Source organism: Methanomassiliicoccales archaeon, from assembly GCA_036504055.1.
Lineage (GTDB): Archaea > Thermoplasmatota > Thermoplasmata > Methanomassiliicoccales > UBA472 > DASXVU01.
In genome coordinates, this window is the sequence record DASXVU010000005.1 from 1 (window position 1) to 57,671 (window position 57,671).

A 57,671-nucleotide genomic window follows, 5' to 3' on the forward strand; every position below is an offset into this window, starting at 1 on the left:
TTCAGCCCGGAAAGGAAGCTGACCCAGGCAGGAAAGCGGATCAGCGTGTACAAGTCGAACGTCAAAAACGCACAGATCGTATTTGAAAGGAACAAGATCAGGGCTAACATCGAAATGATCGACGGCACCACTCAGGATGCATCCTACGACATCGAGATCTCTACATATCTGGAGATGGCCAAGCAGCACGCTTGAATCTTTTCCTCTTCCATTTATTTTTCCTTTTCATTTTTATTAATGGCACGATTCCTTTCATGCTCACTGCACCAGAAGGGAGACGAAGAGCAGACAATACAGGGAGAGGGATATGGTCGGGATGATCCGGACCGACCATTTGTTCACCAGCGAGATGCGTTCTTGATCCTTTGCCTCTGTGGACCTCAGGATGAGAAGGCCCGATACAAGCACCATGACCAATGTGGCATAGGTGATGATCATGAACAGGTCGAGGAACGTCGCGTAGGCAACAACCGGTATGGCATCGGCGATACGCCAGTGGATAAGAACCGCGGCGAGGAACATGGATGCGTTAAGCCCAAGCCTGGATGAGATCTTTATCATCAAGGATGATAGGGCCACGACTATGATGAGCATGATCGGCAGAAAGAACTTCAATATGGTCGAAGTGGCGTCCCTCTCTATTCCGAAGGTAAAGACCGCCCTTGAAAACGGAATCTCGCCTGGAATGTAGGTCTTGTTGACAATTGCTGAGCTGCCATTCTTTAATTCCCACCCGGGGAGGCCTGCATCAGAGTCTAATCCGGTATCTACCTGACCGACGATCAAGACCATTTGCTGCTCGTTCTTGTATCTAGGCTCGATCTCGATCGGGATGATATGACGGTCAAAAGGGAAACGGCGGAGGTCAGGATCTGCTGTCAGGTCAGCGATGATGCGATATTCTTTCATGTTCGTCTGATTCAGAATCGTTTCCACCGAGGTGGCATGCCCATTTATTATATCGATATCGTCGATGGTGACATTCGTGTCCGACCGGAGAGTAAGATAGAAGCTGGCCTTGATGGTCCCATCGGTGACGCTGAACTCGTTGAAGTCCTGCACGTAGACACTGACTTGAACGATTTCCGGAGAGGTCGATCCAGACGATGCTGAGACGTTGGGGGGGATGATGCTCAATGAGAGAGCGATAAGCGCGATCAGGATGATGACAGCGCATGAGCGTCGAAATCGACCAGGCGTTCCCTTGTTAAGCGTGACTCGGGTCCGTCTTTTTGTCTTGAATGGATCGAGATGAACTGAAATAATCTCTCGCCTCTCGAAATGATTGGAAATTGCCTAAATATGGTTATGCGAGTAAGTTTTCACATTGATAATCAGCGAGAGAAATGAGATATTGACTGTCTGGACATTCCCAGATCTTATCACTTTCTCCAATGTTGAATCGCCATTTCTGCTCAATGGTGAATTGGTTGGTATGGGCGATAAGGGCTTTAGGGGCTGACACATGTAGGTATAGTATGGTAACGATAGAATGTGCGGAATGTTGCTTCCGAAACGGATGGAAGTGTGTCATACCGGTACCACCATTGCCTCGTGAGATCCTGTATGGAAAAAGAGGACAGGTCCTAGGTTGCATAAATGGGAAACCGAAGTCTGTTGTCCAAAAGGGCAGCGGTTCCGCCCAACAAGTTCATCATTAAGAAAGGGCATCGGACCGTTCAGGTCCTTTTAACCTCCAGTTGATCGATTCGGTGGCTCGTGACGATGATATCTTCTCCTGCCGGAATAATTTTTATTACTACGACGACATACTTATATCCGCCTATCCAACAGGCTGAAATAGGCCTACTGGATTGAAGGAACCATGTCACCTGATCCAATAATCGAATTGCACCGAGTGACGATATCCAAGGGCGATGCGAAGATACTGAGGGATATCACGCTCAAGATATGCCCCGGCGAACGATTGGTGATACTTGGGCCCAATGGTTCGGGAAAATCATCACTCATCAAGACATTCACGGGGGAGTATCGTCACGACACCACCGATGAGCGTTCCTACGTCAAGATACTTGGATCTGAATACTGGGATATTCACGATGTACATAAGGCGTTCGGATTGGTTTCGAGCGATCTCCAGTTCGATTTCAGGAGGGATATGGATGGGCTCGAGGCAGTGCTATCGGGATTCTTCGGTTCAATCGGCACGAACAGGTCGCAGAGCATCACCAGGGAGATGAACGGAAGGGCCAGAAAGGCCCTTTTGTCGGTAGGCTCCAGCGGGTTGGGCCGCAAGCCGTTGTCAGTCATGTCGATGGGGGAGGCCAGAAGGGTCATCATGGCCCGGGCTTTGGTGAACGAGCCGGAGGCATTGATACTCGACGAACCGATGAACGGCCTGGACCTGACCGGTAAACACCTGGTGAGGGATGCGATGCGCTCATTGGTCGGCCGAGGAAAAGCCTTGGTACTGGTGACTCAAGACCCCTCCGACATCATACCGGAGATAGACCGGATAATACTGGTCAAGAATGGAAAGATCTTCCTTGACGATGGTATCGATGCATTGAACGAGAAGAACCTCTCCACGCTTTTCAAGGTACCATTGAACCTCTGCCGATATGATGGCAGGTGGTGGGCGTGGTCATGACGATGGTTCTCGGAGTCTAAAGACCGATGAACAGACCATCGATCAGATGATGAGCAATATCAAAACACTTCAGCCTCGATAAAATGAGATGAACGAAAAGGTTTAACCGGTCGTTTCTGCGGCATTGTTCTGGTTCAGGTTGGGGCGTATTGTCATAATGGTGAATCCCCGGCCATGGCACATGAAACAGATTTCCGTCCTTGTTCCACTTGCCGAGACCTGACTGACCTTTCCGGTGTTGTGGCAGAACTTGCAACCAATCTTAGTTTGGACCATGTGGATACCTCTTCAAACCCTAAGTTTTGGAGGTATTTCGTATATGATTAGACTTCCGACGTCATAATCAAAAGTGATTCTGACACCAAAAATCTGTCCTGCAAACATCATATGAATGGAAGAATGAATTGTCTATTCGATGAGACCTGGTATTGTCATCTTCCTCCCTCCTGGTGTGCACATATCCTTAACCAAGATGAAGCATTTAATGAATATCGACAAGTCGAATGTCTTTGAAAAGGCTCAAGATGAAGCCAAAAATCTGGGAGTGACGAATATCAAAAGGAGCCATCCTGGTGCTCAAACCTTCATGACTGATCATCCTCGATGACGGCCATCTGATTTCGGGGCCGATAGCGCTTTGATTTCTGACCAACATGAATATCAGGAATTGAAAATTGAACAAGACATATTTAAGTTCAATATTCCGGTGGATAAACATGAGAAGGGTAAATGATCCAAGTTATCTACGTCGATGACGAGAAAAACCTCCTGGATATAGGGAAGGCTTTCCTGGAGAGAAACGGGGAGCTCAAGGTTGATGTTGCACTTTCAGCCGAGGAAGCGAACAGGTCGATGTCCCATGTCCATTACGATGCGATCGTCTCCGACTACCAAATGCCGGGGACGGACGGACTTCAATTCCTTAAGTCTGTAAGGCAATTTGACAAGAACATCCCCTTCATCCTATTCACCGGCCGAGGGCGCGAAGAGGTCGTGATCGAGGCCTACAACTCCGGCGTCAGCTTCTACCTGCAAAAGGGGGGCGACCCCAACGCGCAATTCGTCGAGCTGGAGCATAAGATAGCCCAGGCGGTCGGCAAGCGTATGGCCGAAGAGAGTCTGTCCATAAAGAAGAACCAAGCGATCATGGCCATGGGCCTGGCCAGGGTGGCCAGCTGGGAATTTGACGAGACTAATAAACAATTCAGGTACGACGATATATTCTATGACCTGTATGGCACCGATGGTGTTCGGGAAGGAGGTTACTCAATGAGCGCGGATAAGTTCTTCCGAGATTTCGTTCATCCAGAAGACCTCGATCGAGTATTGGAATTTGTGAAGGATGGACATAAAAGAGTACCCCCAGGTGAGTTTGACCAGATCGAGCACCGCATCATCAGGAGGGACGGAAAGATCAGAACAATCGTTGTCCGAGTCGGTTGGATCAGGGATGCAGAGGGCAAACCCCAGACGGCATACGGCGTCAATTGGGACATAACCGAGATGAATAGACCGGAGACAAACAAGAATCACGAAATGGATGTGGTTCCCATTCTCCAAAGATAATGGGTCTGAAGATGGTCATTTTCAAGCCATAATTATTATTTCAATAGACAATATGGGATTGGCGAGCTGAACCATGTCTGATGAAGAACAGACCTGCGAAGGAAGAGTAGCCGATATCCAATCACCGCTCATCTGGCAGATAATGGTGTCCGAACCACTGAACAAGGATGCCGACGTTCTATTGAGATGGTCGAGGACCTCGTTCTTCGGCGGTAGCCCCGTCTCACGGCCCACGGTCATCGAGGGAAGGGAGTATGCCCTGTTTCAGAAATGCAGTGAGGAATGGACTGTCAAATACATCCTCCCCAACGCGATATCCAACTATCGCTTTGTGAAATTGTTCAGGCAAGGAAAGGAAACATCTCTGGAACCCTATCTTGATGATGAAATGCATCCGGCCGGCAAGCTCCTGGGGGATGCGGACAAGATGGACAGAAGCGGCGGAATGTGTTGACCGGATCTAGGATGCAACCTTATGACGCCGTTCGAAGATCGGCAACCGCGTGTTGAGGCTCACCGTACACCTCGAGCGTTCCGTTCCCATAGATTTTGGAAGGCGAGAGGGCAACAAGACAACAAGCCAGATGGTGTGAGCGGGCCCGTCGGGATTCGAACCCGAGTTCGAGGCTTTCTCTGTCCTTGGATAAGGACATCGGAGGCCTCAGTGATATCCAAGCTACACTACGAGCCCGTTAGCCGACCGATGGCAGATGGGGTCAATATAGTTTACCCCACTGGTCAATGGTAACGGATATCGGCATCATGAGATGGAAACGGGATATCGGAGAATAGTATAACCTAGAAGATATCGGGAGCGGTAATGCCGACATATGTAGTTCGCGCGTCGATCGAGATATCTGCTGAACCGCAGAAGGTATGGGATGTCCTGAAGGACTTTGACCGTTATCCGGAATGGAATCCGTGCCTGTTGTCGGTAACTGGAGAGAAGCGCATCGGCTCAATGCTCACCGTTTCAGTCAATCCGGATCATTCCATGAACCGGAAGTTCAAGGCCAGGCTTCTGGAGTACTCAAAGGGAAAGGGGATAAGATGGTTTGGAAGCTTTTCGGCCCCACACGTTTTCTCCGGTGACCATTCATTCGAGATTTTGCCGACCGCCACCGGTGTAACATTCATCCAGCAGGAGGAATTCAAAGGAATCCTCGTGCCCCTCCTCAAGGGAACACTCGATAGAAAGACGAAAAAAAGATATGAAGAGATGAACCGCGCCCTGAAGGCGCGGTCCGAAAGGGTTGATTGAGGTTTACTTCGACTTCTTGGCGAACTCGGTGTATCCGCACTTGCCGCAGGACACCCGGTCCTTGTGCTCGCCGAGGAACACGCCTGGGCCGCACTTCGGGCAGTGCTTCCTCTTCCGTTCGATCTTTCCATCCTTGGAGACCGAGTAGAGGTCCTTCTTGTTCTTTTCCTTGGGCTTGGCCTTTGCCTTTCCAGCTGCTTTCTCTGCCATGTCATGACCTCCTTACTTGATCTTCGGCGCTGCCTTGGCCTTTACCAGTTTGACCTTCTTCGCCTTCTTTTCGGCCATTCCCTGGCGTGCGAGGATATAGTTCTTCTCGCTTGACTTGGCCAGTTCCGGGGTCTCATAGACCTTGGCGTACCCGTGCGACTTGCCCATGCCGAACTCGGTGTTCGTGTGGTCAATGACGACGCGGTCCTTGTTGACGCCCAACTTGTCGGCGATGCCGGCCCGTAGGTCGCTTCTCTTCGGTGTCGCTTCGCCGCCATGCTCAGCGGTGAACATCACTTCTGTCCTCTTGTGGAGAACGTTATCTTTCTTGCTGTCAATCTCGACCTTCATATTGATTCCTCCATCTGGTAGATGATTTCCTTAGCCTTGCGGTTGATCTCTGGCGTGATTCTTACCAGCGCCATTCCCTTTTTCGGGAGACCATAGACGAGGCACGAACCTGCAGGGGCCAGCGCGGCGCAGACCAGCGCCGCCAGGTCCTCTTCTCCCTCCACCCTTATCTTGGTGGGTGAGGGATTGGTCACTGCCTTTTCTATCTCCCTTACCATCTGCGGGGTGATCATTCCCGCAGGGTTGCTCACCGTCACCTTGATCCCAGCGATCTTCTCGACCTTTGTGTCCAGGGTCGTCATCATCGACCTCTCGGTTTGGCAGTCGTAGATGGTCACATGCGGAGCCAGGCCATTCTGTATCAAAGAAAGGGAAACCACATCGCCGACCGAGATGACATTGTCGCAGTTGCGCAGTTGGCTTATGACTGAGCTTTCCGACAACATCTCCCCGAGCGGCATTCCTAGGTCCTTTCTCATTCTATCTGGCAATTTCCAGCCTTTGATAGGGACCTTGAGTTTATCGCACCTTGAGGGCGAACTTTCCATTGACATTTATGCCCATCCTCTTTGCGATCTCGGACTTGGTGTGGTCTATGATGATGACATAGCCCTGCCAGTCCTTCGACGTCGGGTTTCCGCAGAGGGGGCACACGTCCTCCTCCGTTATGAAGCTGCAATGTTTACACGCCTTCTGGATCTTCATTGGGCGGCGCCTCCCTTCTTGGCCCGGTCCTCAGCTATCCATTCGAGCTTGCCGAGGCCCGGCTGCCTCATGGTGAGGCCGATCTTGCTCTCGCGCGGGTTGCGCTCGTTCAACGAGAGGGCGACTATCCTGGCGCGGACGATGTCCCCGACCTTGAGATCCCTCTTGGTGTCCTTTCCTAGGAGTCTTTGCCCCGAGTCATCGACATCGATCCTGTCATCCATGATCTGGCTGATATGGAGCAGGCCGTCCAGAGGCCCGAAGCGAACGAAGGCGCCGAACTTGAGGACCTCGACGACCGTTCCCTCGATTACCTCTTGGAGCTGAGGGCGGAAGATGATGGCCTCATACTTAACGGTCTGGTAGACCGCCCCGTCACCATGGACGATACGGCCCTGGCCGATCGGCTCGATGTTCTTCACGAGCACGGTGAGGGCGTCATTGCCTTCTATCTGACCTTCGTACGCCTCCCTCGCGAGTGAATTGACGACACTGTTCAGATCGTCGCCCAACTTGTCTGGAGGGATGCGAACGACCTTTTCTCTCTGCGTCAACATGTACATTGGTATACCCTTAACTAGCAAGGCATGAGGTATCTCTTATATAAATATTGATAACCTGGAAGGACGAAATTGTCTAAGCTGGATATATCAAAAAAAGAGAAAGGATTGGAAAGGGGTTTTTCCTGTTTACGCGACGACGATGACCGAAGCGAATACCAGGGTGATGGTCGAGAGCAGCTTGACCAGCACGTGCAGGGACGGTCCAGCGGTGTCCTTGAACGGGTCACCGACGGTGTCACCGACGACGGCGGCAGCGTGCTGCGGGGTCTTCTTCAGACCCTTCGATTCGACGTATTTCTTGGCGTTGTCCCAAGCTCCTCCGCCGTTGTTCAGGAAGAGGGCCATCAGGACACCGACAATGGTGCCGACCATCAACATAGCGCCGACCGCCTGGTATGGGATAGTATAGTCGCCAGTGTAGGCGAACCGCATCAGCAGACCGAAGGCGACAGGGACCACGACCGGCAAGAGACTTGGAAGGATCATTGCCTTCAAAGCCCCCTTGGTCGAGATATCGACGCAGCGGGCATAGTCTGGCTTATCGTCGCCAAGCAGGATGTTGGGGTTCTCCTTGAACTGCCTCCTGACCTCGTCGATCATCTTACCGGCAGCCTTTCCGACCGCACGGATGGCCAACGAGGCGAACAGGAAGACCATCATACCGCCGATGAGCGCACCGACGAATACTGGGGGCTTTGCCAAATCCACAACGAACACATCTGATATGGTCAGGGGCAATCCGGTTGGGCCCAGTTTTCCGGCCGCGGTCAGTATTTCGAGGACCCGGTCGAAGAATGCGCCGAACAGCAGATAGGCAGCCAGTGCGGCGGATCCCATGGCGTATCCCTTGGTGAGGGCCTTGGTGGTGTTGCCGACAGCGTCCAGCTTGTCGGTCCTGTCCCTGATCTCCTTCGGCTGGTCGGACATCTCGACGATGCCGCCGGCGTTGTCGGTGATCGGGCCGAAGGTGTCTTCGGCGAGTACGAAGGCGCAGGTGGCCAGCATACCCATTGTTGCCACTGCCGTTCCATATAGTCCGTATATGAACGTGCTTGCCCCAGATGGTGCAGCCAATCCGCCCAGGTAGAACGATGTCAGCAATGCAACGGCGATTGCGATGACCGGTGCAGCGGTGGTCTCCAGACCTACTGAGATACCAGTGATGATGTTCGTTGCCGGTCCGGTCTCAGATGCCTTGGCGATCTCTCTGACCGGACGGTATTCACCCGCAGTGTAATACTGGGTGATATAGACGATGGCAATGCTCAGGACGATTCCGACCACTCCGCAAGCGAAGTAGTATCCCCATCCGGTTCCCAGGAGGGCATAGGTCGAATAGGCGAACAGTGCCGCAGCGATGATGCACGCGATATAGTATCCGCGGTTGAGAGCCTTCATCGGTTCCTCGTTCTCGTTCCTCAGCTTGACGGTGAAGATACCGATAATTCCGGCAAACACACCGAACGCACGAACGATAAGCGGGAACAATATCCAGCCAGTGTCGCCGGTGAGAGCGTATATGGAGAAACCTAGGATCATAGCGCCGATGTTCTCGGCGGCGGTCGATTCGAACAGGTCAGCGCCACGACCAGCGCAGTCACCGACGTTGTCTCCGACGAGGTCCGCGATGACGGCCGGGTTCTTTGGCGAGTCTTCCGGGATACCGGCCTCGACCTTTCCGACGAGGTCAGCACCGACATCGGCCGCCTTTGTATAGATTCCTCCACCCAGTTGGGCGAAGAGAGCGGCAAAGGACGCGCCGAACGCATATCCTACGACCATGAAGAGTGCAGTACCGATACCCCTGTCATAGGTGATCCCGTTGACGGTCACTATGTCACCGGGCACGAGGTATCCCTGGAACAGGAAGAACATGCCGGCCACACCCAACAGGGATAATGATACGACAGCCAATCCAGAGACTGCTCCTCCACGGAAGGAGACTTGCAGGGCCTCTCCGAGCGTCCTTCTCGCGGCGCTCGCGGTCCTGATGTTCGAGTTCACAGACACATACATTCCGATGTATCCCGACAGGGCTGAGAAAAAGGCACCCATCAGGAAAGCCACACCAGTCTCCCAGTTGATGCCAATCATTATGATGACACCAAGAATGACGCTGATGATGGCTATCGTCTTGTATTGACGAGCAAGGTAGGCCATAGCGCCTTCGCGGATAGCGTCACCGATCGCCTTCATCTCAGGCGTTCCGGTGTCCTTCTTGAATATCTGCCAAGATAGGATGCCCGCGGTAAGCAGACCAACCAAGCCCGCAATTGGTATAACGTAAACCAATGAATTCATATCCATAGTTTAAACCCCCGTTTGCGAGTTTACGGCATAATAAAGGTTCGTATATAAATCGCTTATCCTGATATCAGGAGCGAAAAGGTTAATCTGGATGACCTGCCAAACAATATTCGAAAAACGTATTTCCTATATTATTATCAGAATAGCAGCTTTTTGGATATGGCATGCAATCAGTTCATTTTTTGATTCCTAAAATACTCAAAACGAAAATGTGGTAGGAAAAAGGTGATTCTTTCCAGAAATCGTAAGCAGGTCAGAGAACCGGCCTTAGGAAAAAAGGAAGGATTATGGCGCAGGGTCCGTTCAGAACCTTGCCTTCAGAACGACAATCCCCTCTCTGCGGGATATGTCAATGGACTGCTTGCCGGTCTGGTGGTTGGTACCCCTCATCTTCAGCACCTCCAGGTACTTCCTTCGGGCACCCATCTCCTCCGAGAGCATGAGCAGGATTATGCCGTCTACCGCGTATGATACTTCCGTCGGATAGAGCTCGCCCGGGTTCACTTCGCCGGTCACCAGCGTGGTGGCGTTCCAGTTCTTCAGGCGATTGGATAGGTCGAAAAGGAACTGTCGGTAGTCTCCCTTCATCATGCCACCGATCACAGTGATCGGATCGATGACTATGCGCTGGGGCACGACCTCGGCGATCTTCTCTTCGATCATCGACATGAGCTCGCTTGGCTTGGTGTCCCTGATCATGGCCCCGAGGTCCATGTAGACGATCTCGTCGTTGAAGTAACCCTGATCCATGAAATCGAACTGGGACGCATACCGCAGCATCCACTGGGTCGGTTCGCTGAGAGTGGTGAAATAGAGCCCCTGCTCACCCTTCTTGGCCCCTTCGCAGAGGTACTTCAGTGCGAAGGTGGTCTTCCCCGTCCCCGCTGGTCCCGAGAGAAGAATGACTGAAGGGAACGGGAACCCTCCCTCGATCATATCGTCGAGACCAGGTATACCGCTGGTCAATCGGATCAAGTCAGGCCGCTTCTTGCACTCATCTTTTTCCATTATTGGCTCACCCCGTTGAAATTTAGATCGCTGATCCGCCTGGAGCGCCTCTCCATATCGGCATCCGGTTGCCCGGTGGACGTCTCGTTGATGTTTACCTCTTTCTTACAGAGGGATCTGGCCATTTCGAATAAGGCCTGGTTTCGCTCCTTGTCAACTACCAGGGGGATGGCTATCCGCCCGTTCATGCTGAGGACGTTCACGAAATCCTTAAGGAACGACTCCACAGCAGAGAAGCTATTGTAGGTGAGCAGCGCGGCCAGATTATCGATCATGGCGAATGCGCATCCCTTAAGGTCGATCGAACTTCCATTGGTCCGTAGGGTCCATTCCTTGATCGCCCCAGGCAGGTCATCGATGTGGAACGGTCCGTCGACGAAGCTGACGTTGGCTTGGGCGACCTTGCAGTCGGCAGAGAATTGGCTGATGGCGTCAACGAAAATTAGACCTTGGACATTTATCTGATGCATGGTCAGCAGGTGCACCATGTATTGGTGCGGCCTGTCCACGGATATGAACATCCCGGTTCTGCCGTTCTCATTCGAGAGCGCTTTGAGGAGAAGCATGTTGACTCTGACGAACTGGGTCGATTTGACGTCGAGAAGGATAGGGCCTGTTAACGAGGGATCCCCTACGCTTTCTTTCAGACGCGCTGTCAACTTAATATCCTTCTCGTTCATGCCAGTCTTTCGTTAAATCGTGAAATGTAATATTTAAACCCTTTTCGGTGCTTATCCATTAAGATACCCAGGCCCGCTCAGATCACTTGATCCCGTTCATACAAAGTGAAAAGAAGAGATGTATATCGAACTCCAATATACTATTCTACTATCAAGGAGATTAGCCCTGGAGGCGATGTCTTGGACCATTCCGACCTGATCGGGCTTCTGTTGGTCTATCTGTATATAGGGTCGGTGGTCATGATAGCGATCCGTTCCAAGTTCCTTAACGAAAGAGGATGGAACCGGAAGTTCATCCACATAATGATCGGGAACATCGTTCTTATTTGGTGGATGTTCAACGACAAGTTCGTCATGGCCTTCCTGGCTGCGGCCCCTTTCATCCCAATACTCCTATATTCTTCGATCAAAGGGAATAGCATCGCACAGAAGGAGGGGGCCCGATCGGTACGATCTGCTCTGGCCGAGGCCTCTCTGAACGGACACAGGTTCGGCCTGGTCTATTACGCGATATCCTGGACGTTGCTTGCTTTCCTCATGTTCGATCATCGATTGATCGCTTCGATCGCCATCGTGGCCATGGCCTACGGGGACGGAATGGGTGGGCTCATCGGCAAGCGGTTCGGCAAAAGAAAGCTGTTCGGACACAAGACCCTTGAAGGATCGTCAGCGGTCATGGTCTTCACCTCCATCTCCATCATGGCGATCATCGGCTTCTATGGCCTTTTGTCCTCCTCAGGATGGTTTCCGATCGACCATGTATCTATAACCGGTGCCTTGCTGATCGCTATTTCCATCGGCGCCTACGTATCCTTAGTCGAACTGATGACTCCCGGAGAGTTTGATAACCTGATCATCCCTTTGTCTGTGGCAACGATCTTGCTTGTGGCAGGTGTCTGATTTGAGATGGATTGTGATCGATGGGATCGATGGCTCGGGTAAATCCACCTATGCGGGCCTGATCGCTGAGTATTACCAGGACAGAGGCGAAAGGGTCATCGTCCATGTGCACCCTTCGACCGGAAGGCTCGGCCGGATATCCCGCAAGGCACTGGAGTCCAATGGCAAGGCGATGCACATCGTGGCCACCGTGTTCTTTGTCGCAGATGTCCTGAGATCGCTGAGCTTACTCAAGAAAGAGGGGAAGATCTATGACACGGTGATCTTCGTCCGTTATGTCCTGGCCACGGCATATCTTCCTGATCGGCTCGCACCCATAGGTTATGAGTTCATCAGCAAACTGCTTCCGATGCCGAAACGGTTGATGCTCATAGATATCGATCCTGCCATTGCCAACGAAAGAATATCGAGGCGGGCCGAGAAGAAGGAGATGTTCGAGGACCCGGCCAATCTGATAAGGGCACGTGAGAAGTTGCGATCGTTGGCGTCAAAGGAGTGGAGGATCATCGACAACTCACTCCCGATGGATATGGGCCGGGAATCGCTCTACCGAATTCTGGAAGATTGGGACAGGACCTACGACTGAGCCTGGTCTAGCATGGCTTGTCCGGCGGGATCTGGATATCTACAAAATGTTCCTCATGAAGCAGGGGGCACTCGTCCGATTCGCACGGTTCGATGTGGATCAGCACGCTGGTGTTCCTCAGGCTGGATTCGATCTCCTTCTCGATGGTGTCGCACACAGCATGCGCCTCCTGAACGCTGATGTCCTTCTTGACCACGAGGTGCATATCGATGAACCTCTCCGATCCGGCCTTTCGGGTCCTGAGGGCATGATAACCAATGAACATCTTGCAGTGCTTCGCCATGATGGTCTTGATGATCGCCTCCTCCTCAGGCGGCAATTGCTGGTCGATCAGGCCTTTGCTCGCCTCCTTGGTCAGGTCCCAGGCCGCCTTGACGATGAGGCAGGCGACCAGGATGGCGACAATGGGATCAAGAATGGCTATCTGGGTGATCTGGATAAGGATCAGTCCGACGAATACCCCGAGCGAGGTCAGCACATCCGTCCTCAGGTGCAGCCCATCGGCTATCAGCGCCATGGAGTCCTCTTCCCGGCCGACCTTCAAAAGCATGTGGGAAACGTACAGGTTGACCATCACGGAGATGCCCATGATGACGATACCGGCAAGCAGGAACTCCGGTGCGGAGCGCTCGAAAAGTTTGCCCAATGCCTCGTATACGATCAGTCCGGCTGCGAACAATATGAGGATGGCCTCGATGACACCGGCGTAGTTCTCATATTTCCCATGCCCGTATGGATGCTCCTTGTCTGCCGGCTGACCGGATTTCTTCACCGAATAGTTGGCAATCACTGCGGCAACCAGATCGATCATCGAGTGTATCCCTTCCGAGATGACCGATATCGAACCGGTCGATATCCCGGTTACCAGCTTCAGCCCCACGAGGCCAGAGTTGCTGTAGATCGAATACCTTGCCACCCGAACCTTTCTCTGCGTCAACCTTAACTCCAATTTCTTACTGGCTTATAGGGTTATGCCTTGATCGGTACGACGATCTTGATCTTCCGTTTGCCGCCCCCTTGATGTGCCGAAATGTCGGAATAGGAAAATGCTCTCGTGGACGGATGGAACGGAGCCTCGAGGGGGCCTGCCATGTGTTGCCTGGGCCTGATCCGGATCAGTAAGAATTGCACATCGCGACGCTCGAGCCGATTTCATGAGAATTATGAGGTATCGACCAAAAAGTGTTGATGTTCCGCCGTCAGGAACTTTTTTCTAGGAGCAACCCTTCAGATGTTCCTGGTAGTGAGACCATGGAAGAGATCAAGGTCAAGGACATCAAGATCGAAGGCCCGATGACCGTCGACGAACTGATGCGCCAGATGAGCGAATCCGGGGGGTTCACCGGACGCAAGCTCGCCGACGCCACGGACATCATCGAGCAGATGGTAAAGGATGAGAAATGCGTCACCTTCCTGTCATTCCCGGCATGCATAATGGCCACCGGCACGAGAGGCGTCCTGGTGGAGCTGGTCAAGAGAAAGCTGGTCGATGTCATCATCACCACCTGCGGCACGCTCGACCATGACCTGGCACGCACCTGGAAGCATTACTACAAGGGCGACTTCCTTATGGACGATGCGGAGCTGAGGCGCGAGGGCGTGAACCGTCTGGGCAACGTGCTCGTTCCGGACGAAAGCTACGGCCTCGTCCTGGAGGAGAAGCTCATCCCGATGTTCGAGGAGATCCTCGAGGGACGGGACTCGATCTCCACACATGAGCTGATCGACGAGGTCGGCAAACGCCTTGATAATGAGGAATCGCTGCTCTATTGGGCGCATAAGAACAAGGTCCCGATCTTCGTCCCCGGCATAACCGACGGTTCTTTCGGGTCACAGGCATGGATGTACTGGCAGACGCACCGCAATTTCAAGATCGACCTGTTCGCCGATGAGCAGGAACTCTCCGATATCATATTCCATGCGGACGATACCGGAGCCATCATCGTCGGCGGGGGCATCTCCAAGCACCACGTCATCTGGTGGAACCAGTTCAAGGGGGGGCTGGACTACGCGGTCTACCTGACCACCGCAATGGAGTATGATGGCTCCCTCAGCGGTGCCCAGGTCCGTGAGGCGGTATCCTGGGGAAAGGTCAAGGAAGGGGCCGCCCAGATAACAGTGGAAGGCGACGCCACGATAGCGCTTCCGTTGATCGTCGCTAGCATCATTGAGCGAATGCAATGAACAAGAGAGTCGTGGTGATCGGTGGGGACGGGATAGGCCCGGAGGTCACCGCGTCCGCCATCAAGGTGCTGGAGGCCGTGCATGCCCCGCTCGACCTGACCTTCGCCAGCATGGGACTGGAATGCTACAGGCGAACCGGGTCCTATCTCCCCGAAGAGACGGTCAACGCACTGGATGGCACCGATGCCTGCCTTTTCGGTGCGATCACATCCCCCGATGCGAGTGTCAAAGACTACCGTTCACCTATACTCTGGCTTCGGAAACATTTCGATCTGTACGCCAATGTGAGACCGGTGAAGAGGCTGGTCCCGGATCTGGGCATCGGCGACCTGAACGCGGTCATCGTTCGTGAGAACACCGAAGGCATGTACACCGGCATAGAGCATGCCGAGAACGGCGTCGTCACGCTGGAACGAAAGGTGTCCGAAAAGGCCTGCCGCCGTCTGGTGCGCTATGCGATAGAACATTGCCGCCGGGAAGGCATCGACAACATCACCTGTGTGCACAAGTCGAACGTGCTCAGGCTTTCCGATGGCATGTTCAAAAGGGTGTTCTACGAAGAGGTGTCCAGTTCCGGTCTGAAGGCGAATGACCTGTTGGTGGACGCTGCGGCGGCAGCCCTGATCATAAAACCGAAACAGTTCGGGTGCCTGGTCACCCTTAACCTTTACGGCGATATCCTATCGGACGAGGCGGCAGCGGTCGTTGGAGGCTTGGGATTCGCCCCTTCTGTCAACCACGGGGACCGATTCGACATCTACGAGCCGACCCACGGTTCCGCCCCGGACATCGCCGGGAAGGGTATCGCCAACCCGACCGCGGCGATCCTTTCCTCGAGCATGATGCTCCGGGACATGGGATCGAGACGGGAGGCGACGCTCGTCGATGCCGCGGTCGTCTCCGCCTTAAGGAAGGGGGTCCGGACCCCGGACGCCGGAGGTTCGGCCACCACCGATGAGTTCACCGAGACGGTGCTGGCCGCCCTGGAACAGGCTCAACGGTAGAGGGGGTCGTGGGACGTGGCCAGCCGGTGTTCGTTGCCCATGCCGGCAAGCTTCATTACCTGATACTTCTGGGCATCCCGGTAGCTGCCTTTCCGGTCGTGAATGACATTGGCCTCCCTCGGTGTGACCGTCGGGTCGGTCTTCTTCATGAACCGGTAGAGCATGTCGCTACTGGGAAGATCGAACCTTATGCCGAACATCCGGTTCTCGATGGCGGGATCGATCTCCCGGTCGTTGGAGGCGGCTATCATGTAGCCCTCGAACTCATCGATGAAGTTCAGGAACGCCACCACCGATTCTAGCAGAGAACCGAACGATTTCATATCGTTCCGGTTGTGCAGGATCAGGTCACAGTCGTCGATGAACAGAACACTGTCCTTGCCCACCGCCCTCTTGACCGAGTTGATCACCCGAATGGTGTCCCCGATATACTCGCCGAGAAGCATCGAGGCTGGGATCGAATAGGTCTTCAATCCCCGCTGCTGAGCGTTGGCCAGCAGCTCATGGGCGAAAAGGGTCTTCCCCGTACCAGGCTCACCGCTGAGCAGTATCTTCTTCCACGGTTCCTTGCCGTTCCTGAACAGGCTGAGGTACGCCTTTGCCAGGTCCGATGAGATGAGCGCCTCGTCGATGTTCTCGTCAGGCCTCTTCACGAAACCGAATCTCTCCACGTCCATCCCGTCCTCCTGGACGGTGAGATCGAGACGTGTGTGCCGGTCAGTGTGGAGCGCCTCGGCAGGCTCGATCTTCTCTACCTTAACGTAGATCATTTCGCCGATCTTGAAATCCTGGATGTCCTCATCCTTGAAGTACTCGATGATGAAATGCTCGAGCGAGCGCCGGTTCATGGCGTCGCCGCGGAACAAAGGGAATACCCTGACCTTGACATTCTTAGCCCTGGAGAACATGCTGAATCACCTCCGGTGGAAGAACCGAATCGATCATGAACTTCGATTTGGGCTCCAAGTACTTCATCTTGATGAATGCTTTGATGTCGTCCACCTCGAAGATCGGGACATGGCCGTTATCGATGACCGTGCCGAAGGACGGAGAGACGATCATGCCGGTCAGATCTTCCAGCAGCGCATCCCCTATCCCGAAGGCCAGCCGCGAGTTGTCGTTATAGCCGTTTACCTGGTATTCGGTGTCTAGATAGTCTGTCTCCGAGAACATCATGTAACGGTCCCCCTTCAGTCCTGCCAGCTGTGACACTACCGGGGCATAGGCCCTGATCCGGTCGTTCAGGAGATCGGAATACTCGTCCAGAACAGAACTGGCCGCCGCCCACACCCAGACCTGCCGGGCGAAGGAGCTCTCCTCACCGTCGTTCCCTTCGATGGGCCTGAGCTCCATCCGTGCCAGCCTGTCGCCCAGATCGCTCATGCCCAATGCCTCGTCGCAATCGGGACAGGAACATCCATAACCTATCAGGTTGCCGGAGGTAATGGCCGGGTCATCGAATCGGAAGAGCGGCGGAATGATGTTGGAGAGGACGAATCCCTTGACCGAATCCGCATACGGCGATCCTTCGATTGCCAGAGTTATCATTTCCACCATCGGGCCCAGGTCTGCCTGGGGGCATGCGTAAGCCGCCCGGGTGCCGCTGGAATATAATGCCCTCATCCTCTGGGGGAGGTTCATGCCGATGTTCACTCCGACATGGAGCCCTCCGAAATTGTCCACCAGGTCATCGACCCTGTCCGCCGAGGCGTCATCGTCGATCATGCTAATGTCTACTAGTGGAGTCCCTTTGCCTTCTGAAAAGATCAGCCTATGGCCTTCTTCGAAATTCATTGATGCACCGTTGTCCGTTTTGCCTTTTGCAGAATCAGGTCGATGATATCAAGGAAGGAGTAATTAACCATTCAGGGAAAAGGCCCGCATCCATCGCCCTAACTATTGCTTTGTTCGACTGGCGATTTCCTTCCTGGCCAATTCCTTGGTCCTGACTATCGCGTCGCCTATGGCCTTGACGGTGCCCTCCCTCCGTTCATGCTTCATGCACAGCATGCAGGCGAGCTCTTGGGATCTCACCTCGTTCGACGCCGTATCCCCCGCCCCGGTGTCGATGAAGAGGACGCGGGTGAAGCCCTCGAACATCATCTTGAGGAAGAACAGAGGTTCGTATCCCTGGTCCCTCATGCTGTCCAGCTTGAAGAGCTTGATCAGCCCATCCGGTCCGTTCCGGGCCCATCCAGACGGATAGAACCAGGTTATGCCCCCAGATTTTTTCTCCCGGTGGTACTCATCGTCAGGCAACATGGCGGCAATGCAATCCTCATATTCCAGCATGACCAACGGAACATTGACCTTCTCTGGCATGCCCTTCAACGTCTGGCAGTGACCATAACCGAGGAAAACGGCGTCATATTGACCCTCCATGGTGGCAAGGCGTTCCTGGATCCGCTTGAGGAGCTCATCGGTATAGATATGGAGGCCGAAATCCAGGTATTCACGGTATACGATGTCCGGATCGTCCTTGGTGACCTGTTCGATCTCGTCCCTGATCGCGTCGCAGCCGAGGATGGCGATCCGCATGCCCCCCACGATGCGTTGCGAAGACATTAACCTAGTGCCCTTTCATGATCGATTCACATCGGGACATCCATCATCAGATAGTGGGAGGGCGGCAATCCCAGGCGGCGATAGGCCTCGATGGCGTTGAGGTTGTCCTTGTCCACATAGAGCCTGATACCGAATACATCGCCCTGTCCCTTTGCCATGACCCTGATCTCTTCCAGCAGAGCGCGCAGAAACCCCTTCCGCCGATGATCGATATTGACATAGACGCTCTGCACCCACCAATATTCCCCGTTCCTCCAGTCGCTGAACTCGGATGTTATCATGCATTGGCCAACGACATGGCCCTCCTGCCTGACCAACAGATAGAAGCCCCTGCCCGGTTCGCCTAAGAACCGCTTCATGGCGCTGGTGACCGTCTCCCTATCCAAGGTTTTCCCTTCCGATTCCTTCGCCATTCTCAGGATGTTGTCGACGATCGCTTCGATATCGTCGGGGCCTGCTTTCGATGTAATGAAACCCATGAGATCGACCGCTCTTTCTACCCGAAAGGCCAGGTAGGTCTTTATCTTTGACCCGCACGTCATCGAATGGACGTGTTATTCTTCTGCCTTTATCAGGCACATGATCCCCACCATCCCTATGTCACACTGGCCGGAGCGTGCCCGCGAACACCTGCCATGCCAGAGCGGTCTTCGCCACCAGACTGAGCACTATGTAGATGTACTCCCCGTACAGGTAGTCCTTCCATCTTCCTACTTTGCGATACTGCAGGATCATATTGAATGCGAAGGAAAAGAAGAACACCGCCAGGGATATGAAGATGAAATAAACGAAGGTGGGGACCGAGTTCGAACTTGTCGACCCTGATCCAACGAGGTAGATCGTGATGCCTATCCAGGGGACGATACCGGCCAAGGTTCCGAAAATGAAGGGCGTCCAGTTGACCTTTTCCCTCTTCTGGTTGTACATCTCCATGAGCATCCCGAACAGGTTCATGCAGGCATTCACAGCGAAGATGGCGATCAGGCTGACGATGTCATAGATCCCGACCAACATCGATATGACCACGATCATGACCGATGAACTGACGGCATACTCGACCCACCTGGCATAGTTGATGTGATTCTCCAGGTTGGCAACGTACCATTTGAAGGCCCGAGGGGTCGAGAGCAGGAGATGATCTGCAGCCGAGATGAACAGGAACAGTGCTATCATCGGGGCGATCGGCAGATTATAGACGACCTGGACCACGGGATCGAGATGTTGGGTCAGCTGGTTGTACTTGAGGAATGAACTAGAGATCGGCAGGGCATAATTGCTGCTGATGGCTAGAATAATGGCAGCCTGGACAAAATGAAGAAAACCCATTGCGATGTTGAATCTTCTCAGTCCCTTGTAGGTTGGTGATTCCCTCGTCATGATCATACCCACATCTCAGACGGTGCCATTCGTATATGTTATCGACTTTCGATATACAAATTGTTCTCATCCAAAACGTTATGGATCGGATCACGATCGAATGCTTGGGTCGCCGCCTCTCTCAAGGAACTTACTTTCTTGGATCGGTCAGAAAACATGGAGATCCCTTACTGAAGACAGCGGAAACAGCACCCTATTCTGCGGATTCGGTGAGCCAATGTCAAATACGAGTGCCATGACTTTTGTTTTTCCGGAGATGTCAGGATGAGGTACAAACTGTTCGGTAAGGGCGGGCTCAAAGTCTCCGAGCTCTGCCTGGGTACCATGACCTTCGGAGAGGATTGGGGATGGGGTGCCTCGAAGGAGGAGAGCAAAAGGATCTTCGATGCCTATGTCAACGCCGGAGGCACCTTCGTCGATACGGCCAATGGCTATACCAATGGAACCAGCGAAAAATACGTGGGAGAATTTATCGCCCAGGATCGGGAAAGGTTCGTTCTTGCCACGAAATTCACGTTCGGCGGCAAACCCGACAACCCAAACGGTGGAGGGAATCATAGGAAGAGCATGTTCCAGGCCCTCAACGCCAGCCTGAAGCGCCTCAACACCGATTACGTCGACATCTATTGGGTGCATGCGTGGGACCAGATCACTCCCCTTGAGGAGCTAATGAGGGGGCTGGACGATATGGTCCGAGCCGGAAAGGTGCTGTATGTCGGTTTCTCGGACGCCCCTGCCTGGGTCGTTGCCAGGGCGAACGCGATGGCCGAGGAAAGAGGATGGACGATCTTCACTGGATTGCAGATACCGTATAGCCTGGTGGAACGGACACCGGAGAGGGAGCTACTTCCGATGGCGAAGCACCTTGACCTGACCGTCATGGCATGGTCCCCCTTGGGTGGCGGGATCCTCAGCGGCAAATATAACACGGGAAACGCTGAAAAGGATGCCAGGATGAAACAGAACTATGCCCGGAATCCGTTTGCCCTGAGTGAGAGGAACCTGAAGGTGGCCGAGCAGGTGGTCGAGATAGCCAAGGAGATGAACAGGACACCCTCCCAGATAGCATTGAATTGGCTGAAGCAGAAGAGGAACGCTCTGATAGTGCCCATCCTCGGGACCAGAAGGCTGGCACAGATGGAGGACAACCTCGCCTGTCTCGATTTCTCTTTGAACGAGGCAACGATGAAGAGGCTGGACGAGGTAAGCGACGTCGATCTGGGATTCCCGAACAGCTTCCTCGGAAGGGAGATCAACAAAAAGATGATACTGGGAGATTATTGGGACAGTTTAGACAACCATCGTGCTTGAGCAATGGAGGAACTGGCTCCGAATTACTTACGATCATCTTTCATCGGATGATCTTAGGCGTGGTGTTGGGACCGATGATAAGCAAAGGTCCTACTGACCAGAGGTTCGTTTCTTTCCGAGACATGGATGTTGACCTGACCCGGGAAGCGAACAGATCCTCTGGATTCTGGAGCATCAGTCATGAATTGAATGACGATGTACAGTCCTGTGCTCGGAGTAAGCATTCATCCTTTTTTTGCCAGATTGGTTGGACGAACACCTGGTCCATTTCTTATGATGATCATCAAGGATTCCGAAATGGACTGGCTTTCAATTTAGGCTAAATTCGGGTTCTGTAAATTACTGCCATATCATTAAGGCATAAGTTTCCAATCGTTTTGTACCACCACTTTGAGGTATATTGATAATTAATTTCTGGTGAGGGATCAAAATGGAAAATAGAGAAGGAACCCGTCTACGGTCCATTATGATAGTGACAATGATCCTGACTGGAGCGTTCTTTGTCGTTTCACCAAGTCCATCAACTGCCGAGCAGGCAGGCGATTACACCTATTCGATCAACGACGGGTCCGCAGTGATATCAGCCTATACCGGAGCAGGAGGGGCTGTCACCATCCCTTCCTCCCTGGGGGGATATACAGTGACGGGCATCGGCGCCTATGCGTTCAACAATGCTGCGGGCTTCTCGGTAAGGTCCTTGATCATCCCCGATAGCGTGACAAGCATCGATATCTACGCCTTCGATGGATGCACTGCGCTCACCTCGTTGACGCTGGGCAGCAGCCTCCTCACCATAGGCAACGGTGCATTCGAGCGTTGTTCTGGTCTGATCTCCGTCACCATTCCCAACAGCGTCACCAGGATCGGAAGCTGGGCGTTCTATTCCTGCACTTCCCTCTCCACCCTGACCCTGGGAAGCGGCGTGGTCAACATTGGCGATTATGCCTTTGACGGGTGTTCCGCCCTGGTCTCGTTGACCATCCCCAACAATGTGGTCAGCGTCGGAACGAGCGCGTTCGAGGGTTGCTCCGCGTTAACCTCCGTGTCCATATCAAACCGGGTACAGACCATCGGCAGTTTTGCGTTCTATGACTGCAAGGCACTTATGACCGTGACGATGGGCAGCGGTGTGACAAGCGTAGGCAGCTCCATGTTCTATGGTTGCGATCTCTTGACCTCGATCACCTTCTTGGGGCTGGTCGCACCGACCTCGGTCGGTTCATACTGGTTGCCCCTCAACTCGTACATAATCAGAGGTCATGCCTATGCCACCTCGAATTTTCCCGCCCCAGGCAACACATACTACGGCCTGATGATGGAGTCTACCATCGATCCAGTGGTCCCAGAAGCTCCGAACGGACTTTCTGCGGCTCCCGCCGATGCTGGGATGGTCCTTACGTGGTCGGCGCCCTCCTCGAGCGGCGGTGGGTCTATCATCGACTACAAGATGTACCGAGGGACCGCATCCGCAGGGGAATCATATATCGGACACACGGGCAGCGGTTCTGCTCTGACCTATACGGACACTGGCCTGACCAACGGCGCTACATATTACTATCAGGTCACTGCCGTGAATGCCTATGGGGAAGGGCCGGGAAGCAATGAGATCTCTGGAAAGCCTTCGGTCGCATTGTCAGCTCCGCGGGACCTTCAAATAACAGCCGGCGACAGCCAGGCATCACTTACCTGGACAATGCCGAGCACAATAGGTGACTATCCGATCGATTACTATATCGTCTATCAGGACGGGGTCGACGTAAGACATCCGACCGGTACCACCTCGATCATCACGGGCCTTAACAATGGACAGCCCTACATCTTTGCAGTAGCCGCCCATAATTCCGTGGGCGTTGGACCCCAAACGGCCGCAACACCGACGACTCCGGTTACCTCAAAGACGGTTCCAGGAGCTCCGACCGGACTGGTTGCGACACCTGGTAATGCCCAGGTGGCACTTTCCTGGTCTGCACCAGTTAGCAATGGAGGTGCGACCATAGACTATTATCTTGTCCTTGTGGACGGAGTTGCCAAAACGGCCCACTATAGCACAACGACCGCGACCGTTTCCGGTCTGACCAATGGTCATCAATACAGTTTCACGGTCACCGCCCACAACGTCATCGGCACCAGCCTCCAGTCAGCTGCGGTGAAATCGACACCAACGGCACCAGTGACGGTTCCAACCGCGCCCAGGGACCTGACCACCATGCCCGGTGATGGGCAGGTGTCACTGACATGGTCTGCTCCATCCAGTAACGGAGGGGCGGCCATCGACTATTATCTCGTCTATGTCGATGGGGTTGTAAGGACCGACCACTATCCTGCGAGTTCCGCGATCATAACTGGGCTGACCAATGCAAAATCCTACAGCTTCACTGTCGCCGCACACAATTCCGTTGGGGTCAGCTCCCAGTCCTCGGCCATCATCGCGAAGCCTGCTGCCACGATCACGGTTCCGGGAGTCCCTGTTGGTCCGAACTCCGTGCCTGGGGATGGGCAGATTGCATTAACATGGTCAGCACCCTCCAGTAACGGTGGGGCCAACATCGATTATTATCTGGTCTATACCGACGGAGTCGTCGGAACAGATCATTATACGACCACATCGGCCACCATCACTGGACTGACCAATGGCCAAACCTACAGTTTCACCATTGTGGCCCATAATTCGGTCGGAACCGGAGCGCAGTCAGCGGCCGTGAAGGCCAAGCCATCCACCTCCACGACCGTTCCAGGAGTCCCGATCGGTCTGACCGCGATGCCGGGAGATGGCCAGGTCGAGCTTTCATGGTCAGCCCCCGGGAGCAACGGGGGAGCGGCCATCGATTATTATCTGGTCTACGTCGACGGGGTTGCGAGAACCGATCATTACCCGACCAGTTATGTGACGTTGACGGACCTTGCCAACGGCAGGTCCTATACCTTCGCCGTCTCAGCCCACAACATCATTGGGGACGGTATACGATCTTCAGCCGTGACCTCCACCCCTTCGGTGACCCTGACCGTTCCAGGCGTGCCTACCGGATTGGTCGCCGTTCCTGGAGATGGCCAGGTATCTTTATCTTGGACGATCCCGAGCGGCAATGGCGGCTCGGTGATCGACTATTATGTCATCTATCGAAATGGCAGTGATGTGTCCCATGTGACATCCACGTCTGAAACGGTCACCGACCTGATGAACGGTCAGATGTATGGGTTCACCGTGGCTGCCCACAATGCAATCGGAATGGGAGCGCAATCATCTTCCGTTACCGCTATGGCTTCCGCCACCACCGCCGTCCCTGGCGCCCCATTCGGCCTGACGGCCACCCCTGGTGATGGCCAGATCGTGCTATCATGGTCATCTCCTGGCAGCAATGGTGGGGCGACGATCGATTATTATGTGATCTACATCAACGGGACCCAGATGGCAGATCATTTTGTGGATAACGTCGAAGTTATTTCCGGATTGATCAACGGGCTGCAATACAACTTCACAGTGGCTGCCCATAACTCGGTCGGGATCGGTCCACAATCATCCGTCCTGTCGGCGATGCCTTCGCCTACAATAACGGTTCCTGGGATCCCAGGTGGTCTCAACGTCACTTTGGTCAAGGACCTGGTTTCATTGTCGTGGGATCCTCCCAGCGTCAACGGAGGGGACGCGATCGATTATTATGTGATCTTCCAGGATGGCGTGGATGCCTATCATGAAACAGCCACCTCAAAGATGATCGTAGGTCTGACCAACGGACGGCTCTATAACTTCACAGTGGCAGCCCACAACTCGGTCGGAGTGGGGCAGAGTTCCACAATGGTCAACGCCACCCTGCACTGGAGCCCGGCGCTGCCAGATGTACCTTCCAATGTGACAGTTGTGCCAGGCGATGGATTGGTTACGATTACCTGGAGCGATCCCGATAGCCCTGGCAGTTCTCCGATAGATTACTATGTCGTCTATCAGGACGGTGTCGAGGTAGCGCACCTCATTGGTAATGTGACCACCATCACCGGTTTGACAAACGGCCTAACCTATGATTTTGTGGTTGCTGCCCATAATTCAGAGGGCATGGGGGAGAACTCGACCGCCATCACAGTCACGCTTACATCAAGAGCGGAACCACCAGGAACCACCATGGGCCTGACGGTCACGCCCGGTAACTCGTCGCTGATGATCAGCTGGACCGCCCCCCAGTATTCAGGATCCTTCGAGATAGATTACTACGTCGTATATCAGGACGGTGTGGATGTTCTGCATGTTATCGATAACCAGACCACCATTGGCGGCCTCAACAACGGGCAGAACTACACCATCGAAGTGGGTGCCCATAACGCGGCCGGCGTGAGCAACCGATCGATTGCGCTCACCGTATCCCCCATGGGACCTAATTCCACCAACACAGAGACGTCCTCCCCGACCAAACAGGACAACAGCAGCAGCAACGTCATTCTCAACGTCGGTGCTGTCCTGCTGTTGATGGCGGCGATATTCGGGATCGTTTTGGCCGTTGAGAGGTTGAAGAAGAAGGCCTGAGCATACTTCGGACTAGAACCCGTATTTCCCTACATTGAGGGACGTCAATTACATGATGTTCGGTTCGGTTGAACGGAAAGAAGGCGTGAGAATCATTCCAGACCGCTTCATGCTCGTATCATCTTGCATGTCCGGTAACCCATTCGAAGCCCAGCCACCAAAGAAACATTGAAGAAGTGAGTGCGGGGATTGGGATTTGAACCCAAGGACCGCTAGGGACTAGACCCTCGATCTAGCGCCGTTGGCCATGCTTGGCTATCCCCGCTTAAACTGCCGAATGTTGGCTTCGGTTATTAATGTTTGCCCATGGAAGCGGGCCACGCTGGGGAACGTCGCTAGACCGTCCAGGTCATCGACGCATGGAAGGAGAGGTCTGGATATGCGGGAGAAAGTAGATTTCGGACGTGCCACGGGACTAGACTGCGGAAATGTCGACATAAAGGAAATGGGGATCGACCGGGAGAAGTTCATCGTGTGGTTGTTGACCAATCATCAGCCGATGGGTACCTGTTCCGTTTTATTGCCGGTCAATCTTTCCACTTCTTCTCGGACCTTGCCTTCTATTTGTTTTCCTTTTCCTTTCACTTCATCATTGCTCATAATTTGGGACAACGCGAGATATTGATGAAGGAATGGAGTCCCTTGGTATGCTAAGAATCGAAATGTTGTCCAAACGAGGCGAAAATATTGCCAGACCCGATATCTAATTAGGAGAATAATGAAACCCTCAAAGATTGTTCTTGACCCTATTCTCGATTAAGATTGCCAGACTTTTATATACTTCGTTCACCGAAGAATATTCAGGTAACAATGAGAAAAATATTCCTGTTCATGTCCCTGAGCCTAGATGGTTACTTCGAAGGACCCAATCATGATATTTCTTGGCATCGTGTCGACGATGACTTCAATAGGTTCGCCATCGATCAGCTCCGAGAAACTGATCTCTTCATATTTGGAAGGAGAATATACCAATTGATGGAATCCGCTTGGCCGAAGATAGCCGAGGACCCTTCCGCAACCGAGAACGATCTCGAGATCGCGCTCCTGATCAACCACACCGAAAAGATGGTGTTCTCCAGGACTCTGGATAAGGTAGAAGAAAAAGAAAATTGGCGTAATGTCTCGCTCAGACATGATTTTGATCCTGAGGAGATCAGGAAACTCAAGGACCAGCCAGGGAAGAGCATCTCGGTGGGCGGATCGGATATGGCTATTCCTTTCATTAGGGCAGGGCTGATAGACGAATTCCGTTTCACGATTGCGCCGGTCATGTTAAGGGCAGGCACTAGGATTTTCGAAGGATTAGAGAGCGATCTTGATCTGAAATTGATCAAAGCCCAACCATTCGCTTCAGGGAACGTTGTGCTTTGCTATCGACCCTCATCAACCGCTAAGATCTAGAATTGAACGTGTCCTATTGAAAATGGTTCACATCAGAGGTTAAAAATTCGGACCGACTTCGTTTCTATGACTACAAGGAGGAGGAGGAGAATCGCAATCGACGAAGTCGGTCAAGGTATTGGTCTTGCCTTTTGATTGGACTTCCTAAACGACGAATCGACATTTTCTCCTTATAAACCTCGGGAAGCTATTATCACTTTTGATTCTGATATTTTCTCAAAACTGGCTATCGTAACGTTCAGGTTAAGTTATCAATGACCGATAGATCCAACGATACGATATTTCGTACCACGTCATTCGCGAACGAATATAACTACGACCGGTGTTCCAAATCCATTCCATCTCATCAAGAGATCAACATGTAAGAACTATCGGGTCTATGAAATACCCTGGCAAGGAATATGTGACGGTGAATTATTTATATCGGCTTTACTTAGGAACGCCTGCCAGGAGAGGGAGGGCGGCCGACGGTAGGACTTCGGTCCAGCTGAGGAAGTTCCCCACTCCATGAGAAATGTGGACTGCAAAAGCGGTCGGGCGAGAGCCCGGGCAAGGGCGCAGAAACGACACAGTCCCGATCAATAGGATGATCCGTTAGGCGGTGACGTTCCCGGGAATTTGGTGAAACGGCGACACCTCACAGGAGCAAGCCCAAACAGCCGGAATGACAGCTCAGGACTGGCAGGTAGGGCGCTTAGTTGAATGCTGCCTGAAACAGAAAGGGGACTACTACCCTCACCTGGCACTAATGATTCCTCCAACAAAACCGAACCATCGCCATATTTCGTGGAATCAGCGGAAATGACGTCGTCATCGATCCGATCCCAAATGGCCCAATATTGTTCTGACTGGTATGAAATTCTGATTAAAGGATTGGGTCCGGACCGGTATCAACGAAGGACCGTAATTCCGCCGCAAACCGCAATTTTTTCGTGTTTATTACGGAATATTACGAAATATCCGATAAGAACTCGGGCAATTGGTATCAAGACACTAACGTAAGGCTGTATAGCAAGTGTGAGGAGTGGAAGTTTGTGAGGATCTCATCTGGAAAGCTATATCTGATCGAGGAGAGAGTGCCGTTGAGAACACATCAACTGTTGAGGAAAGAATTGGCGCGAGGTCGGGCGGCGTTGTACATCTCAAAGCATTCGCCGAGCCAGCTTGGAACCCAATTCAGTCTGAATTCGGATCCGTTGCAGACCAAATGGCTAACGCCAAGACCGGAGAACAGCTGCATTCCCCCGATGAACCTGGCGAAATTTGAGGAGAACGTCAAGGAATTTTTGAGGCTGAACCACGATGGGATCGTGGTGCTCAACGGGGTCGATGTGCTGGAGATGTGGAATGGAACCAGGCCGGTGCTCGAGGTCATAAAGAAGGTCCAGAAGGAGATGCAGGCCGGGGACGCCAATTTCATCATCAGCCTGGACCCAAAGAACCATTATCAGACCAGCCTCAACGCCTTGGAAAAGGCATCGGATGAGGTCGTATATCCAACGGTGTAGGGCTATCGGCCCTACCTCCCCATTATTTTCGTTTTAGCAACTAGTATCATTCATATTGCCGCAAGAGTTTCGAGTCCTCATGCCGAACGATCTAGAGGCGCTCGCTGAAAAGATAAAGAACGATTCGATCTCCGGGTCATCGGAGACGGCCATCTACGTTCTGAAGGCGCTTCACGAGATCCTCAGCGATCATGACACCAGCGGCGAACAGATGCTGGGTTTCTCCAAATTGCTGAGACAGGCGAAGCCGGCGATGGCCCCCCTCAGCAACATTGCCAAGATCATGGAGGCAGCGTCCTACGACCCCGACCCGGACAAGACGGCACTGAGCTCGGTGGAAAGATTGATGAGCAACGAAAGGACGGCTACTGACAGGATCGTCGAGAAGATCACCGAAAAGATTGAAGGGACGGTGCTCACCCTTTCCTATTCTGGAACTGTCGTGAACGTCCTGAAGGCCATCTCCAAGAATAAGGAGATCAAGGTCATCGTGGCCGAGTCGTTCCCGTTGGGAGAAGGAAGGAGGACCGCGGAGATCCTATCTAACGATGGGATGGAGGTAACGCTTGTAACCGACTCAATGGTCTTTGCCGAGGCGAGGAGCTCCGACCTCTGTCTGGTCGGCGCGGACGCCATAACCCCACAGGCCCTGATCAACAAGGTGGGTACCTACGCCATCGCCCTGGCCTCGGTCCAGGCGGGCATTCCCGTCTACGTGGCGTCGAGCACCCTCAAGGTCACTTCGGAACTGAAGCCCGATTGGATCATCGAGGAGAGGAACAACGGCAGGATGTCGGAACGCACCCAGCTGTTCGAACCCACTCCCCTGGAACTGATCACAGAAGTGATCACCGAGAAAGGAGCGTCAAGGCCGGGACGTCTTTTCCGGGCCTAGACGCTGATCATCTGGATGAACATCTTCACTTGATTGTCCCATTCGGTGGTGGTGATGTCGACCTCACTTTGGTTCTCACCACATGCGGTGACGGTCACCGATCCGCCTCCGCCTTCCAGGCAGATGCTGTCCGTGTCCTCGCTGACCACGGTCATTCCCAGCTTCAGGAAATAGGCTTTGGCCTTGGCGATCAATCTCTCAGGCGGAAGTTTGCTGCTTGCCCCATAGCGCATACCAGATACCTGAAACCAGAGGGGTTCGGATAATACTTAATCCCTACCTGGAGTTTACCAGGTTTCTGCATATATTTATGCCATTTGAGCACACACTGAACCGTTGATGTCGGACAAGTTCCCCAAGCTCAGTGAGAACGCCTTGACCGTGCTCCGGAAAAGGTACCTGCTGAAAGGCAGGTCAGGAGAGGTCATAGAGACCCCGGAGGACATGTTCAGGCGCATCGCCCGAAACCTCGCCTCGGTTGACTATTTCTATCATGATCGGGACGCCGAGAAGGAGGAGGTTGAGTTCCATCGGATGATGCGCTCCCTGGAGTTCCTTCCCAATTCCCCCACCATAATGAACGCGGGGACTCATATGCAGCAGTTGGCGGCTTGCTTCGTGATCCCGGTGGGAGATTCCATTGAGCAGATCTTCGACGCGGTCAAGTTCGCCGCGATAATCCACCAGACCGGTGGAGGGACTGGTTTCTCTTTCTCCCGTCTTCGTCCGTCCGGCGATCTGGTAGCCTCGACCGGCGGAACGGCATCCGGACCGATATCGTTCATGAAGGTCTTCGATGTGGCCACGGACGCCGTAAAACAGGGCGGGCGCCGGCGCGGGGCCAACATGGGGATTTTGCGCGTCGATCATCCAGATATCAGAGAGTTCATAAGGCTAAAGGCTGACCTAAAGACACTGTCAAACTTCAACATCTCCGTCGGGGTCACCGATGAGTTCATGCACCGTGCCTCAGAAGGGCGCCAGCTGGAGCTCATCAATCCCAGGAATTCGAATGTGACCGGCTCGGTGCATGCGGGCTCGTTGCTTGACGAGATCTGTTCCCGGGCCTGGGGAAGCGGAGACCCGGGCATGATATTCCTGGATGAGATCAACCGGAGAAACCCGACACCGGGGTTGGGGGACATCGAGGCGACCAACCCATGCGGGGAGGTGCCGTTGCTTTCCTTCGAGGCATGCAATCTGGGATCGATCAACCTGGACCGGATGCTGGTGGAACGAAAGGGGGATCATGAGCTCGACTATGACAAACTGAAGGACACGGTCGATGCCGGGATCAGGTTCCTGGACAACGTGATCGACGCGAGCAGATATCCATTGAGACAGATCGACCTCGTCGTCAAGGGCAACCGGAAGGTAGGGCTCGGGGTGATGGGCTTCGCGGATATCCTGGTAAAGCTCGGCCACCGTTACGGTTCCAAAGCCTCCGAGGTGCTGGCCGAGGAGGTCATCAGGACGATCAGGGACCAGGCGGAAAGGACGACCAGGAGGATCGGTGAGGAGCGGGGGGACTTCCCGAACATCGAGGCAAGCGAATTCGACTCGCCCAGACGGAACGCCACCGTCCTCAGCATTGCCCCCACCGGTACCATATCAATGATAGCGAACTGTTCGTCCGGGATCGAGCCTTTCTTCGCCCTCTACTATGATAAGCACGTGCTTGACGGAGAGACCCTCCATGAGATGAACCAATTCTTCTTGGACACTGCCGGTCGCAAGGGATTGGAGAGGGATCGCATCCTCGGGCTCCTTTCGAACCAGGATTCGATACAGAACATAGAATCCATACCGGAGGAGATGAGGAACATATTCGTGACCGCCCATGACATTGAACCTGAGAAACAGGTGCGGATGCAATCCATCTTCCAGAGATATGTGGACAATGCTGTGTCGAAGACCATCAATCTGCCGGAATCAAGCACCGTGGAGGACATCAGGAAGATCTATCACCTTGCGCACGAGCTCCATTGCAAGGGGATCACCGTATACCGGGAAGGGACCAAACCGGGCCAGGTCTACACGGCGGGCGGGAGGGGCGTCGAGTGCGCCACCTGCGGTCAGCTGGTGTGAATATGTGAGAGCGGGGATGGGACAGAATATTAATATTCATTACGTTCGATATCAAAGGTGATAGCCGACTGACCATCTTTATATGGGGAAAAAACCGATCGGCTTTTAGGCAGTCCAATCAAAGCCAAGACCTTTCTTGACTCGCCGACTTCGTCGATTGAGACTCCTCCCCCCAATATTCACACTTTCCCCCAAGGAAGTACGAAGCCGGCATCAGTTTTCCAATCTCTAAGGATTCGATCGATCGCGTTTGCTGGGCCAGCTAAATTCTAAAAAAATGATTAAGAGGTTTTGCCGGTGCATCACTCGAAGCGTAGCACCTCGGCCGGTGCCACCTTGGATGCACCGCGTGCTGCCGGTATGACGCAAAGCACCGTTGCTAGGAACGCGGCCAGGCCAAGTCCCAAGATCGGTACCCAGGCAATGACGAAGTCCATCCCCATGCCGTTCAGGTACAGGCTCCAGATATCGTATCCGACCACGATCCCTAATGCAGATCCGATGGCGATCCCCAAGGCCGAGATGAACGCCGACTCGATGGCGAAGTTCATGACGACCATGCGTCGCGTGTAGCCCATGGCGCGCATCATGCCGATCTCCAGCCTCCTCTCGTGTATCGACCTTATGGTTATGATGCCCAGGCCGGAGACACCGATGACCAGGCCCATGCTGAGGAATGCCTGGAACAATGTCATGAAGCTGTCGATGGTGCTCGTTATCTGCTTGGCAAGGGTCTTGATGGCTATGGTCTGGACCCCGAAGGCAACGAACTCCTGCTTGAACAGCGACGCTTGCTGGTCCGAGTCTAGGCCGGATGCGAACTTCACCAGGAACAGGCTTGAGCCGATCGGGTGATACGTCTCGTTGAAGGACGATTCCGATATGAACACCCCGTTCAGGTTGCTCTGTTTCATGAACCCGATCACGGTCACGTTCTTTGCGATGCCGTCGCTGGAGACCATGGCGAACTGCTGTCCCAGGTTGAGGGTGCTTGGCGTGTTCATACCGAATCCGAAGCTGCTCGATGACGGATACTTCGAACCGTCCAAGATCACTAGCGAAGGGTCCTGCTGGACCGCCGCCCACACATCGTTCTCGGTGTGGTACAGGGTGCTGTTCCAGGCGGTGAGCGGATAATTGCCGAGATGGTTGAAGCTGTCCTTCACGCCGGTCACCATATAAGTGAACGTTTTAGGTTCGACCGTTCCGTTGGGATAGACCTTCATGTATTGGACCATCACGTTCGTGGTGGGCAGCGCCTCCAGCATGGTGACGTTCTCCTTCGCCAGAGGACCCGCCGTTGCATTGATATGCTCCCATGGGTCGGAGGTGACCGGGGACATGCTGAACCCGATGACGTCGAACCCTCCCGAGGTCTCATCCACCATCTTGGTGATGCCCACCCCCAGCATGCCTGTCATCATGGACAGCGCCGTTATGGTGAAGATGACGATGGCGAAGATGAATATGCTGATCCCGGTCCTGAAATGTGCCTTTAGCGGATAAGAGATCGAGGTCTTGATCACCGCGCGGTATCCGTTCTTGAAACGGAATATCGCCGTGAAGAAAGAAACGAACAACTTCGAGTTGAACATCACGATCAGCAGACTGGCCACTATCATGAACAGGCCCGACACTATCAGCATCTCGATCCCCGAGGGGTAGTCGAATATCTTGAAGTCGCCCTTGGGCAACCAGACAAACAACACGATCGCCCCGGCGATGACCCAGGCCGGGCGGTCACCGATGAAGCGGCGGAGCAACAGACCCATGGATATGCCCATGATCGACAGTCCGCCGGCAGCCGGCGCCAGACTGGAGGTCTGCATGCCCAGGACCATCAGCAGGAGACCTGCGGCGAAGAGGACGATCCCGGTCCGGAACGCCTTCTTGTCCTCCTTGCGGACCGCCGGTTCCGGGATGTTCCTGATGGCCCGGACGATGTTCAGGTTGGATATCCTCCTGGTCACGAAGTAGACGGTCACGATGGTGATCATGAACCCGGCAGCGAACGATATGGCCAGGGAGAAGAAAGAGAACGTGAAGTAGTTGCTCAGGTTCGTGTCCCCGAACATCGGCATGCCCGAGATACCGAGGATGATCAGGTCTGCCATCAGAACGCCGACCACCATGCCTACCGCCGCAGCCACGCAGGCGTAGACGAGACCTTCATAGACGAACAGCTTTCTCAGGTGGGTCTTCCGCATGCCGATGGCACGGGACATCCCCATCTCGCTCTTCCTCTCCTCGCCCAGCATCGTGAAGATGTTGACGATCAACAGCATACCGGCCATGACCGAGAACGATCCCAGAACGAAGAACATGGAGGTGAACTGGCTCAGGTTGCTCCTTCCGCTATCAAGCATCTCCTTCTTGTCCAGTTCGATCTTCATGCCTGTCCCGGGCATGGTGTCGGCAATGCTGCCGGTGATGTCGTTCCTTACCTGTACGGAATATCCGAACGGATCATTGCCCTTCGGCTCGATGGAGACCAATATGGTATTGACCGTGTCTGGATGTGCTGTGAACGCCTGAGCGTCTGCAAGGTTCATGAAGACGTTGGCGTTGGAGTTGAACCCCCCGAACTGCGATGCGGTCACCACCTTGCTGACCGTGACCATCGTGGGGATGCCCTGGTAGAACACCATGACCTGGTCCCCTTCCTGGGCGGCCAGGTCCAGTGCCGCCTTTTCATTGATTATTATCGTCCCTGTCGCGGGCGCCTCGCTGACCATCGTGCCGTTCCTGTTCACCAGGCCGCCGAAGTCGGTGATCAGTTTGTTGTCGACCCCCAACAGCGTCACCGATGGCGAGAAGAGCTGAGTACGAGCATCGCGGATGGAGATCGAGGAAATGATCAGCGTATCCGCCGCACGAACGTGCTGTGTGGTGCTTATGTTGGAAACCAGAGGAGCGATCTGGGTTGAATTGTAATATACCAAGGTGCCGACATTGCTGGACTGCAGCTCGAAATCGACCTGCCCCATTCCCTTGGTGACCTGGTCGGTGATCATGTTGTCCATGGTGTCACCGACCACGAACGAAGCGGAGATGATCGCCGTTCCGACCATTAGGCCACCGATCACCAGAGCTGTCGTCCCGGGACGGCGGACGATGTTCCTCAGAGACATGCTGAACAATATCCGGTTGCGACTTGCGTCGACAAGGATCAGGATCGCAAGTATCGCCACGGCCGCTACCAACGCGTAGGCGATGGGCAGTATGAAGAATGGCAATATCAGCACTAGGACCGATATCACCGCGAACAGAACCGACCGAACCTTCAAGGGATCACCCCATCTCTTTGATCTCTTTGGCGATGTTCTCGACGTGCCCGTTGGTGGACACGACCTGCCCATCACGCATATGGATGATACGATCGCACTTGGCTCCGACCTCCGGGTCATGGGTGACGATGACGAACGTCTCCCCCACGTCCTTGTTCAAGCGCCTCATGAGGGCCACGATGTCGTCGGCCGTCTTCTTGTCCAGATCGCCGGTGGGCTCATCCGCCCAGACCAAGGCCGGCCGGTTCGCCAATGCCCGTGCGATGGTCACCCTCTGCCTTTCACCGCCCGACAACGATGCTGGCCTGAGGACTGCCCTCTCCTTGAGACCGACGATCTCCAGGAGTTCCATGGCCCTCTTCTTGGCCACAGATGGATCTTCGCCGCATATCAGTAATGGCAGCTCTACATTCTCGGAGGCGGTCAAGACCGGCAACAGGTTGTAGAATTGGAAGACGAAACCCATCTTCTTGGCCCGGAAGTTGGTCTTCTCATCGTCATTCATCGATGTGAGGTCGCTTCCGTCTATTATGATTTTGCCTTCGGTCACCTCATCTATGCCGGATAGACAATTGAGCAGGGTCGTCTTTCCGCAACCAGATGGTCCCATTATTGCGACCATCTCGCCTTTTTCGATGTCGATGCTGAGCCCTTTCAGGGCCTGAACAGTGACGTTTCCGGTGACATACGTCTTTTTAACTTCTTCAGTATGGATGATTGGTATGATGACCACCTTTTGGGCCTGAGCTTGGATTTGGCCTGAGCTATATAACATCTTTCTATTAACTTCCACATAATATCCACACCGGCCAATAAGAACCGGGGGAGATGTTTTCAAACGTCAAAGTCAATGAATCCGGTTCTCCGAGGGACGCGGTCAACGTGTATGGCGATTGCCGAAGTCAAATGAATATTCCACTCACTGTCATAATGGTCCGTTGTTTTATTGATGTACATATAGATACATCATTACTCAAAATTGTTATATATTCCCCTTTTCATTAGTGAGGTCATGACTTTCAAGCCAGAAGACATTAGGATCAATCTGGGGATGGAAGAGCTTCCCACGAAGTGGTATAACATCGCTGCCGATTCGCCGGAGCCCATTCCGCCACCCGCAGACCCGAAGACCGGAAAGCCAGTGCCTGCGGCAGCGCTGGAGGCCATATTCCCGAAGAACATCATCGAGCAGGAGATCTCGACGGAAAGGTACATCACCATTCCAGAAGAGGTCAGAACTGCATATGCCAGGTTGTGCAGGCCAAGCCCCTTGCAGAGGGCCATCAGGCTGGAGCAGGTACTGAAGACCCCGGCAAAGATCTATTTCAAGCGTGAAGACCTCAGCCCCACCGGTAGCCACAAGCCGAACTCCGCCATACCGCAGGCATATTTCAACATGAAGGCGGGCACTGAGAACCTGACCACCGAGACCGGAGCGGGCCAATGGGGCTCCTCATTGGCACTTGCCTGCGCCCTGTTCGATCTGAAGTGCACCGTCTTCATGGTCCGGGCCAGCCATGACCAGAAGCCCTACCGTCGGTATGTCATGGAGACCTACGGTTCGACCGTCCACGCATCTCCGAGCCCGGTGACCAATTATGGCAGGGAATGCCTGAAGGCGAATCCAAACAACACGGGTTCCTTGGGCATTGCCATCTCCGAGGCGATCGAGATGGCCGTGACGACCCCGAACAGCAAGTATTCGCTCGGGAGCGTCGCCAACCACGTCATGATGCACCAGACGGTCATCGGAGAGGAAGTTATGGCCCAGCTGAAGAAGATCGAAACGGTCCCAGACTACATGATCGGGTGCGTCGGCGGCGGCAGCAACTTCGCCGGGTTCGCGTTCCCCATGCTGGGTCAGAAGATCCATAAGAAGTGCGAGACCGAGTTCATTGCCTGCGAGCCCAAATCCGTCCCTTCCCTGACCAGCGGAGAATACCGTTACGACTTCGGCGACACCGCCGGAATGACACCGATGTTCAAGATGTACACCCTTGGACACGATTTCATGCCATCACCGATCCACGCCGGCGGACTGCGCTACCACGGAATGGCCCCGACGGTCAGCCTGATGAGCAAGCTGGGCTATATCCAGGCCAGGTCCTACGACCAGCTGGAGACGTTCGAGGCAGGTGTGACCTTCGCCAGGGCAGAAGGCATAATCCCCGCCCCGGAGTCGAACCACGCCATCAAGTGCGCCATAGACCTTGCCCTCGAGGCGAAGAAGAAGAACGAGGAGAAGGTCATCGTGTTCAACCTGTCCGGTCACGGGCTTATGGACATGAACGGGTACGCTCAGTTCGCCGCCGGCAAGATGACGAATGGCTGAGCGAGGCTAGGTCTCCGTCAAACTCCAACCAAACCCTTTTCTCACTTTTCTGACAAGAATGATATCGAGGTTATGTCTTCTCTGACCGGCGGAAGTATCATGACTGCGATCATTGTCCACGGAGGGGCCTGGGACATACCTGAGAATGAACATGCGTCCCATCTTAGAGGGTGCGAGCAGGCGGTCAGGGCAGGACACGATATCCTGTCCCAGGGCGGGAGCTCCATGGATGCGGTCGAGAAGGCCGTCCGAATCCTGGAGGACGATCCCACCTTCGATGCGGGACGGGGTTCTTTCCTCAACGATGTAGGCGAGGTGGAGATGGACGCCATGATCATGAACGGCAAGGATCTCCAGTTCGGATCTGTGGCCGCGGTGCGCAACATCAGGCATCCGATCACATTGGCAAGGCGTGTGATGGATGATGGGAGACACTGCATGCTGACCGGCCAAGGGGCGACCGATTTCGCCCGGTATATAGGAATGGAGATGGTGCCGACCTCCGACCTGCTCACGGAGCGGGAGATCAAAAGATGGAACGCCTTACTCAACAACCGCGATTACGATCCTCGTTCGACCTTTGGTGCGACGGGGCCCAAAGGACCAATGGGAACGGTCGGGGCAGTTGCCATGGACTCGGAGGGTAACATTTCGGCCGCAACATCGACGGGCGGAACGCCGGACAAAATGCACGGCAGGGTGGGGGACAGCCCCCTGGTAGGCTGCGGGACCTATGCGGACAACGCATCGGCCGGTGTATCCGTGACCGGCTATGGCGAATCGATCATGAAGGTGGTGCTCGCCCGCCGAGTATGCAGCAACCTGGAAAGAGGATCAGACCTCGCTGGGTCGGCACGTGAGGCCATAACGTACCTGGAGAACAGAGTGAACGGACTAGGAGGGGTGATCGCGATCGATTCTCGGGGGAACTGTGTCCATTACAGCAACACGCCCCGTATGGCGTGCGCCTCCATAGACGCTTCCGGAAAGATCATTCTGGATATTTAGCCAATCGATGGCGAAGCTTTTATTATCCCCTTTCGGGTTATAGAATCGCTCGTAGTTCAGTTCGAAGGTGCTGTCTAGTGCAAACCTATCCGCCCGAATTCGCTATTCTGGCATTTCCTTCAGTCAGCATCCGCTCGGGCAAAACTGAACATACGATTGATTTTGGACGGATCTACCTTCTAAAGGATGAGCGGTTGGAGAAGACGCTCAGCATCACCAGGTCGGTCGCGGACACGGGAAAGGATGTCCTATGCATCTCCCGATATCATCCCACTATAATGTATGCCAGACTGCCGCTGCGGAGCATGCAGTTCGTATGGCTGGGAGAGAGGGCAGGAGAGGACAGAATATCCCCGGACAACCTGACCAAGTTAAAACACAGGATCGCTGTCTTCGCGAAGGAACATAAGAACGGCGTGGTGGTGATCGACGGCCTGGAATACCTAGCGCTCTTCAATGATTTCCACCGGCTGAACGTGTTCTATGAGGAATTGAACGATATAATTATGGAAACCCGTTCGGTCCTTTTCATTCCCATCGACGAGCGTCTCATAGAGCCTTCTGACATTGCTCGACTGAAGAGGTATGCCGAGATATTGTAGGAAAATCTTTTTGATTGGTTCGATCAGGCAATGGCCCCGGTCCCGGTCGTCGGCTCCTTGATCTTCAGACTGTTTCCGGCCTCTTCCTGTTCTGTTTCTGGGACCGGTACCATCTTCGGATACAATGTCCAGAGTTTCTTGAGGTCGTTCTGTTCCAGGGTAAGAGGGTCGAAGCAGATGACCATGGTGCCGTTGGTGGCCGAGAGGATCGTGTTGATCTCCCCTAGGGCAGCTATGACCTTGTTCATCTCATTCCAAAGAAGCAGATACTCCAGGCCGTCAAGGAAGACTACCGGCTTTCCGGCCTTAGCATCCGCCTTGACCATCCTCACTATCTGGCTCAGTGATTTTGGTGAGATTATATCCTTTCCCTTGCAGCCGCTCAGCCAGTAACACTTCCGGCTCTTTACATTGTACTTCTCCGCTACATAGTCCGGATGAAGCCGAGTTATGCAGATGCTGTTCTCATTGACCTTGGATAAGGACGAAAAGACCTTGAACCCTGACCTAGGGTATCCTTCAACAAGCAGCATTATCCGTGAATTTTCGTTGTTAACTGCCAATTGTGCACTCTCCATTTTCTTAATAACAATTCCGCATTGAGCATATTTAAACCCGATTTGAGCATGCTCATTTTCAAAAAGTAGCTATTTTCCGTCACAACTAGCGGATTTTTCCCGGTAAAGTATTATTGTACCACTGCGATTGATGATTGTGAATCGAGGTTCCCGGAAGTCCTTGCTTACTGTTAGGGAAAGGGTGATCCTACACCTCCTTGCTCAGCATAAGTACTGTCAGGACGCCGATGCCCCGAAGCCTGTCACTCAGGACGGGATCGCTTCCGCGATCGAGGTCGGACGGAATAATGTCGCCAAGATAATGACGGTCATGTCCGATGAGGGCATCGTCGATATCCAAAGCAAACATGTCAAAGGTCTTCCTTCTATCCGGTTGGTCTATTTCCTTTCACCGAAAGGCTTTGAGGAAGGCAAGAAGCTGAAGGCGTCGATAGAGTTCACCACTGTCGACGTGATAGACCTTAAAGGGGAAATCCACGAGGATGAAGTAGGCAGGATCGGGATGTATCTCCCGAACCGCTATACGCTCCTTGAACTGGCCATGGGCGTTTCTCGAGGGAAATTCGATTGCGCATCCTTTCATGAGGGAAAGGTCAAGGAAGAGAGAAGATTCGTGGACTATTCGGACAAGAAACCGGCCATTCGCACATTCTTTGGCCGGGAAAAGGAACTGGAAAAGCTGTATGGTCTGATCGATTCCAATACCATCAAGGCCATGATGATATATGGAATTCCTGGGATCGGAAAGACCACCCTTCTGGCGAAATTCACACAGGATATTCGTGATCGGATCAACGTCTTCTGGTTCAAGGTCCATGAATGGGTGGACTTCAAAGGAGTGCTGAAGCCGCTTTCAGAATTCCTATCCCAAATGGGAAGGAAGAACCTCGAATACTATCTTACCCAGACCGATATTCCGGTCCTGGGTGAGGTCTGCCACATCGTGGAGACGGACATGAGGGGATCGAACTCCCTCATGATCTTCGATGATATCCACAAAGCGGATAAGGGCGTCAAGGACCTCCTCGGAGCGATACTCAATTCAATCGAGGGGATCCCTGGCGTCTGGATGATAGGATCTGCAAGGGAGATGCAGTCATTCTATGAGCGAGGAGCGGTCTTCCGGGGATTGGTGGTCGAGATGCAGATCGACGGCCTGGACCGGGGCAGCAGCTTCAACATGATGCGCACCCGTTCCCTTCCGGAGACCGACCTGGAGTCCCTCTTCAGCATAACCAAGGGCCATCCATTATTCCTAGAACTCATCGAGGACCCGAAAATGGCCTTGGGCAAGAACATACGCATGTTCATCGAACAAGAGGTGTTCTCGAGATTGGAGGTCTCGGAAAAGAGGATAATGGGCATCGCGGCGATATTCCGCTACCCGGTGATGATCGATGCCTTCTTCAGCATGGAGGAAGAGATCCAGAACGAAAGCCGAGGCATGAACGTAGAGCTGGAATCCATGGACTATGCGATCTCCTACGACACGGTGGACTCGCTTATCTCGAAATCGATCCTGCATGAATCGGTCGGACGTATGATCGGGATGCACGATCTCATGCGTGAGTTCGTGTATAGCAAGCTGACCCCGCGTCAACGCAATATCTATCACAAGGCCGCTGCCCGGTTCTATTTGCAGGACATGTCGGCCCCATCGTCCGTGGAAGCATTGTACCATTGTCTGATGGCCAAGGAATATGCGATCGCGATCGATATTGCCGCGGGCAACGGACGAAAAATCATCAACAAAGGATATGCGGTCCAATTCAGCCCGCTCTTGAAACTTCTTCTGTCCAGTGCTCCGAAGATCGAACAACGGGACAAGATGGAAATGTTGATCCTCCAAGGGGAGATCATGGAGATATCCGGAGATTGGGACGCCGCCATCGCCCGGTTCGGCCAGATCGTATCAATGGCCTCTCCCACCACCGATGTCCGCTTGATGGCTGAGATGAACTGGCGAATAGGCGCCATACACCTCAGAAGGTCCAGGCTGGATGATTCGCAGAGATATCTCAACCTGGCACTGGACATGGCAAAGAAGACCGATGAGAAACACACCCTGGCCGATGTGTATAACGACCTGGGAGCAGTATGGATGAGGAGAGGCAGATGGGATGAGGCATCGGCCAATTACGCAAAATCAATGGAACTGTCGAAGATGATAGGAGACGACGCCAGTCTTGGCAGGTCGATGTATGGACTATCCATGACGCTCGACGGTCAGCACCATTTCGAGGAGTCCATACCGATGAAGAAGGAAGTGCTCCGCATCCTTGAGCATTCTGGCGATATCAACATGTTATCCAAGGTCAGCACAAGCCTCGGAAACGACCTTAGACAGATCGAGAAATATGAAGAGGCGTATGAATATCAGGAGAAGGCCATAACGCTGGCCCGAATGGCTGGAGACCTCAACTCATTAGGATTTGCCTTGGCCAATTCCGCTGCCATTTGCATCGAAGAGGGCAACTTCCTCAAAGGGGAGGAAATGATAGATTCCGCGACCTCGATATTCAAGAAGCTGAACGACCTGCTCATGCTTTCGACCCTTCATCTTTACAGAGGTTATCTTTACTCCAAGAAGAAGGAATGGGAATGGGCAAAGGTCGAGTTCAAAGAGAGCATCGATATCATCAGATCGATCGATATGCCCGTAAGACTAAGCGAATGGCTGTATCAGATCGCTAAAGCCTACATCGAAAACGATGATGTAGAACAGGGCTTACAACTTCTTCAGGAATCATACTGCGTGGCCGAGAAGATCGGCCATGACAAATTGATGCGGGATGCCAAAACAAGCATCGAATTGATGTGTACAGTCCAATAATGCAAATTTTTCAGGACAGCATGAAGAAAATAATTGAGGTTAAGAGACCGAAGGAGAGCCTCGAGCACCTCATCCTTCAGATCTCTGCCTTCGATCTTAAGCTGTTGCGAGTTCTCTGCACACCGGTCCAACGCCTGGGAGCGGCATAACTGGCCCTACACCAGGGAGTGGCATGACTGGTCCAACGCCTGGGAGCGGCATGACTGGCCCTACACCAGGGAGTGGCATGACTGGTCCAACGCCTGGGAGCGGCATAACTGGTCCAACGCCAGGTAGTGGCGCCTTGACAGGGCCGACACCTGGGAGCGGCATGGCCTTGTTCTTTACGCGGTTCCTAGCATTGCAATAATTTACGATGGATTTTGCTCTCATTCTTAACACCCAAGGACTCAATAATAACCATGTGGTTTTGTGGATATTAAAAGGGTCAGTGAGCATGCTACAGATAATATTATATATCAAAATATGAAAAAATACTGGCCAGGCACAAAATAATGATTTTGATTTCAGTAATTATTCTTCAGAAACGATGAAGGACCCATAACAACCATCATATTGTGGATTAGTGTTCAAAAAGTGAGATATGACTGCAACCGATTCCGGCAATTTTAGAATTAAGGGACTGGTCTTTGATCTTGATGGAACGTTAGTTCATAGCACCATCGATTTCTCTCTGATGAGAAAGTCGGCACTCGAAAGAATGAGGGAAGCTGGAGTCCCCGCCAGTGTTCTTGATGAAAGGATGAGCATTGCGAGCAATCTGAAGGCATGCTACCATTACCTGTCAGAAACCAGATCGGGGGACGATGCCAGATCGCTTCTCACTGATGTAGGAAGAATAATGAATGAGATCGAGATGCGCAATGTCCGGAATACCCTGGCGGTGCCAAGGGCAAACCAAACACTCTGCCGGCTCATAGACGAAGGGTATGGGATGGCAGTCTTGACCAGAGGATCTAGACGTTATACAGATGCGGCCCTTTCCGCATCTGGATTGACCAGATATTTCGATAAGACCATATGTAGGGATGATTACCCTGACGAAGAGGCGAAGCCGAATCCGATTTCATTGTCAAGAGCTGCGGGAAAGTTGGGCTTGACCAATGAAGAATGCCTCCTTGTGGGAGACCATGCGATGGACCTGGAATGTGCGCGGTCGGCTGGTTCAGGGTTCGTGGGCGTGCTTTCAGGGGCCACGGACATGCCCACCTGGACCAATTTAGGCGTGATCAGAATCATTCCCGACGTAACGTTTTTGCCCGGATTGTTGTCGAAGATCTGATCCGATCGAACCATAGGTAAATTGATTTGCCTTGGCGTCCCTTCGACGGTTCATGAAAAGCGTTAGAACGGAGATGGCCCCAGTGCCTATTGGGCCCTATTCCCAGGCAATAATTTCCGACAAGATGATATTCTGTTCAGGGCAACTCGGCATAGATCCGATCACAAAGAAGTTGGTCACCTCAGGCACGGCTGATGAGGCGAGGCAAGGGATAGAGAACATCCGGGCGATACTTGAAGCGGCAGGTTCCTCCTTGGAAAAGGTGGTGAAAGTCACCATATTCATGACCGACCTGGACCATTTCAAGGAGGTCAACGCGATTTACGCGGACAGCTTCAAGGAACCGTTCCCCGCCAGGACCACCGTTGGGGTGGCACGCCTGCCCCTGGGGGCGACCATCGAGATCGACGTCGTGGCGTCGATCTGATCAGGCCTTGGACTTCAGGTTGTCTATCTTCTGTTCGAGGCTCTTCTGGCAAACTGGACAGCAGACGTAGTACTCCTTGTCCCCTTCCTTCACTTTGTAGGCGTCGTCCCTGATCTCCTTGCCGCAATAGGCGCAGGTCAGGACAACGTTGACCTCCGGGTTGATGACCGCCCTCTGTTCCTCCTTGACGACGGTGATGATGTTTGTGAGTTCGTACTCGACGATCTCTGGAATGTCCGACAGGTTCATCACGAACTCGTTGATGAGATGCTGCTGGGTGAAGGTGACCACGATAAGTATCCGGCTGTTGCTCAGGATATAGGCTTTACGGACATGCTCGTCCCCTGCGAACCGGTCTGATACCTTTCTGATGTCGGCAGGTCTGGTCTTGATATCCAAGACGACACTTATGCCGCCGAGCTTCTCTGAGTCGAGTTCCGCCTGATACCCCTTAATGACCCCCATGCTCTCCATGCTGTTGATCTTGCTGCTGACCGTCGGCACGCTTACCTTGACCTTTTCGGCGATCTGCCTGAACGAGAGGCGACCGTTTGATTGTAGAACCTTAAGAATCTTGATATCAGTTGAATCTAAGTTCATACCGCCCGAATTGCGTCATTAAATTTATAAGATTTCCTGTGGGACAATCTTCCGTTCGAAACGGAATGTCTGTAAAAGATAGTCGTGGGTTTGACGTTTGGTCGTGAACCAGATGAAGAAACATGCCAATCGTATATCGCTAGATACTTGAACGATGGGCTATATGGTGTTAACCGATGAGTGAAAATGACAATGAGACCGCCGTCCCGGTCCCCAAGAAAGGAAAGCGGACCGCCTCTTTCGGGCTGACGGGGATGACTTGTGCCAGTTGTGCCCAGACCATATCGGAGAGCCTTTCCGGCCTGGAGGGGATCGAGAACGCGAATGTGAACCTGGCCACGGAGAAGGCCACTGTCACCTACGATCCGTCCAAGGTGAACATAGAGGCGATGAAGAAGGCGGTCATCGATGCTGGATATGACGTGATCATCAATGAGGTCACTCTTTCCATCGGAGGCATGAGCTGCGCCTCATGCGCTTCCACGGTCGAGGAAGCGGTCCAGGAGCTCGATGGTGTGCTGAGCGCGTCGGTGAACCTGGCCACGGAAAAGCTAACGGTGCGTTATGACCCGCAGCGGGTAAGGGTCCCGCAGATGAAGAAGGCCATCACCGATGCTGGCTACGAGGTGCTGGAATCGAAGGACTCGGACCAGGAGAAGGAGATAAGGGCAAGGGAGCTGAAACGCCAGAAGGTCTTGCTTACAGCCGCGCTCTCATTGGCGGTGCCTATAATGGTGTTCATGCTCCTGATGCAGTTCACCTCTCTGGGTCAGGTGCAGTTCCTCATGGACTGGGGGAACCTGATACTGTTCCTAGTGGCCACGCCGGTCCAGTTCGTCATCGGATATCAGTTCTATTCCGGTACCTACAAGGCGCTAAGGAACAGGAGGGCGAACATGGACACGCTGATCGCCGTGGGAACATCTGCAGCTTACATCTACAGCGTGGCGGTCACATTCTTTCCTTCTGAGTTCATCACCCCGAACGTCTACTACGACACTTCGACGATGATCATCGCGTTGATCCTGTTCGGCAAATACCTGGAGGCGAAGGCCAAAAGCAGGACCTCCGAGGCGATCCGGAGGCTTATAGACCTTCAGGCCAAGACCGCCGTGATCCTCAAGGACGGGGTCGAGGTGCAGATCCAGGCCGACGAACTCGACGTCAGCGACGTCATGGTGGTCAGACCGGGTGAGAAGATCCCCACCGATGGAGTGGTCATCGAGGGTTCATCGTCGGTGGATGAGTCGCTGCTCACGGGCGAGAGCATGCCGGTCTCCAAATCCGAGAGTTCCGAGGTGATCGGGGGGACGATCAACAAGAATGGCCTTCTTAAGGTCAGGGCCACCAAGGTAGGCAAGGACACCGCACTGGCGCAGATAGTGCGCCTGGTGGAGAACGCGCAGGCATCCAAGGCACCGATCCAGAGGCTGGCGGACAAGGTGGCGGGAGTGTTCGTTCCAGCGGTCATCTCCATCGCGGTGATCACATTCCTGTTCTGGTTCTTCATCGGATACGGACTGTTCGGAGTGACCCAGCCTCAGTTCATCTTCTCTCTGACAGTGTTCATTTCGGTGATGGTGATAGCCTGCCCGTGCGCACTCGGCCTGGCCACACCGACCGCCATCATGGTGGGGACGGGAAAGGGTGCGGAGAACGGCATCCTGATCAAGAGCAGCGAGTCATTGGAGAACGCCGGCCGCACCACCGCGGTGGTGTTCGACAAGACCGGCACGCTGACCAAGGGAGAACCGCAGGTTACCGACATGGCCGCCTTCGGCCTGCCGGAGGAGGAAATGATCAGGCTTGCGGGAATAGCGGAGAAGGGGTCCGAACACCCACTGGCCGAAGCGGTCGTCCGCAGAGCGAAGGAGAAGGCTGGAGAGCTGCCGGACCCGGAGAGGTTCGAGAACGTACCGGGAATGGGCATACGCGCGGAGGTCGACGGAAAAGAGGTTCTCGTAGGTAGCCGCAAGCTCATGGCATCGCACAATGTCGATGTAACCGGGGTCGATGCCAAGGTGGTCGATTTCGAGGCCCGGGGAAGGACGGCGGTGATCGTTGCTTATCGGGGAGAGGCAGTTGGAGTCATCGCCGTCGCCGATGTCGCCAAGGATTCGGCGAAGGAGGCGGTGGAAGCGCTCAAGGAAATGAAGATCGAGGTCTTCATGATCACCGGCGACAACGCCCGGACGGCCAAGGCGATCGGTGAGCAACTGGGCATCAACAACATACTGGCAGAGGTTCTGCCCGAGGACAAGGCGAAGGAAGTGGCCAAGCTCCAGGCGCAGGGCAAGGTGGTGATGATGGTTGGCGATGGCGTCAACGACGCACCGGCATTGGCCCAGGCGGATATCGGTGTGGCCATCGGCTCAGGAACGGATGTGGCCATGGAGACCGGGGATGTGGTCCTCATAAAGGATGATCTGAAGGACGTGGTAGCGACGATCCAGTTGAGCCGCCAGACCATGAAGAAGATCAGGCAGAACCTGTTCTGGGCGTTCGGCTACAACGTCGCCGGCATTCCCATAGCGGCCGGCGTGCTCTTCCCGGCCACCGGCTGGCTGCTGAGCCCGATCATAGCGGCGGGGGCGATGGCCATGTCATCGGTGTCCGTCGTTTCCAATGCCGCCCTGTTAAAGAGGTATACACCTGAGATAAAGAGGAAGAAACCAGAGGAAGTGAAGAAGAATGGCTGAAGACGTGATATGCAAGATGCAGGTCGACGAGAAGACCGCCAAGTGGAAGTCGGAATACAAGGGCAAGACCTACTACTTCTGTGCTCCAGGATGCAAGAAGAAGTTCGATTCCAGCCCGGAAAAGTACGCCACGAAGTGAAAACCCCTTCCTTCTTTTTCTATCTGGGCTGAATACCGACCAGCCAGTATAGGTGTGTCGTTTAGCGGAGCAAGCTGGATCATGGAAATGATAAAAGGATGCGGGCTCGGCCCGCCAATGATGTTAAGGGTTTAGTGTTTGGGGTGCTGGTGCTCTTTCTCCGCCCTCTCCTTGATCATGCGCTCGTTCGCGTAGGCAGCTGCCTTGTCGTCGAACTGAGTGTCGCGGGGCAGCATGACCTTGGCAACGGCCATCATGTCCATTCCCTTGTCGAACAGGATCGGCGGGATCTTGATGCCGTAGCGCAGGGTCGTTCCGGTCAGTTTGCCCGGGTTCATTATGTCCTCCGGGTCAAAGGTCTTCTTGATGGCGCGTACATATTTCGCCCCGTTCCCGCGTATCGCGTCCAAGTTGGAGGCGAAGAACGCACCGAATCCGAGCGGCCTGCCACCGTACTCCATTGCGATGTCCCCGCACTTCTTGCTGAAGGAGAGCGCGGTCAGCTGGACCAGGTCATCCGGGTTGAACAGGAAGTAGGGCATGAACATGACCGTGTTTCGGTCGGCCAGTATGCCGATGATGGCGCCAGTCATCTTCATGTCGTTCATGAGCGTGTACAGGCGGTTGGCGAAGACCGCGTAGTCCTTGAGCGGGACCACTACCTCGCCTGGGATGCATCCTAGCCCGACCTCGCGGCAACGGAACTCGTAGCAGTTCTCGGCCCATTCGTGAGCGGCGACGGCATCGTCAGCCTTCCTTCCACCGAACTTGGCCGCAATGGCATCGATGACCGCTTCCTCGTGCGCGACGGTCTCCTTATCCCCCTCGAGGGTGATGTTCATTGCCGTGGCGACCTCGGCCACGTGCTTGCCCGTTTTCCTAAGCAGCTCGAAATGGTTACCGTCGGAAAAGCTGATGTGGAGCGGTTCGACGCGCTTGTGGGCGATCTCGAACAGCGGTGCGCCGATCGACGGCAGGTCGTTGAAGAAGTAGGTGAGCGGTCTGATGATCTCCGGTGCAGGGGTCAGCTTGAACGTTATGTTGGAGATGACCGCCAGGGTGCCCTCGGCGCCGCTGATGATGCGGGTCAGGTTATAGCCGGTCATGTTGTCGCAGACGCCTTTGAAGCCGGTGTCGACGATCGTACCATCTGGCATCACGACCTCCATGTTGCGGATGTTGTCGGCCGCGCCCCCATACTTGTAGGTGCCTACGCCGATGCCACCAGTGGATGTCCATCCAGCGATGGTGGCGCTCGGATAGCTGCTTGGATATGACCCAAGCAACATTCCCTTCTCCAGGCAGGCCTCATAGACCTGCTTCCAGGTGCAGCCGGCCTGAGCCGTGACCTCCAGGTTGACCTCATCGATCTTGAGGATCTTGTTCATGCCGCCGGTGAAATCGATCAGGATCCCGGCAAAGACCGGTACTGAACCGGCAAGTCCCCAGGTGGATGATCCCCTGGGAGTGATCGGGATGCCCTCCTCGGCGGCGATCCTTACGATCTTCTGCAGGTCATCGGTCGATGATGGGCGGACCACGATGTCCGGTACGCTCTTGAAACCGAGCTGCGCCATGTTCGGTAGCGGGGCAAGGTCATGGCTATAAAGCAACCGCTCCATCTTGCTGGTGTTCACGTTCGCCTTTCCTATGGCATCCTCCAACTTGGCTACGGCGGCCTGGAGGTTCTTGGGTATGTGCTCAGCGGCTTCCATGATCGAAACCCTCGAAGATAATATAAACGAGATTATAACCCCGAAGCATATCAACGTATTAAAAATCTATCTGCAATGGCTAGTTAAAAGTATAGGTATGTTAAGGGATTATTCCGCCTCGGATTTCCGGCGGCATGGAAAATAATCGATGGCCCGGAGTTTACAGGGCCCTGGGTACTTCGTTCTCCGGTCAGGTCGGGTCAAATCTGCAGATGAACCCGATCGAACCCTGAACGCTCTGTATCGTCAGGTAGGTTCTTTCTCTTTAGAGAGAGTCCTTTCCATTGCGAATCCATGCACCAATCGTAGCCTGCAGGCTCCGACCATATGACACAGACCCGGCTCTCGCCGGAACAGGGACAGCTTCCTAGGACATCGTCCACAAACGATGCAGGGCACCTTCACTGTTTTCCCCAGATGCATTCTGCCTCCGGGCCTGTACGTTACTAGTCAGTACAGACTATTTCTATTCTTCGATTGACCGAATGCCGATTCAAACCAGACCGTGAGAGTGCAATCCATCATGTTCAGGGACAAGAGAGATGTAAGATCTAGGAACCGATATAGAATTGATGCCCGGAGTTTTCGGTACGGACCGGATTCCGGCGACCTGTTGAGGTCATTCCACAAAATGACCCTCCCCTCAGGCGACCGTTCTCCATTTCTGTCCGTCGGATGTTCCGTTCAGCATGAAAGGAACGATCCTGCAGGAGCAGGTGCGCGTCTGGATACGGGTAATACCCGTCTCCTTCTCTATGACGGCCGTGGTCATAACCACGAAATTGATCAGGATCGAGCAGGAGGTTATCGAACCGCCCTGAACTCTTCCTGTCCGGTTCCGTTTCCCGCCTCCGGGCAATTACTACTTGGCTTTGTAAGTATATGAATATTAGGATTCTTCTGGACGGTATAGTCCCCGGCTATCCAGCATAGAAGCGGAAAAGGAGAAAACTCGATGCATCGCCGATCCTAGGCGGCGTTCCAGATGCTGGGCCGGACCCGCCGTTCCTCATTTCTTGCTGCGGATATCGTGGAGCTCATCGTGACAGGCCTTGACCTTTTCGTTGATGCGCTCCATCTTCTCTTCGCATTTGGACTTGATCCGATCGTACTCCTCTTTCTGGATCTTGCGTTTCTTGAACGCGACCTCCGCCTCGTCGACCTCGGTCCGATATTCACCCCTGATGGCGTTCAGTTCCTTGATCCGATGCTCGATCTTTTCCATCTTAGGGTCAGCCACGGTCGTTCACCATACCAGTATTGCGATTGATAGGAGTATCATGAATATTAATGATTTTCCAGAAGATGACCCATCGGGAACTAGAAATGCCCGATCCTACCGATCAGGTCTGGGATGGACGCCTCATCTATGCGGAACAGGTGAGAGTGGCATGAGCAATCGGAACAGCCGAACCCTCGGATCGGTTCTGAGTGCACCAGCTCGGACAGGATCCTGCCCAAGGAGCATTCCATTCCCTCACCTCCTTTGACCAGGAAGGCACCAACGGGTTCTGCCTCCTGAAGCAGAAAATCGATATGCCAGCGTAGCTTCTTATCCCTGGAGAAGTGCCTGCCCACCCTCCCCCTATAGCCCGCCATGGCCGAGCCGCAATAGGCGTATGTCCCTGCTGAAAAATGTATTCGGCCTAGCTTGCCTATGGTGATCGTCCGGTCTCGGTCGAGGGTGATCAACAGGACATAGGTCCCACGGCCTTGGTCTGGTCTTCCGGAAATCGGCAACTCCTCCTCACTTGGTGGCGGCCAGCCGGGACGTCAATGAGAACACCCGTTCACCCAGAGCCCTGGCCTCCTTCAGTCCTTTCTCATCGGACCGGGCTGCCCCCAGCTCGCGGGCGTATGAATGGGCGAAGGCCTTCGGCGGGAGCACCAATCCCTGCAGGGTCATGTAGTCCATCAATGCCACGGTGGTGAACTCGTGGCCGGCACGTCCGCCAACGGCGATCACTCCGCCGACCTTGCCCTCCAACTTCTTGCCCAGCTTGGACAAAAGGTAGGTCCGGTCGATGAAGGCCTTGGTCTGGGAGGACATCTGACCAAAATATATCGGGGTTCCTATGATCACGCCGTCCGCCGCCATCATCCTCGGGTAGATGTCCTGCATCTCGTCGTCAATGATGCATTTGCCGTTCCTTCCGCACTCGGTGCATGCCAGACAGCCTTGGATCTTCCTGCCGGACAAGGCCACGAACTCGATCTGCGCACCCTTCTGTCTGGCCCCTTCCAACGCTTCCTTGACCAGGACCTCCGTGTTCCCGTCGACCCTGGGACTTCCCGAGATACCGATGATCTTCATTGCAACCCCGGAGGAGTATTCACTCATTGGACTATAAACGGTATTCGCCTTCGGAAAGCGCTCAATGTTTGATGGAGTCCCTTGCCTTGACCTCGCACTCGGTCATGATCCGGATGAGGGTGCTCCCTTTCATCCTGGAACCGGTTATGCGGGCGATGTCGCCCAGCTTCCGCCCATATACCTCGAGCTCAGCTATCTGATTCCCATATTCCTCGAACGGCACCTTGACCCGCAGGCCATCGAGGTGCAGGACGATCGGAGCCGGACGCAGTGATTCGCTGACCGCCTGGATCTGCTCCAGGCGCTCCTTGATCTCGGAGGGGTGTACAAAAAGGGGGTCCTCGTCGATCTCCTTGCGGCGCTTGCCGATGGTCATGTCGACCGCGGTGGACACCTCTTCCAGCTTCTCGATCTCCTCCGCTCGCCTCATCCTTTCCACCTTGCGGCCCACCCCCGATACGAGCGCCTCGCAGTTAGGCAACCCGGGTATGTCTGGACCGCACACCACGGTCACCGGTACCGAGATGTCCTGGAAAAGCCGCACCTTGTCGTTGATGATGCAGTCCTTGAAATTGCCCAGCACGAACACAGCCGCATCATACTCGTCAATGATCGCCCTCTCGTCGGCGGTTATCTGCGCGGTGGCCCGCCCTTTACCCCTGGCAAGACCCATCACCACGGTGATGGCGCCATAGCGGCGCAGCTGCTCGGCGATATCGCATATGGGGTGGGGCATATGATGCCGACCCAGGGTCGGACCGACGACCACGATCTCCGTTCCTGCCAGCGGAACATCGACCAGCTTCGCCCCGAGCTCGCGCGATTTCGCCTCGATGATCGGCTGGTCCTCTTCTGGGATGGCCATGGTCACCGTTATCATCACCTGGATAGTGGTCTTCTGGATCACGAATCCGCCGATGTCCTCGATCAGCTCATATAGCTCGTTGATACGGTAGACGCCACCGTCGAACAGCAGGACCTTGTACATCAGAGCGCCTCCATTTCCTTCTGGGTCGATGCGCCCAGGGCTATCTGCTCCGGAGTGAGAGTCCTTTCGGTGGCGGTAATGGTCATGGCGATCTCCGACGCCTCCTCCTGCCTTACCTTGAATCCTTCCGGCAGAAGCCTCCACACGGCGTCCAACAGCTTCTTCTTGAGCTCCTCTTCCGGGTCCAAACGAAGCGATTCGATGTCCCCGGCGGTCATCCCTTTGGCGAAGATCTCCAGCCGGGTGATCTGCTCGATCCTCTCCCTGCCGAACGTCCTCCACAGCAGCGAGAGCAGCCGCGGGGCATAGTTCTCGTCGATTATGGAGATGAACGTCCCCCCTTCCCTCTCCTCGATCGTGGATATCTCGGAGACCATTCTGGACCCCCCGGCCTTCCGCATACGGATGGAAATGATGAAGAGGGGTTCGGCCGGTCTGATGATCATCTTTACTTTGTCGATGGATGTGGTGATGCCCATGTCGACCAGCGTCCGCTCCAACAGGAGCGAGTAGCTTTCGTTCGCGAAGCTTTCCGGCCCTTCCACAATGATCTCCATCTCAATGTCCCTCTAGGAACCCGGACGACAGCAAGGCCGCGCCGGCGGCGCCGATGTACTGGGAATGGGGCGGTACTATCGGTCTTTGCCCCAGCGTGTCCTCCATAGCCCGGACCATTCCGCTTATGAGGGAGGTCCCTCCGACCTGGATGACCGGATATCGCACCTCGATCTCCTGCAGCTGCTGTTCGAATATCTGCTCTGCGACCGAGTGACAGGCGGCTGAGGCGACATCCTCCATGGTGTTGCCCGCCGCAAGAGAGGTGACCAGGTCCTGGATGCCGAACACCGAGCAGTAGGAGTTCATGGGCACTTTCTTGTAGTCTCCCTTGTCCGCCATCTGTCCCAGTTCGGTGATCTCCACATGCAGGCGCTTCGCCACCATTTCAAGGAACCTTCCTGACGCACCGGCGCAGATGCCTCCCATGGTGAAGTTGTCCGGGATGCCGTCCCGTACGGTTATGGCCTTGTTGTCCATACCACCGATGTCAATGATGGTGGCCTCCCCTTTCTGACGGTCGGCCAGCCAAACGGCGCCCTTCGAGTTGGTGGTCAGCTCTTCCTGCACCAGTTTGGCATTGAACCTCTTTCCCAGGGTAAAACGCCCATATCCGGTAGTGCCTATGGCCTCGAGCTGCTCTCTCTTGACGCCCGCCTCGGCCAGCGCTTTCTCCAGGGCAGTGTCGGCCGAACTGAAAACATCCTGAGTGGGCAGCCAGAACTTACCTATGATCTCGTTGTCGCGCATGATCATGGCCTTGGTGGTCGACGAACCGGAATCTATGCCCGCGGTGAGTCCGACCTGGCGTTCTCTGGCAAGCAGTTCCTTGCGTTCCACTATGGTGACCAGAGCCTCCATTCTGGTGAGCATCTGGGCCGACTTGGTCCTTTCCGTGAACGAGTAGGTGACGACCGGCAGCCGGGTGTGCTCCTGGATGTACTTTCTCAGTTCCGTCCTCACCAGCGCCGCCTCGGCGCAGCGGAAGCAGGAGGCAATGAACACCGCATCGGCGTCGTAGTGGCCCTCGGCCACGTTCACGGCCCGGGCGATCATCAGTTTCAGCTGGGGCGAGACCGGGTTGAACCCAAACTTCTCTATGGCCGATTTGATGTCTTCCAGGTCCACGTCCGGGTAGACCATCTTTCCGCCAACCGCCCCGGCAGCCCTTTCGATCTCGTCCTGTACTCCCGAATACTCGGTCCCGCAGGATAACTGTGCAATCTTGATCATTTGAGTCCCTCCAGGAACGCCTTGACCTTCTGGACCACGGCCTTGGCCTCTTCATCGTTCGCCGGATAATCCAGTTCCAATAGCGGTATCTTCCGTTTCCGGACCAACAGCTTGACCATTTCGTTGGTGCGGGCGCAGCCGACACAGCCGAACATGTAGGGCGCGTCCTCCATGAATATGGCCGCTTCCGCCTCATCGATCAGCGGTCCATAGATGGCCAGTCTTCCGCGTATGCCCGACGGGACCTCTATCCCGGCATATTTGAGTCCCTTCTTCACGTCGTCCACGGTGACGTTCAGCGGAGGGGATTCGATCTCCTTGGAGGTCACTTTCTCCGATAGTGCCCCCATGATGCTGAGCGGCTTATGCCCGAAACGTTCCACGAGATCGAAGAGAATCAGGCTGTTCGGGGGGACTATGAAAACCTTCATTGTTGACACACCTCATCGCAAATCTTCTTCAGCTCCGAGACCGGGAGCTTCTTCCGCTTGGGGACCTCGCAGACCTTGCCCTTGTTCTCGGCGCACTCCAGGCCGGCCTCGAACATCGGCAGGTCCTTCCATTCCTTCTCCAGCTGGGTGAACCCTGGCCTAGAGCCGTGCTCCGCGCGACATCTCCGCGCGTCCCCGATGGGGAAGCCCCTCACCTTGGAGAACAGCCGGTTGGGGTCCAGCTTCCGGACCTCCGCCAGCACCTTGGCCACCACCTCGGGCTGACCCTGTATGATGACCCCGAAACAGGTCTCCTTGATCTGGATGTCCACGGCCATCGTGTGGATGAAGCGGGTGATCTGGTCTGGAGTGATGGAAGAGGTCGGCGCTATGACGATGTACCTGGTCTCACTGGTCTTCGGCATCCTTTTTCACCTTTTTCTTCGCTGATGGCTTCTTCTTTTCCGACGTCGACGGCGACCTGGGCTTCTTCGCCTTGGGTGCCGGTGCAGACTTGGGTGCCTGGCGGATATAAACGATATCCCCGTCCTTCAGTCCTGCCATGAGGGCATTGAGGTCGGAGAGGACGATGCCGGACATGTTGGTCCCGTGCTCCTCCTCGCCTGTGGGGCCGAACTCGTTGCTCGGTTCCAGACGGATCCCGATCAGGCCGCGGTTGGGCCTGGACATGTTGGTGACGCCCATCTCTCCGCGCACCACCCCCTTCTCGACGGAGAACGCGTTCTCGGGGACCAGGCCTGATGCCACTGACGCGTTACCTTCGAAGGTCACCATGGGCATCCCTTCGAAGGTGAAGTGGACCTTCATGGTGCCGATCGGCTTATGGTCCAGTCCGGACATCTTGCGGATGTAGTGGGAGGTGATCGGTGCCTCCTCGTCCGCCAGCGTGACGTCTCGGATCTGGTCCGACCTGATGCCGAAGGTTTCGACCTCGGGGGAACTGGCCGCGTCCATGGTGAACTCTGGCTCCTGTTCCACCACCATGCTGTCGTCCGCTCCATCGCCGGTCCTCTTCTGTTTCAGTCCCAAGGAATCCAGGAAATCCTTCGCCTGGACCTGGGTCATGCCGATGGTCATGATCCTGACCGGGTCGGTCACCATGGTGACCTCTGAATGGTCCGGGACCAAATGGATCAATTGCGCTCCGGAGACCACCAGCCCGATGGTGTTGTGACTGGGATTCACCTGTCGGCGCAGTTTGTAGATATAGACCCTGCCAGTTCCCGCACCGGTATTCCTTACCGTGACCATGTCAGGGATCCTTATGTCGTTCGCCTCGGCGATCAGGGATACGTCCATGTTCGTTGAGCTGGCCGTATAGGCGGCGGTACGTTCCGTGAGCTTCAGCGTACCGGGGGTGACCGTCACCAGGAAATGCTCGCAGCTGATCGGCGAGCGATGGTCCAGTTTTACCCGGACGTAACTTTCCACGCTCATCCCTTCCTCCAGCTTGGTCGCCAGATCGGTTGTCGCGAAGGCGTCCTTGGAGCTGAGCTCAAGGACCACGGGGCTGACCTCGATGATCTTGTCCGACTCTCTTAGCGAGGAGAGCACATGCCTTCCCTTCGTGACGTGGCCGATCACCCCTCCGGCAAGACCGTACTCGCCTTCATGGTCCGACCTTGCGAACATCACGTAGGTGGTGTTGGCATCAAATCCACCCAGGGACAGGAAGGCCTCGTATCGGGAATACTTGGCCTTTCCCTTTACGGAGGTCAGATCGGTAGGGAAGGAACCGACCGCGATGACCTTGGAGGTAGCCCAACGTACCGACTTGCCGGCCGTTTGGATGTACGCTTCCTTCCAGGTCCTTGCCTCGGCAGAATCGTTCAGTTTGAGAACGAATGCTCCCTTTGTGGTGGTGAACTTGAACTCGTCCGTCCCTTTCCGGACCTTGTCCATCGGCCGAATGCAAGCCAGCATAGTGCCTGGCGTGTAGGGCTCTCCAGCAATCACATCGCCGACGGTCGCCCCTTCGTTTGCCTCGACCGACCTGCCATTAACAATTATTCTCATCTGGTCTCCCAAGTGATGCTTCGGACTGTTAATAATGTTTGTTACCAGACTACCAAAAACACCGTTCTGGTAGTTTCATCTCGGTGAGCGATCGACGATCATTGTTTCCGATCATGTCATGGTTCTAGGAATGACGAACAGCGGAACTGAAAGAGAATGACAAAGACGATCCTGTAATTGTTTTATACCGTGCGAACCGCTCACCTTAGGCATGGAGAAAGCGGCTATCCTGAAGCAGGTGGAGGAGAAGCTCCGCGCTATTCCCGGGGTCATGGACGTATGGTTCCTTGACGCTCAACAAAGGTCGAAGCTCGAGTCGATCGAAAGGGAAGCGGAGTCCCATGGGGCATGCGGCGGTCTCATGCCGTTCGTCAACCGGGGAGTATGGTCCACGATGAGCAGGGAGATCGTCGCGGTGATCGTGATCGGCTCGTCCATTCCGCTCATCGGAGACCAGTTCAACATCGTCTATATCGAGGACCAGAACAAGCAGGTGATCGGCGAGTATCTAACGCCGGCCCGCCAAGAGGAGTTCAAGGATAGGACGGATGTATGCAGGATCGGCCCGGACTTCATCATCTATGGTGATCGGTCCATGGTTGGCGAGCCGTATTTCGTTCTCCCTGAGCTGGAGTTCCATTTCCTTGACGACATCGGGGAAGTGATGGACATCACCTCGGGCAGCATATCAACGATGGCCGATGATTGGATCAGGGCAGAGCTGGGATTTGTGGAAACGAAGCACTGGACCCATATCATCGGTTTCAACCTCAAGGAACAGTGAGATCAAAGGTGCTTCTTGACCTTGGACACGATCTCGTCCAGTTTGGACTGTGAGATGGTCGACCCGCGTATGACCCCGGTAATGATCTCCACGATCTCGCCCTTGGTCCCGATATTCTCCGGTTTGGGCATGACATATCTGGTCCTCACGCCGATGCGGGCGAAGTCCTCGAAATCGACCGGTGCCTGGCAGACCACGACGGCCGGCATGTCCACGTTCCTCAGGATGAGCCG

58 protein-coding genes, 2 tRNA genes and 1 other RNA gene (1 of these 61 running past the window's edge) are annotated in these 57,671 nt (G+C 54.3%); 26 read left to right on the forward strand and 35 right to left on the reverse strand.

Annotation, left to right across the window (positions count from 1 at the left end; translation table 11 throughout):
* Positions 1-195: hypothetical protein (locus tag VGK23_01325; GenBank protein HEY3419178.1), on the forward strand; the 195-nt coding region annotated here is incomplete at its 5' end.
* 63 nt (positions 196-258) lie between these two features.
* On the opposite strand, the gene VGK23_01330 is transcribed toward VGK23_01325, so the two are convergent.
* On the reverse strand, positions 259-1,137 hold the full coding sequence (locus VGK23_01330; GenBank protein HEY3419179.1) for a hypothetical protein: 879 nt from the start codon (positions 1,135-1,137) through the stop codon (positions 259-261).
* Positions 1,138-1,825: 688 nt separating this feature from the next.
* Here VGK23_01330 and VGK23_01335 point away from each other — a divergent pair.
* Positions 1,826-2,611 (forward strand): ATP-binding cassette domain-containing protein, encoded by a 786-nt coding sequence (locus tag VGK23_01335; protein HEY3419180.1) that lies wholly within the window; start codon positions 1,826-1,828, stop codon positions 2,609-2,611.
* Between the two features lie 102 nt (positions 2,612-2,713).
* Here the strand turns inward: VGK23_01335 and VGK23_01340 are convergent, their stop codons facing one another.
* Positions 2,714-2,887: a hypothetical protein gene (locus VGK23_01340; GenBank protein ID HEY3419181.1), complete on the reverse strand. Its 174-nt coding sequence runs from the start codon at positions 2,885-2,887 to the stop codon at positions 2,714-2,716.
* 453 nt (positions 2,888-3,340) lie between these two features.
* Here VGK23_01340 and VGK23_01345 point away from each other — a divergent pair, with 453 nt between their 5' ends.
* Together VGK23_01345 and VGK23_01350 are read left to right on the forward strand one after the other, a co-directional pair.
* Positions 3,341-4,177 (forward strand): response regulator, encoded by an 837-nt coding sequence (locus VGK23_01345; GenBank protein ID HEY3419182.1) that lies wholly within the window; start codon positions 3,341-3,343, stop codon positions 4,175-4,177.
* Positions 4,178-4,250: 73 nt separating this feature from the next.
* Positions 4,251-4,631, forward strand: a complete 381-nt coding sequence (locus tag VGK23_01350) for a hypothetical protein (GenBank protein ID HEY3419183.1) — start codon at positions 4,251-4,253, stop codon at positions 4,629-4,631.
* Between the two features lie 140 nt (positions 4,632-4,771).
* On the opposite strand, the gene VGK23_01355 is transcribed toward VGK23_01350, so the two are convergent.
* Positions 4,772-4,868 (reverse strand) — tRNA-Arg (locus VGK23_01355).
* Positions 4,869-4,997: 129 nt separating this feature from the next.
* Between VGK23_01355 and VGK23_01360 the strand changes: the two genes are divergently transcribed.
* A complete protein-coding gene (locus tag VGK23_01360) occupies positions 4,998-5,438 on the forward strand; it encodes an SRPBCC domain-containing protein (protein HEY3419184.1) in 441 nt (146 codons plus the stop codon).
* Between the two features lie 3 nt (positions 5,439-5,441).
* Here the strand turns inward: VGK23_01360 and VGK23_01365 are convergent, their stop codons facing one another.
* The 8 genes from VGK23_01365 to VGK23_01400 form a co-directional block, all read right to left on the reverse strand.
* Positions 5,442-5,648 carry a 30S ribosomal protein S27ae gene (locus tag VGK23_01365; GenBank protein HEY3419185.1) on the reverse strand — a complete coding sequence of 69 codons (207 nt, stop codon included), beginning with the start codon at positions 5,646-5,648 and terminating at the stop codon, positions 5,442-5,444.
* A 12-nt stretch (positions 5,649-5,660) separates the two neighbouring features.
* Positions 5,661-5,999: a 30S ribosomal protein S24e gene (rps24e, locus tag VGK23_01370; GenBank protein ID HEY3419186.1), complete on the reverse strand. Its 339-nt coding sequence runs from the start codon at positions 5,997-5,999 to the stop codon at positions 5,661-5,663.
* Entirely contained in the window at positions 5,996-6,478 is a 483-nt protein-coding gene (locus VGK23_01375) for a DUF359 domain-containing protein (GenBank protein ID HEY3419187.1), read from the reverse strand. Before VGK23_01375 ends, rps24e begins: the two co-directional genes overlap by 4 nt.
* Positions 6,479-6,518: 40 nt before the next feature.
* On the reverse strand, positions 6,519-6,704 hold the full coding sequence (gene spt4, locus VGK23_01380; GenBank protein ID HEY3419188.1) for a transcription elongation factor subunit Spt4: 186 nt from the start codon (positions 6,702-6,704) through the stop codon (positions 6,519-6,521).
* A complete protein-coding gene (locus VGK23_01385) occupies positions 6,701-7,267 on the reverse strand; it encodes a DNA-directed RNA polymerase (protein ID HEY3419189.1) in 567 nt (188 codons plus the stop codon). The genes spt4 and VGK23_01385 overlap by 4 nt, the downstream gene beginning before the upstream one ends.
* Before the next feature lie 126 nt (positions 7,268-7,393).
* Entirely contained in the window at positions 7,394-9,574 is a 2,181-nt protein-coding gene (locus VGK23_01390) for a sodium-translocating pyrophosphatase (protein ID HEY3419190.1), read from the reverse strand.
* A 303-nt stretch (positions 9,575-9,877) separates the two neighbouring features.
* Positions 9,878-10,582, reverse strand: a complete 705-nt coding sequence (locus tag VGK23_01395; protein ID HEY3419191.1) for an ATPase domain-containing protein — start codon at positions 10,580-10,582, stop codon at positions 9,878-9,880.
* Positions 10,582-11,241: a hypothetical protein gene (locus VGK23_01400; GenBank protein HEY3419192.1), complete on the reverse strand. Its 660-nt coding sequence runs from the start codon at positions 11,239-11,241 to the stop codon at positions 10,582-10,584. Before VGK23_01400 ends, VGK23_01395 begins: the two co-directional genes overlap by 1 nt.
* A 201-nt stretch (positions 11,242-11,442) precedes the next feature.
* Between VGK23_01400 and VGK23_01405 the strand changes: the two genes are divergently transcribed.
* Both VGK23_01405 and VGK23_01410 read left to right on the forward strand, forming a co-directional pair.
* Positions 11,443-12,162 (forward strand): hypothetical protein, encoded by a 720-nt coding sequence (locus tag VGK23_01405; protein ID HEY3419193.1) that lies wholly within the window; start codon positions 11,443-11,445, stop codon positions 12,160-12,162.
* Between the two features lies 1 nt (position 12,163).
* On the forward strand, positions 12,164-12,748 hold the full coding sequence (locus VGK23_01410; GenBank protein ID HEY3419194.1) for a thymidylate kinase: 585 nt from the start codon (positions 12,164-12,166) through the stop codon (positions 12,746-12,748).
* 7 nt (positions 12,749-12,755) lie between these two features.
* Here the strand turns inward: VGK23_01410 and VGK23_01415 are convergent, their stop codons facing one another.
* Positions 12,756-13,685 (reverse strand): cation diffusion facilitator family transporter, encoded by a 930-nt coding sequence (locus VGK23_01415; protein HEY3419195.1) that lies wholly within the window; start codon positions 13,683-13,685, stop codon positions 12,756-12,758.
* Between the two features lie 314 nt (positions 13,686-13,999).
* Between VGK23_01415 and VGK23_01420 the strand changes: the two genes are divergently transcribed.
* Together VGK23_01420 and VGK23_01425 are read left to right on the forward strand one after the other, a co-directional pair.
* The gene (locus tag VGK23_01420) at positions 14,000-14,932 is read left to right on the forward strand and encodes a deoxyhypusine synthase (GenBank protein ID HEY3419196.1); all 933 of its coding nucleotides are present in this window, start codon (positions 14,000-14,002) and stop codon (positions 14,930-14,932) included.
* On the forward strand, positions 14,929-15,936 hold the full coding sequence (locus VGK23_01425) for an isocitrate/isopropylmalate dehydrogenase family protein (protein HEY3419197.1): 1,008 nt from the start codon (positions 14,929-14,931) through the stop codon (positions 15,934-15,936). The genes VGK23_01420 and VGK23_01425 overlap by 4 nt, the downstream gene beginning before the upstream one ends.
* On the opposite strand, the gene VGK23_01430 is transcribed toward VGK23_01425, so the two are convergent.
* The 5 genes from VGK23_01430 to heR form a co-directional block, all read right to left on the reverse strand.
* Positions 15,927-16,844, reverse strand: a complete 918-nt coding sequence (locus VGK23_01430; protein ID HEY3419198.1) for an ATP-binding protein — start codon at positions 16,842-16,844, stop codon at positions 15,927-15,929. The two genes, VGK23_01425 and VGK23_01430, sit on opposite strands and share 10 nt — an antisense overlap.
* Positions 16,828-17,730, reverse strand: coding sequence for a hypothetical protein (locus tag VGK23_01435; GenBank protein ID HEY3419199.1), 903 nt, complete (start codon positions 17,728-17,730; stop codon positions 16,828-16,830). The genes VGK23_01430 and VGK23_01435 overlap by 17 nt, the downstream gene beginning before the upstream one ends.
* Positions 17,731-17,832: 102 nt before the next feature.
* Positions 17,833-18,474 (reverse strand): DUF1638 domain-containing protein, encoded by a 642-nt coding sequence (locus VGK23_01440; protein ID HEY3419200.1) that lies wholly within the window; start codon positions 18,472-18,474, stop codon positions 17,833-17,835.
* 53 nt (positions 18,475-18,527) lie between these two features.
* Positions 18,528-19,043 (reverse strand): GNAT family N-acetyltransferase, encoded by a 516-nt coding sequence (locus tag VGK23_01445; GenBank protein ID HEY3419201.1) that lies wholly within the window; start codon positions 19,041-19,043, stop codon positions 18,528-18,530.
* A 58-nt stretch (positions 19,044-19,101) separates the two neighbouring features.
* The gene (gene heR / locus VGK23_01450) at positions 19,102-19,878 is read right to left on the reverse strand and encodes a heliorhodopsin HeR (protein HEY3419202.1); all 777 of its coding nucleotides are present in this window, start codon (positions 19,876-19,878) and stop codon (positions 19,102-19,104) included.
* A gap of 264 nt (positions 19,879-20,142) precedes the next feature.
* On the opposite strand from heR, the gene VGK23_01455 reads away from it, so the two are divergent.
* On the forward strand, positions 20,143-21,189 hold the full coding sequence (locus tag VGK23_01455) for an aldo/keto reductase (protein ID HEY3419203.1): 1,047 nt from the start codon (positions 20,143-20,145) through the stop codon (positions 21,187-21,189).
* A gap of 466 nt (positions 21,190-21,655) precedes the next feature.
* A complete protein-coding gene (locus VGK23_01460) occupies positions 21,656-25,702 on the forward strand; it encodes a fibronectin type III domain-containing protein (GenBank protein ID HEY3419204.1) in 4,047 nt (1,348 codons plus the stop codon).
* A 181-nt stretch (positions 25,703-25,883) separates the two neighbouring features.
* On the opposite strand, the gene VGK23_01465 is transcribed toward VGK23_01460, so the two are convergent.
* Positions 25,884-25,967, reverse strand: a tRNA-Leu gene (locus VGK23_01465).
* Positions 25,968-26,512: 545 nt separating this feature from the next.
* Between VGK23_01465 and VGK23_01470 the strand changes: the two genes are divergently transcribed.
* The 4 genes from VGK23_01470 to VGK23_01485 all read left to right on the forward strand — a co-directional run bounded on the left by VGK23_01470 (position 26,513) and on the right by VGK23_01485 (position 29,506).
* Positions 26,513-27,103 (forward strand): dihydrofolate reductase family protein, encoded by a 591-nt coding sequence (locus VGK23_01470; GenBank protein ID HEY3419205.1) that lies wholly within the window; start codon positions 26,513-26,515, stop codon positions 27,101-27,103.
* Positions 27,104-27,551: 448 nt separating this feature from the next.
* Positions 27,552-27,844, forward strand: an RNA gene (gene rnpB, locus VGK23_01475) — RNase P RNA component.
* Positions 27,845-28,137: 293 nt separating this feature from the next.
* A complete protein-coding gene (locus VGK23_01480) occupies positions 28,138-28,611 on the forward strand; it encodes a DUF835 domain-containing protein (protein ID HEY3419206.1) in 474 nt (157 codons plus the stop codon).
* A 79-nt stretch (positions 28,612-28,690) separates the two neighbouring features.
* Positions 28,691-29,506, forward strand: coding sequence for a hypothetical protein (locus tag VGK23_01485; GenBank protein HEY3419207.1), 816 nt, complete (start codon positions 28,691-28,693; stop codon positions 29,504-29,506).
* On the opposite strand, the gene VGK23_01490 is transcribed toward VGK23_01485, so the two are convergent.
* Positions 29,503-29,739 carry a hypothetical protein gene (locus tag VGK23_01490; GenBank protein HEY3419208.1) on the reverse strand — a complete coding sequence of 79 codons (237 nt, stop codon included), beginning with the start codon at positions 29,737-29,739 and terminating at the stop codon, positions 29,503-29,505. The two genes, VGK23_01485 and VGK23_01490, sit on opposite strands and share 4 nt — an antisense overlap.
* 106 nt (positions 29,740-29,845) lie before the next feature.
* Between VGK23_01490 and VGK23_01495 the strand changes: the two genes are divergently transcribed.
* On the forward strand, positions 29,846-31,594 hold the full coding sequence (locus VGK23_01495; protein ID HEY3419209.1) for an adenosylcobalamin-dependent ribonucleoside-diphosphate reductase: 1,749 nt from the start codon (positions 29,846-29,848) through the stop codon (positions 31,592-31,594).
* A 302-nt stretch (positions 31,595-31,896) separates the two neighbouring features.
* Here the strand turns inward: VGK23_01495 and VGK23_01500 are convergent, their stop codons facing one another.
* Positions 31,897-34,881, reverse strand: coding sequence for an FtsX-like permease family protein (locus VGK23_01500; GenBank protein ID HEY3419210.1), 2,985 nt, complete (start codon positions 34,879-34,881; stop codon positions 31,897-31,899).
* A gap of 4 nt (positions 34,882-34,885) precedes the next feature.
* Positions 34,886-35,614 (reverse strand): ABC transporter ATP-binding protein, encoded by a 729-nt coding sequence (locus VGK23_01505; protein ID HEY3419211.1) that lies wholly within the window; start codon positions 35,612-35,614, stop codon positions 34,886-34,888.
* A gap of 279 nt (positions 35,615-35,893) precedes the next feature.
* Between VGK23_01505 and VGK23_01510 the strand changes: the two genes are divergently transcribed.
* The 3 genes from VGK23_01510 (at position 35,894) to VGK23_01520 (ending at position 38,823) form a co-directional block, all read left to right on the forward strand.
* Positions 35,894-37,213 carry a TrpB-like pyridoxal phosphate-dependent enzyme gene (locus tag VGK23_01510; GenBank protein HEY3419212.1) on the forward strand — a complete coding sequence of 440 codons (1,320 nt, stop codon included), beginning with the start codon at positions 35,894-35,896 and terminating at the stop codon, positions 37,211-37,213.
* Positions 37,214-37,312: 99 nt separating this feature from the next.
* Positions 37,313-38,221, forward strand: coding sequence for an isoaspartyl peptidase/L-asparaginase (locus VGK23_01515; GenBank protein ID HEY3419213.1), 909 nt, complete (start codon positions 37,313-37,315; stop codon positions 38,219-38,221).
* Between the two features lie 194 nt (positions 38,222-38,415).
* Complete coding sequence (locus tag VGK23_01520) at positions 38,416-38,823, forward strand: DUF835 domain-containing protein (protein HEY3419214.1); 408 nt, start codon at positions 38,416-38,418, stop codon at positions 38,821-38,823.
* Between the two features lie 23 nt (positions 38,824-38,846).
* Here VGK23_01520 and VGK23_01525 read toward each other — a convergent pair whose 3' ends face one another.
* Positions 38,847-39,356, reverse strand: a complete 510-nt coding sequence (locus VGK23_01525) for a DUF835 domain-containing protein (protein HEY3419215.1) — start codon at positions 39,354-39,356, stop codon at positions 38,847-38,849.
* Positions 39,357-39,582: 226 nt separating this feature from the next.
* Here VGK23_01525 and VGK23_01530 point away from each other — a divergent pair, with 226 nt between their 5' ends.
* From VGK23_01530 to VGK23_01545, 4 genes are all read left to right on the forward strand, one after another.
* Positions 39,583-42,234: a tetratricopeptide repeat protein gene (locus VGK23_01530; GenBank protein HEY3419216.1), complete on the forward strand. Its 2,652-nt coding sequence runs from the start codon at positions 39,583-39,585 to the stop codon at positions 42,232-42,234.
* A gap of 33 nt (positions 42,235-42,267) precedes the next feature.
* On the forward strand, positions 42,268-42,510 hold the full coding sequence (locus VGK23_01535) for a hypothetical protein (GenBank protein ID HEY3419217.1): 243 nt from the start codon (positions 42,268-42,270) through the stop codon (positions 42,508-42,510).
* Between the two features lie 307 nt (positions 42,511-42,817).
* A complete protein-coding gene (locus VGK23_01540; protein ID HEY3419218.1) occupies positions 42,818-43,516 on the forward strand; it encodes an HAD family hydrolase in 699 nt (232 codons plus the stop codon).
* Between the two features lie 52 nt (positions 43,517-43,568).
* Complete coding sequence (locus tag VGK23_01545; protein HEY3419219.1) at positions 43,569-43,943, forward strand: RidA family protein; 375 nt, start codon at positions 43,569-43,571, stop codon at positions 43,941-43,943.
* Here VGK23_01545 and VGK23_01550 read toward each other — a convergent pair whose 3' ends face one another.
* Complete coding sequence (locus tag VGK23_01550; GenBank protein HEY3419220.1) at positions 43,944-44,543, reverse strand: winged helix-turn-helix transcriptional regulator; 600 nt, start codon at positions 44,541-44,543, stop codon at positions 43,944-43,946.
* 176 nt (positions 44,544-44,719) lie between these two features.
* Here VGK23_01550 and VGK23_01555 point away from each other — a divergent pair, with 176 nt between their 5' ends.
* Both VGK23_01555 and VGK23_01560 read left to right on the forward strand, forming a co-directional pair.
* Positions 44,720-47,242, forward strand: a complete 2,523-nt coding sequence (locus tag VGK23_01555) for a heavy metal translocating P-type ATPase (protein ID HEY3419221.1) — start codon at positions 44,720-44,722, stop codon at positions 47,240-47,242.
* Positions 47,235-47,381: a YHS domain-containing protein gene (locus VGK23_01560; protein HEY3419222.1), complete on the forward strand. Its 147-nt coding sequence runs from the start codon at positions 47,235-47,237 to the stop codon at positions 47,379-47,381. Before VGK23_01555 ends, VGK23_01560 begins: the two co-directional genes overlap by 8 nt.
* 131 nt (positions 47,382-47,512) lie before the next feature.
* On the opposite strand, the gene VGK23_01565 is transcribed toward VGK23_01560, so the two are convergent.
* From VGK23_01565 to VGK23_01615, 11 genes are all read right to left on the reverse strand, one after another.
* On the reverse strand, positions 47,513-49,096 hold the full coding sequence (locus VGK23_01565) for an FAD-binding oxidoreductase (protein ID HEY3419223.1): 1,584 nt from the start codon (positions 49,094-49,096) through the stop codon (positions 47,513-47,515).
* 643 nt (positions 49,097-49,739) lie between these two features.
* A complete protein-coding gene (locus tag VGK23_01570; GenBank protein HEY3419224.1) occupies positions 49,740-49,955 on the reverse strand; it encodes a hypothetical protein in 216 nt (71 codons plus the stop codon).
* 150 nt (positions 49,956-50,105) lie between these two features.
* Positions 50,106-50,336 carry a hypothetical protein gene (locus tag VGK23_01575; protein ID HEY3419225.1) on the reverse strand — a complete coding sequence of 77 codons (231 nt, stop codon included), beginning with the start codon at positions 50,334-50,336 and terminating at the stop codon, positions 50,106-50,108.
* An 80-nt stretch (positions 50,337-50,416) separates the two neighbouring features.
* Positions 50,417-50,836, reverse strand: a complete 420-nt coding sequence (locus VGK23_01580; GenBank protein HEY3419226.1) for a GIY-YIG nuclease family protein — start codon at positions 50,834-50,836, stop codon at positions 50,417-50,419.
* A 7-nt stretch (positions 50,837-50,843) separates the two neighbouring features.
* Positions 50,844-51,410 (reverse strand): flavodoxin family protein, encoded by a 567-nt coding sequence (locus tag VGK23_01585; protein ID HEY3419227.1) that lies wholly within the window; start codon positions 51,408-51,410, stop codon positions 50,844-50,846.
* 61 nt (positions 51,411-51,471) lie between these two features.
* Positions 51,472-52,398 (reverse strand): methyl-coenzyme M reductase family protein, encoded by a 927-nt coding sequence (locus VGK23_01590; protein ID HEY3419228.1) that lies wholly within the window; start codon positions 52,396-52,398, stop codon positions 51,472-51,474.
* Positions 52,398-52,955 (reverse strand): methanogenesis marker 17 protein, encoded by a 558-nt coding sequence (locus VGK23_01595; GenBank protein HEY3419229.1) that lies wholly within the window; start codon positions 52,953-52,955, stop codon positions 52,398-52,400. Before VGK23_01595 ends, VGK23_01590 begins: the two co-directional genes overlap by 1 nt.
* 1 nt (position 52,956) lies before the next feature.
* Positions 52,957-54,186: a methanogenesis marker 15 protein gene (locus VGK23_01600; GenBank protein ID HEY3419230.1), complete on the reverse strand. Its 1,230-nt coding sequence runs from the start codon at positions 54,184-54,186 to the stop codon at positions 52,957-52,959.
* Positions 54,183-54,617 carry a methanogenesis marker 5 protein gene (locus VGK23_01605; GenBank protein ID HEY3419231.1) on the reverse strand — a complete coding sequence of 145 codons (435 nt, stop codon included), beginning with the start codon at positions 54,615-54,617 and terminating at the stop codon, positions 54,183-54,185. The genes VGK23_01600 and VGK23_01605 overlap by 4 nt, the downstream gene beginning before the upstream one ends.
* Positions 54,614-55,042 carry a methanogenesis marker 6 protein gene (locus tag VGK23_01610; protein HEY3419232.1) on the reverse strand — a complete coding sequence of 143 codons (429 nt, stop codon included), beginning with the start codon at positions 55,040-55,042 and terminating at the stop codon, positions 54,614-54,616. Before VGK23_01610 ends, VGK23_01605 begins: the two co-directional genes overlap by 4 nt.
* Positions 55,026-56,654, reverse strand: a complete 1,629-nt coding sequence (locus VGK23_01615) for a methanogenesis marker 3 protein (GenBank protein HEY3419233.1) — start codon at positions 56,652-56,654, stop codon at positions 55,026-55,028. Before VGK23_01615 ends, VGK23_01610 begins: the two co-directional genes overlap by 17 nt.
* A gap of 211 nt (positions 56,655-56,865) precedes the next feature.
* Here VGK23_01615 and VGK23_01620 point away from each other — a divergent pair, with 211 nt between their 5' ends.
* On the forward strand, positions 56,866-57,438 hold the full coding sequence (locus tag VGK23_01620) for a hypothetical protein (protein ID HEY3419234.1): 573 nt from the start codon (positions 56,866-56,868) through the stop codon (positions 57,436-57,438).
* A gap of 2 nt (positions 57,439-57,440) precedes the next feature.
* On the opposite strand, the gene mcrC is transcribed toward VGK23_01620, so the two are convergent.
* A protein-coding gene (gene mcrC, locus VGK23_01625) for a methyl-coenzyme M reductase I operon protein C (protein HEY3419235.1) crosses the window boundary here: on the reverse strand, positions 57,441-57,671 show its end. 372 nt of this gene lie beyond the right edge of the window; only the last 231 of its 603 coding nucleotides appear in the window; its start codon lies beyond the right edge, outside the window; its stop codon occupies positions 57,441-57,443.

Excerpts from the sequence above, each read along its gene's own strand:
- VGK23_01620 (HEY3419234.1), top strand. The coding sequence starts at position 56,866 with ATGGAGAAAGCGGCTATCCTGAAGCAGGTGGAGGAGAAGCTCCGCGCT.
- VGK23_01540 (HEY3419218.1), top strand. The coding sequence starts at position 42,818 with ATGACTGCAACCGATTCCGGCAATTTTAGAATTAAGGGACTGGTCTTT.
- VGK23_01585 (HEY3419227.1), bottom strand. The coding sequence starts at position 51,410 with ATGAAGATCATCGGTATCTCGGGAAGTCCCAGGGTCGACGGGAACACG.
- VGK23_01350 (HEY3419183.1), top strand. The coding sequence starts at position 4,251 with ATGTCTGATGAAGAACAGACCTGCGAAGGAAGAGTAGCCGATATCCAA.
- spt4 (HEY3419188.1), bottom strand. The coding sequence starts at position 6,704 with ATGAAGATCCAGAAGGCGTGTAAACATTGCAGCTTCATAACGGAGGAG.
- VGK23_01600 (HEY3419230.1), bottom strand. The coding sequence starts at position 54,186 with ATGATCAAGATTGCACAGTTATCCTGCGGGACCGAGTATTCGGGAGTA.
- VGK23_01340 (HEY3419181.1), bottom strand. The coding sequence starts at position 2,887 with ATGGTCCAAACTAAGATTGGTTGCAAGTTCTGCCACAACACCGGAAAG.
- VGK23_01470 (HEY3419205.1), top strand. The coding sequence starts at position 26,513 with ATGAGAAAAATATTCCTGTTCATGTCCCTGAGCCTAGATGGTTACTTC.
- VGK23_01375 (HEY3419187.1), bottom strand. The coding sequence starts at position 6,478 with ATGAGAAAGGACCTAGGAATGCCGCTCGGGGAGATGTTGTCGGAAAGC.
- VGK23_01335 (HEY3419180.1), top strand. The coding sequence starts at position 1,826 with ATGTCACCTGATCCAATAATCGAATTGCACCGAGTGACGATATCCAAG.
- VGK23_01590 (HEY3419228.1), bottom strand. The coding sequence starts at position 52,398 with ATGTACAAGGTCCTGCTGTTCGACGGTGGCGTCTACCGTATCAACGAG.
- VGK23_01495 (HEY3419209.1), top strand. The coding sequence starts at position 29,846 with ATGTCGGACAAGTTCCCCAAGCTCAGTGAGAACGCCTTGACCGTGCTC.
- VGK23_01615 (HEY3419233.1), bottom strand. The coding sequence starts at position 56,654 with ATGAGAATAATTGTTAATGGCAGGTCGGTCGAGGCAAACGAAGGGGCG.
- VGK23_01605 (HEY3419231.1), bottom strand. The coding sequence starts at position 54,617 with ATGAAGGTTTTCATAGTCCCCCCGAACAGCCTGATTCTCTTCGATCTC.
- VGK23_01485 (HEY3419207.1), top strand. The coding sequence starts at position 28,691 with ATGCCGAACGATCTAGAGGCGCTCGCTGAAAAGATAAAGAACGATTCG.
- VGK23_01345 (HEY3419182.1), top strand. The coding sequence starts at position 3,341 with ATGATCCAAGTTATCTACGTCGATGACGAGAAAAACCTCCTGGATATA.
- VGK23_01565 (HEY3419223.1), bottom strand. The coding sequence starts at position 49,096 with ATGGAAGCCGCTGAGCACATACCCAAGAACCTCCAGGCCGCCGTAGCC.
- VGK23_01555 (HEY3419221.1), top strand. The coding sequence starts at position 44,720 with ATGAGTGAAAATGACAATGAGACCGCCGTCCCGGTCCCCAAGAAAGGA.
- VGK23_01525 (HEY3419215.1), bottom strand. The coding sequence starts at position 39,356 with ATGCTGCTTGTTGAAGGATACCCTAGGTCAGGGTTCAAGGTCTTTTCG.
- VGK23_01455 (HEY3419203.1), top strand. The coding sequence starts at position 20,143 with ATGAGGTACAAACTGTTCGGTAAGGGCGGGCTCAAAGTCTCCGAGCTC.
- VGK23_01490 (HEY3419208.1), bottom strand. The coding sequence starts at position 29,739 with ATGCGCTATGGGGCAAGCAGCAAACTTCCGCCTGAGAGATTGATCGCC.
- VGK23_01440 (HEY3419200.1), bottom strand. The coding sequence starts at position 18,474 with ATGCGGATCGCCATCCTCGGCTGCGACGCGATCAGGGACGAGATCGAA.
- VGK23_01460 (HEY3419204.1), top strand. The coding sequence starts at position 21,656 with ATGATAGTGACAATGATCCTGACTGGAGCGTTCTTTGTCGTTTCACCA.
- VGK23_01545 (HEY3419219.1), top strand. The coding sequence starts at position 43,569 with ATGAAAAGCGTTAGAACGGAGATGGCCCCAGTGCCTATTGGGCCCTAT.
- VGK23_01360 (HEY3419184.1), top strand. The coding sequence starts at position 4,998 with ATGCCGACATATGTAGTTCGCGCGTCGATCGAGATATCTGCTGAACCG.
- VGK23_01610 (HEY3419232.1), bottom strand. The coding sequence starts at position 55,042 with ATGCCGAAGACCAGTGAGACCAGGTACATCGTCATAGCGCCGACCTCT.
- VGK23_01515 (HEY3419213.1), top strand. The coding sequence starts at position 37,313 with ATGACTGCGATCATTGTCCACGGAGGGGCCTGGGACATACCTGAGAAT.
- VGK23_01425 (HEY3419197.1), top strand. The coding sequence starts at position 14,929 with ATGAACAAGAGAGTCGTGGTGATCGGTGGGGACGGGATAGGCCCGGAG.
- VGK23_01385 (HEY3419189.1), bottom strand. The coding sequence starts at position 7,267 with ATGTACATGTTGACGCAGAGAGAAAAGGTCGTTCGCATCCCTCCAGAC.
- VGK23_01510 (HEY3419212.1), top strand. The coding sequence starts at position 35,894 with ATGACTTTCAAGCCAGAAGACATTAGGATCAATCTGGGGATGGAAGAG.
- VGK23_01430 (HEY3419198.1), bottom strand. The coding sequence starts at position 16,844 with ATGTTCTCCAGGGCTAAGAATGTCAAGGTCAGGGTATTCCCTTTGTTC.
- VGK23_01390 (HEY3419190.1), bottom strand. The coding sequence starts at position 9,574 with ATGGATATGAATTCATTGGTTTACGTTATACCAATTGCGGGCTTGGTT.
- VGK23_01435 (HEY3419199.1), bottom strand. The coding sequence starts at position 17,730 with ATGAATTTCGAAGAAGGCCATAGGCTGATCTTTTCAGAAGGCAAAGGG.
- VGK23_01420 (HEY3419196.1), top strand. The coding sequence starts at position 14,000 with ATGGAAGAGATCAAGGTCAAGGACATCAAGATCGAAGGCCCGATGACC.
- VGK23_01395 (HEY3419191.1), bottom strand. The coding sequence starts at position 10,582 with ATGGAAAAAGATGAGTGCAAGAAGCGGCCTGACTTGATCCGATTGACC.
- heR (HEY3419202.1), bottom strand. The coding sequence starts at position 19,878 with ATGACGAGGGAATCACCAACCTACAAGGGACTGAGAAGATTCAACATC.
- VGK23_01595 (HEY3419229.1), bottom strand. The coding sequence starts at position 52,955 with ATGGAGATCATTGTGGAAGGGCCGGAAAGCTTCGCGAACGAAAGCTAC.
- VGK23_01560 (HEY3419222.1), top strand. The coding sequence starts at position 47,235 with ATGGCTGAAGACGTGATATGCAAGATGCAGGTCGACGAGAAGACCGCC.
- rps24e (HEY3419186.1), bottom strand. The coding sequence starts at position 5,999 with ATGAAGGTCGAGATTGACAGCAAGAAAGATAACGTTCTCCACAAGAGG.
- VGK23_01365 (HEY3419185.1), bottom strand. The coding sequence starts at position 5,648 with ATGGCAGAGAAAGCAGCTGGAAAGGCAAAGGCCAAGCCCAAGGAAAAG.
- VGK23_01550 (HEY3419220.1), bottom strand. The coding sequence starts at position 44,543 with ATGAACTTAGATTCAACTGATATCAAGATTCTTAAGGTTCTACAATCA.
- VGK23_01445 (HEY3419201.1), bottom strand. The coding sequence starts at position 19,043 with ATGACGTGCGGGTCAAAGATAAAGACCTACCTGGCCTTTCGGGTAGAA.